This window comes from Actinoplanes sp. NPDC049598 (genome assembly GCF_040675435.1).
GTDB lineage: Bacteria > Actinomycetota > Actinomycetes > Mycobacteriales > Micromonosporaceae > Actinoplanes.
This window is the reverse complement of the sequence record NZ_JBFAOX010000014.1, coordinates 169,209-226,059: the sequence shown is the minus strand read 5'-3', so window position 1 is coordinate 226,059 and position 56,851 is coordinate 169,209. Positions and strand designations below refer to the sequence as shown.

48 protein-coding genes (1 of these 48 running past the window's edge) are annotated in these 56,851 nt (G+C 71.1%); 15 read left to right on the top strand and 33 right to left on the bottom strand.

Features of this window, described 5'->3' with window-relative positions:
* Positions 1 to 119: 119 nt before the first annotated feature.
* On the bottom strand, positions 120 to 416 hold the full coding sequence (locus AB0J66_RS30075) for a hypothetical protein (RefSeq protein WP_364667598.1): 297 nt from the start codon (positions 414 to 416) through the stop codon (positions 120 to 122).
* Positions 417 to 473: 57 nt separating this feature from the next.
* On the opposite strand from AB0J66_RS30075, the gene AB0J66_RS30070 reads away from it, so the two are divergent.
* On the top strand, positions 474 to 653 hold the full coding sequence (locus AB0J66_RS30070) for a hypothetical protein (protein WP_364667595.1): 180 nt from the start codon (positions 474 to 476) through the stop codon (positions 651 to 653).
* A gap of 151 nt (positions 654 to 804) precedes the next feature.
* Here AB0J66_RS30070 and AB0J66_RS30065 read toward each other — a convergent pair whose 3' ends face one another.
* On the bottom strand, positions 805 to 3,129 hold the full coding sequence (locus AB0J66_RS30065) for a beta-L-arabinofuranosidase domain-containing protein (RefSeq protein WP_364667592.1): 2,325 nt from the start codon (positions 3,127 to 3,129) through the stop codon (positions 805 to 807).
* Between the two features lie 294 nt (positions 3,130 to 3,423).
* Between AB0J66_RS30065 and AB0J66_RS30060 the strand changes: the two genes are divergently transcribed.
* The gene (locus AB0J66_RS30060) at positions 3,424 to 6,954 is read left to right on the top strand and encodes a S8 family serine peptidase (RefSeq protein ID WP_364667589.1); all 3,531 of its coding nucleotides are present in this window, start codon (positions 3,424 to 3,426) and stop codon (positions 6,952 to 6,954) included.
* A gap of 45 nt (positions 6,955 to 6,999) precedes the next feature.
* On the opposite strand, the gene AB0J66_RS30055 is transcribed toward AB0J66_RS30060, so the two are convergent.
* The 9 genes from AB0J66_RS30055 to AB0J66_RS30015 form a co-directional block, all read right to left on the bottom strand.
* Complete coding sequence (locus AB0J66_RS30055) at positions 7,000 to 8,502, bottom strand: acyl-CoA dehydrogenase family protein (protein ID WP_364667726.1); 1,503 nt, start codon at positions 8,500 to 8,502, stop codon at positions 7,000 to 7,002.
* A 517-nt stretch (positions 8,503 to 9,019) separates the two neighbouring features.
* Complete coding sequence (locus tag AB0J66_RS30050) at positions 9,020 to 9,589, bottom strand: GAF domain-containing protein (protein ID WP_364667586.1); 570 nt, start codon at positions 9,587 to 9,589, stop codon at positions 9,020 to 9,022.
* Complete coding sequence (locus AB0J66_RS30045; RefSeq protein WP_364667583.1) at positions 9,586 to 10,161, bottom strand: ATP/GTP-binding protein; 576 nt, start codon at positions 10,159 to 10,161, stop codon at positions 9,586 to 9,588. Before AB0J66_RS30045 ends, AB0J66_RS30050 begins: the two co-directional genes overlap by 4 nt.
* Positions 10,139 to 10,513, bottom strand: a complete 375-nt coding sequence (locus AB0J66_RS30040) for a DUF742 domain-containing protein (protein ID WP_364667580.1) — start codon at positions 10,511 to 10,513, stop codon at positions 10,139 to 10,141. Before AB0J66_RS30040 ends, AB0J66_RS30045 begins: the two co-directional genes overlap by 23 nt.
* Positions 10,510 to 10,944, bottom strand: a complete 435-nt coding sequence (locus tag AB0J66_RS30035) for a roadblock/LC7 domain-containing protein (protein WP_364667578.1) — start codon at positions 10,942 to 10,944, stop codon at positions 10,510 to 10,512. Before AB0J66_RS30035 ends, AB0J66_RS30040 begins: the two co-directional genes overlap by 4 nt.
* 34 nt (positions 10,945 to 10,978) lie before the next feature.
* On the bottom strand, positions 10,979 to 12,475 hold the full coding sequence (locus AB0J66_RS30030) for an ATP-binding protein (protein ID WP_364667576.1): 1,497 nt from the start codon (positions 12,473 to 12,475) through the stop codon (positions 10,979 to 10,981).
* 355 nt (positions 12,476 to 12,830) lie between these two features.
* The gene (locus AB0J66_RS30025; RefSeq protein WP_364667573.1) at positions 12,831 to 13,223 is read right to left on the bottom strand and encodes a PPOX class F420-dependent oxidoreductase; all 393 of its coding nucleotides are present in this window, start codon (positions 13,221 to 13,223) and stop codon (positions 12,831 to 12,833) included.
* Positions 13,224 to 13,277: 54 nt separating this feature from the next.
* Positions 13,278 to 13,898, bottom strand: coding sequence for a TetR/AcrR family transcriptional regulator (locus tag AB0J66_RS30020; protein WP_364667571.1), 621 nt, complete (start codon positions 13,896 to 13,898; stop codon positions 13,278 to 13,280).
* A gap of 63 nt (positions 13,899 to 13,961) precedes the next feature.
* On the bottom strand, positions 13,962 to 15,119 hold the full coding sequence (locus tag AB0J66_RS30015) for an LCP family protein (RefSeq protein ID WP_364667568.1): 1,158 nt from the start codon (positions 15,117 to 15,119) through the stop codon (positions 13,962 to 13,964).
* Positions 15,120 to 15,301: 182 nt separating this feature from the next.
* Here AB0J66_RS30015 and AB0J66_RS30010 point away from each other — a divergent pair, with 182 nt between their 5' ends.
* Positions 15,302 to 17,275, top strand: a complete 1,974-nt coding sequence (locus AB0J66_RS30010) for a polysaccharide deacetylase family protein (protein WP_364667565.1) — start codon at positions 15,302 to 15,304, stop codon at positions 17,273 to 17,275.
* Positions 17,276 to 17,347: 72 nt separating this feature from the next.
* On the opposite strand, the gene AB0J66_RS30005 is transcribed toward AB0J66_RS30010, so the two are convergent.
* The 10 genes from AB0J66_RS30005 to AB0J66_RS29960 form a co-directional block, all read right to left on the bottom strand.
* Complete coding sequence (locus tag AB0J66_RS30005; RefSeq protein WP_364667562.1) at positions 17,348 to 19,546, bottom strand: EAL domain-containing protein; 2,199 nt, start codon at positions 19,544 to 19,546, stop codon at positions 17,348 to 17,350.
* A 172-nt stretch (positions 19,547 to 19,718) separates the two neighbouring features.
* Positions 19,719 to 20,924, bottom strand: a complete 1,206-nt coding sequence (locus AB0J66_RS30000) for an alpha/beta fold hydrolase (protein ID WP_364667560.1) — start codon at positions 20,922 to 20,924, stop codon at positions 19,719 to 19,721.
* Between the two features lie 76 nt (positions 20,925 to 21,000).
* Positions 21,001 to 22,944 carry a translation factor GTPase family protein gene (locus tag AB0J66_RS29995; RefSeq protein WP_364667557.1) on the bottom strand — a complete coding sequence of 648 codons (1,944 nt, stop codon included), beginning with the start codon at positions 22,942 to 22,944 and terminating at the stop codon, positions 21,001 to 21,003.
* Between the two features lie 177 nt (positions 22,945 to 23,121).
* Entirely contained in the window at positions 23,122 to 24,069 is a 948-nt protein-coding gene (locus AB0J66_RS29990; protein ID WP_364667554.1) for an aldo/keto reductase, read from the bottom strand.
* A complete protein-coding gene (locus tag AB0J66_RS29985; RefSeq protein ID WP_364667551.1) occupies positions 24,066 to 25,100 on the bottom strand; it encodes an NAD-dependent epimerase/dehydratase family protein in 1,035 nt (344 codons plus the stop codon). The genes AB0J66_RS29990 and AB0J66_RS29985 overlap by 4 nt, the downstream gene beginning before the upstream one ends.
* The gene (locus AB0J66_RS29980; protein ID WP_364667549.1) at positions 25,097 to 25,453 is read right to left on the bottom strand and encodes a tautomerase family protein; all 357 of its coding nucleotides are present in this window, start codon (positions 25,451 to 25,453) and stop codon (positions 25,097 to 25,099) included. The genes AB0J66_RS29985 and AB0J66_RS29980 overlap by 4 nt, the downstream gene beginning before the upstream one ends.
* 10 nt (positions 25,454 to 25,463) lie before the next feature.
* A complete protein-coding gene (locus AB0J66_RS29975; RefSeq protein WP_364667546.1) occupies positions 25,464 to 26,246 on the bottom strand; it encodes a carbohydrate ABC transporter permease in 783 nt (260 codons plus the stop codon).
* Positions 26,247 to 26,257: 11 nt separating this feature from the next.
* The gene (locus AB0J66_RS29970) at positions 26,258 to 27,187 is read right to left on the bottom strand and encodes a sugar ABC transporter permease (protein ID WP_364667543.1); all 930 of its coding nucleotides are present in this window, start codon (positions 27,185 to 27,187) and stop codon (positions 26,258 to 26,260) included.
* The gene (locus tag AB0J66_RS29965) at positions 27,184 to 28,560 is read right to left on the bottom strand and encodes an ABC transporter substrate-binding protein (protein ID WP_364667540.1); all 1,377 of its coding nucleotides are present in this window, start codon (positions 28,558 to 28,560) and stop codon (positions 27,184 to 27,186) included. The genes AB0J66_RS29970 and AB0J66_RS29965 overlap by 4 nt, the downstream gene beginning before the upstream one ends.
* A 166-nt stretch (positions 28,561 to 28,726) precedes the next feature.
* A complete protein-coding gene (locus AB0J66_RS29960) occupies positions 28,727 to 29,839 on the bottom strand; it encodes a LacI family DNA-binding transcriptional regulator (protein WP_364667537.1) in 1,113 nt (370 codons plus the stop codon).
* A gap of 109 nt (positions 29,840 to 29,948) precedes the next feature.
* Between AB0J66_RS29960 and AB0J66_RS29955 the strand changes: the two genes are divergently transcribed.
* Both AB0J66_RS29955 and AB0J66_RS29950 read left to right on the top strand, forming a co-directional pair.
* Positions 29,949 to 31,154, top strand: a complete 1,206-nt coding sequence (locus AB0J66_RS29955; RefSeq protein WP_364667534.1) for an endo-1,4-beta-xylanase — start codon at positions 29,949 to 29,951, stop codon at positions 31,152 to 31,154.
* Positions 31,155 to 31,429: 275 nt separating this feature from the next.
* Positions 31,430 to 32,743, top strand: a complete 1,314-nt coding sequence (locus tag AB0J66_RS29950; protein WP_364667531.1) for a protein kinase — start codon at positions 31,430 to 31,432, stop codon at positions 32,741 to 32,743.
* A gap of 119 nt (positions 32,744 to 32,862) precedes the next feature.
* Here the strand turns inward: AB0J66_RS29950 and AB0J66_RS29945 are convergent, their stop codons facing one another.
* Positions 32,863 to 34,398: a hypothetical protein gene (locus tag AB0J66_RS29945; RefSeq protein WP_364667528.1), complete on the bottom strand. Its 1,536-nt coding sequence runs from the start codon at positions 34,396 to 34,398 to the stop codon at positions 32,863 to 32,865.
* Positions 34,399 to 34,585: 187 nt separating this feature from the next.
* Here AB0J66_RS29945 and AB0J66_RS29940 point away from each other — a divergent pair, with 187 nt between their 5' ends.
* The 3 genes from AB0J66_RS29940 (at position 34,586) to AB0J66_RS29930 (ending at position 40,851) form a co-directional block, all read left to right on the top strand.
* The gene (locus AB0J66_RS29940; protein ID WP_364667526.1) at positions 34,586 to 36,838 is read left to right on the top strand and encodes an SDR family oxidoreductase; all 2,253 of its coding nucleotides are present in this window, start codon (positions 34,586 to 34,588) and stop codon (positions 36,836 to 36,838) included.
* 50 nt (positions 36,839 to 36,888) lie between these two features.
* On the top strand, positions 36,889 to 37,944 hold the full coding sequence (locus tag AB0J66_RS29935) for a VanZ family protein (protein ID WP_364667523.1): 1,056 nt from the start codon (positions 36,889 to 36,891) through the stop codon (positions 37,942 to 37,944).
* Between the two features lie 111 nt (positions 37,945 to 38,055).
* Positions 38,056 to 40,851, top strand: a complete 2,796-nt coding sequence (locus AB0J66_RS29930; protein WP_364667520.1) for an AAA family ATPase — start codon at positions 38,056 to 38,058, stop codon at positions 40,849 to 40,851.
* Here AB0J66_RS29930 and AB0J66_RS29925 read toward each other — a convergent pair.
* Positions 40,810 to 41,757 carry a LysR family transcriptional regulator gene (locus AB0J66_RS29925; RefSeq protein WP_364667518.1) on the bottom strand — a complete coding sequence of 316 codons (948 nt, stop codon included), beginning with the start codon at positions 41,755 to 41,757 and terminating at the stop codon, positions 40,810 to 40,812. The genes AB0J66_RS29930 and AB0J66_RS29925 overlap by 42 nt on opposite strands.
* A 107-nt stretch (positions 41,758 to 41,864) precedes the next feature.
* Between AB0J66_RS29925 and AB0J66_RS29920 the strand changes: the two genes are divergently transcribed.
* A complete protein-coding gene (locus AB0J66_RS29920) occupies positions 41,865 to 42,797 on the top strand; it encodes an NAD-dependent epimerase/dehydratase family protein (protein ID WP_364667515.1) in 933 nt (310 codons plus the stop codon).
* Between the two features lie 125 nt (positions 42,798 to 42,922).
* Here AB0J66_RS29920 and AB0J66_RS29915 read toward each other — a convergent pair whose 3' ends face one another.
* The 5 genes from AB0J66_RS29915 to AB0J66_RS29895 form a co-directional block, all read right to left on the bottom strand.
* Positions 42,923 to 43,759 carry a hypothetical protein gene (locus tag AB0J66_RS29915; protein WP_364667512.1) on the bottom strand — a complete coding sequence of 279 codons (837 nt, stop codon included), beginning with the start codon at positions 43,757 to 43,759 and terminating at the stop codon, positions 42,923 to 42,925.
* Positions 43,760 to 43,875: 116 nt separating this feature from the next.
* The gene (locus AB0J66_RS29910; protein WP_364667509.1) at positions 43,876 to 44,370 is read right to left on the bottom strand and encodes a nuclear transport factor 2 family protein; all 495 of its coding nucleotides are present in this window, start codon (positions 44,368 to 44,370) and stop codon (positions 43,876 to 43,878) included.
* A 65-nt stretch (positions 44,371 to 44,435) separates the two neighbouring features.
* Positions 44,436 to 45,224, bottom strand: a complete 789-nt coding sequence (locus AB0J66_RS29905) for a hypothetical protein (RefSeq protein WP_364667506.1) — start codon at positions 45,222 to 45,224, stop codon at positions 44,436 to 44,438.
* Positions 45,221 to 45,781, bottom strand: coding sequence for a sigma-70 family RNA polymerase sigma factor (locus tag AB0J66_RS29900; protein ID WP_364667504.1), 561 nt, complete (start codon positions 45,779 to 45,781; stop codon positions 45,221 to 45,223). The genes AB0J66_RS29905 and AB0J66_RS29900 overlap by 4 nt, the downstream gene beginning before the upstream one ends.
* Positions 45,782 to 45,797: 16 nt before the next feature.
* Positions 45,798 to 46,925, bottom strand: coding sequence for an acyltransferase (locus AB0J66_RS29895; protein ID WP_364667502.1), 1,128 nt, complete (start codon positions 46,923 to 46,925; stop codon positions 45,798 to 45,800).
* 249 nt (positions 46,926 to 47,174) lie between these two features.
* Between AB0J66_RS29895 and AB0J66_RS29890 the strand changes: the two genes are divergently transcribed.
* Entirely contained in the window at positions 47,175 to 47,723 is a 549-nt protein-coding gene (locus AB0J66_RS29890) for a sigma-70 family RNA polymerase sigma factor (RefSeq protein ID WP_364667499.1), read from the top strand.
* Positions 47,724 to 47,791: 68 nt separating this feature from the next.
* On the opposite strand, the gene AB0J66_RS29885 is transcribed toward AB0J66_RS29890, so the two are convergent.
* From AB0J66_RS29885 to AB0J66_RS29870, 4 genes are all read right to left on the bottom strand, one after another.
* On the bottom strand, positions 47,792 to 49,345 hold the full coding sequence (locus AB0J66_RS29885) for a discoidin domain-containing protein (protein ID WP_364667496.1): 1,554 nt from the start codon (positions 49,343 to 49,345) through the stop codon (positions 47,792 to 47,794).
* Positions 49,346 to 49,495: 150 nt separating this feature from the next.
* Complete coding sequence (locus tag AB0J66_RS29880; protein WP_364667493.1) at positions 49,496 to 50,890, bottom strand: NAD(P)-binding protein; 1,395 nt, start codon at positions 50,888 to 50,890, stop codon at positions 49,496 to 49,498.
* A gap of 73 nt (positions 50,891 to 50,963) precedes the next feature.
* Complete coding sequence (locus tag AB0J66_RS29875) at positions 50,964 to 51,581, bottom strand: NAD(P)H-binding protein (protein ID WP_364667491.1); 618 nt, start codon at positions 51,579 to 51,581, stop codon at positions 50,964 to 50,966.
* Between the two features lie 74 nt (positions 51,582 to 51,655).
* Positions 51,656 to 52,201 carry a TetR family transcriptional regulator gene (locus AB0J66_RS29870; protein WP_364667488.1) on the bottom strand — a complete coding sequence of 182 codons (546 nt, stop codon included), beginning with the start codon at positions 52,199 to 52,201 and terminating at the stop codon, positions 51,656 to 51,658.
* Positions 52,202 to 52,387: 186 nt separating this feature from the next.
* On the opposite strand from AB0J66_RS29870, the gene AB0J66_RS29865 reads away from it, so the two are divergent.
* From AB0J66_RS29865 to AB0J66_RS29845, 5 genes are all read left to right on the top strand, one after another.
* Positions 52,388 to 53,239 carry an SDR family NAD(P)-dependent oxidoreductase gene (locus AB0J66_RS29865; RefSeq protein ID WP_364667485.1) on the top strand — a complete coding sequence of 284 codons (852 nt, stop codon included), beginning with the start codon at positions 52,388 to 52,390 and terminating at the stop codon, positions 53,237 to 53,239.
* Between the two features lie 87 nt (positions 53,240 to 53,326).
* Complete coding sequence (locus AB0J66_RS29860; protein ID WP_364667482.1) at positions 53,327 to 54,205, top strand: alpha/beta hydrolase; 879 nt, start codon at positions 53,327 to 53,329, stop codon at positions 54,203 to 54,205.
* A gap of 109 nt (positions 54,206 to 54,314) precedes the next feature.
* The gene (locus tag AB0J66_RS29855; protein ID WP_364667481.1) at positions 54,315 to 54,830 is read left to right on the top strand and encodes a sigma-70 family RNA polymerase sigma factor; all 516 of its coding nucleotides are present in this window, start codon (positions 54,315 to 54,317) and stop codon (positions 54,828 to 54,830) included.
* Positions 54,815 to 55,591 carry a hypothetical protein gene (locus AB0J66_RS29850; protein ID WP_364667478.1) on the top strand — a complete coding sequence of 259 codons (777 nt, stop codon included), beginning with the start codon at positions 54,815 to 54,817 and terminating at the stop codon, positions 55,589 to 55,591. The genes AB0J66_RS29855 and AB0J66_RS29850 overlap by 16 nt, the downstream gene beginning before the upstream one ends.
* Positions 55,592 to 55,694: 103 nt before the next feature.
* Positions 55,695 to 56,540 (top strand): SDR family oxidoreductase, encoded by an 846-nt coding sequence (locus tag AB0J66_RS29845; RefSeq protein WP_364667475.1) that lies wholly within the window; start codon positions 55,695 to 55,697, stop codon positions 56,538 to 56,540.
* A 91-nt stretch (positions 56,541 to 56,631) separates the two neighbouring features.
* On the opposite strand, the gene AB0J66_RS29840 is transcribed toward AB0J66_RS29845, so the two are convergent.
* Positions 56,632 to 56,851: the end of a GNAT family protein gene (locus tag AB0J66_RS29840; RefSeq protein WP_364667473.1), read on the bottom strand. 413 nt of this gene lie beyond the right edge of the window; only the last 220 of its 633 coding nucleotides appear in the window; its start codon lies off the right edge, out of view — the gene reads right to left on this strand; it ends in the stop codon at positions 56,632 to 56,634.

Below are 56,851 nucleotides of genomic sequence, written 5' to 3'. Positions count from 1 at the left end.
CAAGGTGAGCTGACGAATGAGGAAGAAGCTGTGCCGGCCCCGGCGCGGCCGGGTCCTACCCGAACGGGGACGCCGCCGCAGCCGGCGGACTGGCCACCCGCTACGACAAGAGGCGGACGTTAGGGCCGTGCGGCCGGGTCCAGGGCGGCGAGCCGACGGCGGACCTTGTCGGTGATCGTGGCCAGGGTCTTGAGCTCGGTGGCGGTGAGCTGGTCGATGACCGCGTCGCGGGCGTCGGCGACATGCTGACGGGCCGCGGCGGCGATCAGCTGGGCCAGCACCTGGTAATCGGCATGGGAGAGCCCGCAGCCGGTGCGGAGCCGGCGATCGATGAAGGCGGTCAGGCTGTCCTCCATCGCCATGAGACCGCGCCAGGCCTTGTCCTCCTGCTCGGTCAACCAACGAGGCTCAGTCACGGCCACGAGTCTAGCAATGGTTGATGCATCAACCAGATGACGGCTACTGTCGGCCTCGTGGCGGTTCCGCATCGGGTGGTCGCGCTGGTCGTGCCGAACGTCGTGGCGTTCGGCCTGTCGATCGCCGCTCAGATCTTCGGTCATCCGGCCGAGGCCGAACGGTATTCGTTCCAGGTGCGCGCGGAGGAGCCCGGGGAGCGCGCCTGGCGTCCGTTCGCGTGGGCGCCTTCGCCCTGACCGGGGCCGGCCTGCTGGACTCGATCTGTGCCTGTGCATGGTGCAGCAGGACTACGGCACGGCCGCCGCGCCCACGGTGGACTGGCCTACGACCTCGAGACCGGCGTGGCCAGTGTCGTCGTGCCGCCGCGGAGGCGTGCCTCTTGACGGGTCAACCGGCCTGGACCAGGCGCCAGTTGTTGTCGGGGCTGCCGTTGTCGGAGTCCTGGACGGCCTGGGTGCCCCAGGCGGCGGCGCCGTTGAGCAGGGCGAGGACCTTGCCGCTGTTGACGTTGCGGATGCGGTACGAGCCGTCGCTGTTGGCCACCAGGGTCCAGCGGTGGTCGGCGGTGCCGGTGTCGCCCCATTGCAGGACCCGGGCGTTGTCGTTGGTGGACATGCTCTCGACCCCGAGGACCTTGCCGCTGTTGACGTTGCGGAATCGGACCGCGGAGCCGTCGGTGATCCGGACCCAGCGGTGGTCGGCGGTGCCGGTGTCGCCCCAGCCGACGGCCAGGCCACCGTCGGCGGTGGACATGTCCTGCACGCCGAGCACCAGGCCGGTGCCGACGTTGACCAGCTTGTAGGCGACCTCGCTGGTGGCGTTGGTGTTCCAGTAGACGACGTAGTTGAAGCCCTGGGCGTCGTGGAACGGGCCGAGGTTCACCGTGGCGCCGTTGGCGGTCGCGGAGAACGCCAGACTGCTGGTGCTCGTGCGGGTGATCGACGCGGCGGTCAGCGACGGCGCCGCCGACAGGGCGGTGTTGCCGTAGTTGCCGCACAGCACCGTGGGTCCGTACGTCACGGCCTGGAGGTTGGCGTTGTCGTTGGCCGCCCTCAGGATCACGCGCATCGGCAGGCGCAGCGTCACGGTGTCGCCGGCCGCCCAGGTGCGGGTCAGGGTCGCGTAGCTGCCCGGGGTCGCGGTCACGGTCTGCACGGCGCCGTTGACGCTGATCACCGAGTCGGCGGTCCAGGACGGGATGCGCAGCCGGATGCTCCACGAGCCGCTCATCGAGCCGGACAGGGTCAGCGTGGTGGTGTCGCCGGCCGGGTAGGCCGTGGTCTGGGTGACGGTGATCCCGCGCTGGGTCCAGGAGAGCGTCGAGGGGACGTACAGATTCACCGTCAGCGTGGTGCCGTTGGAGAAGTAGATCGAGTCCATCAGCTTGGTGTTGATCTCGATCCCGGTGCCCTGGCAGCACCAGAAGCTGTTGTAGTCGGTGGACCAGGTGCCGCCGCCCCAGGCCGGCCCGACACCCCGGCGCCCACCGGGCCGCAGCGGGGTGAAGTACGTGACGTGGCCATGGCTGTCGGCCGGGTTCTGCGCGCCGATCACGTGGTTGAGCAGCGCCCGCTCGTAGAAGTCGAAGTAGTCGGCCCGGTTCGGGTCGAGCAACCACAGCTCGCGGGTCAGCTTGAGCATGTTGTACGTGTTGCAGTGCTCGCAGGTGTCGTTGGTGAGGTACCCGGCGATGGCGTTCGGCGGCCGGAAGTGCTCGGCCTGGCTGTTGCCGCCGATGACGTACGTGTGCGCGCTCGTGGTGATGCTCCAGGCGTTGGCCGCGATGTCGCGGTAGCGGCTCGTCCCGGTCGCCTTGTACTCGCGGGCCGCGCCGATCCACTTGGGCACCTGCGTGTTGGCGTGCAGGCCGTTGAGCTGGTCGGAGTTCGACGCGAGCGGGTTGAACACCGCCGCGTGGTCGAAGCGTTGCGCCGCGGTCAGCCACCGCGCGGTGCCGGTCATCTGGTAGAGGTCGGCCAGCACCTCGTTCATCCCGCCGAACTCGGTGCCCAGCATGGCCTGCATCTGGGCGGAGCTGAGCCGGGCGGTGCGGGTGTCGACCCACCCGGCCAGGGCGAGCAGCACGTCGCGGGCCTGGGTGCTGCCGATGTGCCGCCACACGTCGAGCAGCCCGGCGAGGGTCTTGTGGACGGCGTAGTACGGCACGTTGCCGTTGGACAGCGTCCGCGCCTCGAGGGCGGTGAAGTCGGACTCGGGGAACCCGGAGAGGTAGCCCGCCGAGAATCCCGCGGCGCCGTTGTTGGCCTGGCACTTGGCCAGCTCGGCGACCATGGTCAGCGCCTTGTCGCGGCAGGTGGTGTCGCCGAGCACCGCGTACGCCTGGGCCCAGGCGGTCAGGAAGTGGCCCTGCATGTGACTGCGGAACGGGAAGTTCGGGGCGTCCCAGCCGCCGTTGGCCGTGGCGCCGTTGGTGGAGAGCCGGTGGTTGGCCCGGAACACGTACAGCAGGCGGTTGACGTCGACGAAGCGCAGGTAGTTGAGCGTGCGGGTCTGGTTGTCCATGAACCGGCCCGCCGTCAGCCGGACCTGGCCCAGGTCGAACGGGTACGCCGACACGCCGAGGTCCGGCCGGGCGGGCGGGACCGCCGCGGCGGCTGCTCCGGGCCGCAGGAGACCGGCCCCGCCGGCGGCGGAGGCCACACCGACGCCGAAGGCCTGCAGCAGACGACGGCGGCTCAAGGATGAGGACATGGGGACTCCAACGCATCCGGGGGCTGATTCAGCGATCGACATTTATCGAAGTGAACGTTAACAACGCACATTACGGCAGGATGTCGCGAGGGATCAAGAAGGCGGCCGGGGCTCACACTTCCGGCATGTGAACAAAACGGCCCGGAAAACTTGTGATGAGCCGCCCCGGGATTGGTCGCGATGCCGGCGTTGGCGCGAAGGCGACATGGCGCATATCCGCCAAGTTCGATCGTCAAAGCCGGCGGGCCGGGGAGCCATGATCATCGATCATCGTTTGATCGAAGGGGATGAGCTTTGTCTCTCCGTGACCAGCGCCCCGGACGCCTCGGGGCCGTCCTCGCCGTCGCGCTCATCGGCACCGCGGCGTTCGCGCCGCCGGCCGGCGCGAGCGAGGGCGGCGCCGTTCCGCCGGAAACCGTCCGCACCGTCACCCTGATCACCGGCGATCGGGTCACGATGGGGTCGTCGACCGTGCGGGTCGAGGGCCCGGAAGGTGCTGCCGTCAGCTACACGCGGCGGACCGAGAACGGCTCCACCTACATCTACCCCGACGACGCCATGCCGTACGTCGTCAAGGGTCTGCTCGACAAGCGGCTGTTCAACGTCACCGGCCTCATCGCCGACGGCTACGACGACGCGCGTACCCGCAACCTCCCCCTGATCGTCAAGTACAAGGACCGGGCGAGCCTGGCCCGGCGGGCCCCGCTGCCGGGCGCGACCGTCACCCGTACGCTCGAAAGCCTCGACGGCGCCGCGGTCGACCGCGACCGCACCGCCGCCGGCCGGTTCTGGACCACCCTGACCGGCGCCCCCGTCGAGCACGTCTGGCTCGACGGCAAGATGCACGGCGACCTCGCCCAGTCGACCGCGCAGATCGGCGCACCCCGGCTGTGGTCGGAGGGCGACGAGGGCAAGGGCGTCGACGTGGCCGTCCTCGACAGCGGCCTCGACATCGAGCACCCCGACTTCGCGGGGCAGGTCGAGGCGTCGGCGTCGTTCGTCCCGGACGAGGACGTGACCGACTACTTCGGGCACGGCACGCACGTCGCCTCCACCATCGCGGGCACCGGGGCCGCCTCGGACGGCGCCGAGAAGGGCGTCGCCGCCGGCGCCCGCCTGCACATCGGCAAGGTCCTCGACCGCGACAACAGCGGTCAGGAGTCGTGGATCATCGCCGGCATGGAGTGGGCGGCCCGCGAGCAGCACAGCCGCGTCATCAACATGAGCCTCGGCTACCAGGGCGGCGACGCCCACGACCCGGTGAGCACGGCCGTGAACGAGCTGAGCGCGGAGACCGGGGCGCTGTTCGTGATCGCCGCCGGCAACAGCGGCCCGGCCGCCATCGGCTCGCCCGGCAACGCCGACTCGGCCCTGACCGTCGGCGCCGTCGACGCGGAGGACCACCTGGCGAGCTTCTCGAGCCAGGGCCCCCGTAACGTCGACGCCGGCCTCAAGCCCGAGATCACCGGGCCGGGTGTCGACATCCTGGCCGCCCGCTCGCACTGGGCGCCCGGTGAGGGTTCGTACCAAGTGATGAGCGGCACCTCGATGGCCACGCCGCACGTCACCGGCGCCGCCGCGCTGGTCGCCGCCGCGCACCCGGACTGGAACGGGCAGCAGATCAAGCAGGCGCTGGTGGGCTCGGCCCACGCCACCCCGGAGTACACCCCGTATCAGGCCGGAGCCGGCCGGGTGGACGCCTACGCCGCCGCGCACGCCTCGGTCCTCGCGACCGTCACCGCGTACTCGGGCTTCTACACCTGGGGAACCGAACCGGCGAGCAAGACCGAGACCATCTCCTACAGCAACGACGGGGACGCGCCGGTCAGCCTCAAGCTCGCGGTGGACATCGCCGCGCCGGCCGGGGCGTTCACGCTCGACCGGGACACGGTCACCGTGCCCGCCCATGGAACGGCGACCGCCGCCCTGACCGTGAAGCCGCCGCTGGTGCCGGTCGACAGCAAGCTCAGCGGCCTGCTCACCGCCTCCGGCCCCTCCGGGGCGGTTCTGGCCCGTACGCTCATCGGCGCGGGCCGGGAGGGTGAGCGCCACGACCTGACCGTGGTCGTCAAGGACCGGGACGGCCGGCCGGCCGCGGGCCGCTTCGTTCAGTTCCTGGACCGGGCCGGCGTCTCCGGATTCCTCGAGCTCGACGACCAGGGCCGGACCACCGTGCGGCTGCCGGTCGGCTCGTACTCGGGGGTGTCGCAGGCCGACGTCCGCGGCACGCACGGCCCGCGCTCCAAGGGGTGGGCGCTGCTCGCCTTCAACGACGTGCAGCTCGACCGCGACCGCACGGTGGTGCTCGACGCCCGTCAGGCCCGGCCGGTCACCGTGCGGGTGCCGCAGGAGACCGCTCGCGGCGAGGTGCGGGTCGACGTCCACCGCGGGTGGGGCGACAACTCCCTGCAGACCAGCTCGCTGATCGACGAGACGTACGACAGCGTCTGGGCCCTGCCCACGGGCCGCAAGGCCACCGACGGCGAGTTCGAGTTCGGCGTGCGGACCCGGCTCGAGCAGCCGGCGCTGACCGTGACCGGCCAGGACGTCCGGGTCGAACGGTCCACGCCGCCGCTGCCGCAGGGCCGCTACACCCTGCCGGTGAGCACGTCGCCCCGGCGGGGCGCGGCTCAGATCGTCCGGAACACCGGTGACATCGCCGGGCAGGCCGCCGTCGCCGCCAAGGCCGGCGTCAAGGTGCTGCTGGTCGTCAACGACGGGGTGGGCCGGCTCGCGCCGTGGCCTGTCGAGAACCCGTTCGGTCCCGACGTGCCGGCCCCGGTCACCGTGGCCACCCTCGGCGCCGACGAAGGCGGGGCCTTGCTCGCCGCCGCGCAACGCCGCCCGACGACGATCGGCGTCACCTCCAACCCGCGGACCGGCTACCTCTACGACGTCGTGCACCATTGGACCGGCGCCGTGCCGGCCGACCCGTCGTTCCGGTCCGGCCCGGCCGACCTGGCCCGCGTGCAGGTCGCCTTCCGCCACGACCGGCCGGCCAAGGCGCTGGAGTTCCGCAGCGACCTGTGGCGCGGCAACTGGACCGGGATCAACCCGACGCCGGCGCCGGCGCAGGGCACCCGCACCGACTGGGTGACGGCGGGCACGGCCTGGCGCGACGAGGCGTCCCTGCCGGGGGAGATGGTCCAGCGCCCCATCGAGCCGGCCACCTACCGGGCCGGGCACACCGGCCGGACGAGCTGGTTCGGCCCGATCCTGCGCCCGCGCATGGGGGCGCCCGACTTCCTGCCCCAGCGGGAGCAGGACGCGATGCACGTGCCGGTGCCCGGCTGGGGCGCGAGCGGCGCGGGGTACATCGGATCGAGCGTGTACAACCTCGACGTCGCCAACCACGCGACCCTCTACCTGGGCGACAAGGTGATCGGCGAGGACGACTTCGAGTACATGAACGCCTACGAACTGCCCGCCACCGCGCAGCGGTACCGGCTGGTGGCCGACAACGATCGCGGCGACTGGGCGGGCACGTACTCGACGCACACCCGTACCGAATGGGTCTTCACGTCCGCCGCGGGCTCGGCGACCCTCCCTCTCCTCCAGCTCGACTACGACGTTCCGCTGGACGAGGCGGGCCGGGCCGCCCGCACCGCCAAGGTGGCCGTGACCCCGCATCAGTTGCCGGGGGTGACGGCGACGGCCGGCCGGGTCGAGGTCGAGGTCTCGTACGACGACGGCCGCACCTGGCATGTGGGCGCCGCCCTGAAGGCGCCGCGGTCGGCGGCCTACGTGTCGCTGCGGGTCTCGGCCCGCGACAGCGCCGGCAACACCGTGCGGCAGGAGATCACCCGCGCCTTCGGGCTGCGCTGATCGATCGGCGGCCCGGCGTCCCTCAGGCGCCGGGCCGCCGCCGGCTCAGCGGAGCAGCGGGTCTGAGCACCACTCCTCGGCGGGCCAGCGGCGCTGGTCGACGTCGCCGATGAGGTGGGCGTAGCCGGCGACGTGGTCGTCGAACTCGGCCCGGGTGGGCAGCTCCCGGTGGGGGCCGTGGGCCCGGCGGAGTCGTTGCTCCAGCTGGTGCTCGGCCCAGGAGGCGGTGTAGGCGTGCATGGCCGAGCGATGAGCGACTTCGCTCGTGACCATGGTCAGCAGGGTCCAGCACACCAGGTCGCCGACGACGGCGGCGTGGATGTGCTGGGCGGCGGCGTCGTCGGGACGATCGGCGCCGATCTCGGCGACCTGGTCGATCAGCCGGAGCACCGGCGCGGTCGGGCGCGCCTGGCGGACGAGCTTGGCGAACCGGTCCGGGTGCCGGACCAGCGTGGTGCCCAGGTACACCGTGATCGCCTCGGTCGAGCCCTCGAAGATCCGGAACAGCCGGTAATCGCGGAAGTGCTGGCCCACGGTGTTGGTGTCGAGGAAGCCCCGGGCGCCCAGCACCTGCAGGGCCGTGTCGATGGCGTTCCAGCCCAGCTCGCAGCCCAGGATCTTCGCGCAGAAATACCAGGCCTCGGGCACCTCCTGGCCGGTGTCCCGCCAGGTCGCTATGCGGGAAGTCAGTGTTTCCACCGCTTGGATAGCGGCGCCGGCCTCGGCCAGAATCTCCCGGATGCGACCGTTCTCGGCCAGCGAACCGGTGGCGATCTCGCGGCCGTTCGCAAATCTGCGGGCCAGTTCCAGAGAGCGCATGGCGGCGCCGGTCGCCATCGAGGCCAGAACCGCCCGGCCGCCCATGAAGGCCGCTTTGGCGGTCGCCAGGCCGTTTCCCTCGGCACCGAGAAGAGCCGAGGGGCCCACCCGCAGATTGTTGAAATGAAGGTCGTACTGGGGCACCGCGCGCAGGCCCAGGGTGAGCATTTCCGGACCGATTCCGAAACCGGGAGTGCGGCTGTCCACCATGAATCCGGTGATGCCCAGCGGGCGGCCGCGCTCATCGCGGAGTGCGGCGAAGATATTGACGTAGCGCGCGTCGCCGCCCAGCGAAATCCATTTCTTGGCGCCGTTGATCGTGTACGAGCCGTCCGGGTTCCGGGTGGCGCCGGTGGTCATGCCCCGGACGTGGGAGCCGATACCCGGTTCGCTGATCGCGCTGGTGGTCAGGGCTTGTCCCGAGGCCAGGCGGGGCAGCACGTGCCGCTTGACCTCGTCGGTCGCGGAGAGCGCGATCGGCGCCGCGCCGAGGGTGTTGTGGACCGCGCAGAAGATGGCGAGATTGGCGTCGATGGCGCCGAGTTGGGTGAAGACCTTGTTCATGTCGGTGTGCGACAGGTCCTGTCCACCCAGGGCCCGGGGAATCTGCAGGCCGAGAAGGCCCGCCTCGGCGAAATCCGCGATCATCGCCGGTGGCAGGGAGCGGCGCTCGTCCATCACCCGGGAATTGAGGAAATTCTGGGCGTACGCGCGCAGGAAGAGCAGCATCGTATTCACTGATGACGGCTCCGGCCGGTCCTTTGCCGCTGTCGGGAAAACGGCATCCGGAGTGCAGGCTCTGGTATCCATCATCCGCTCCTCGGGGATTCGATATTCGCCGGCGGGCACGACGAAGCGCCTCGCCGGATCGAATATCGCGGGCCGGTGCTGACGCTGCCCGGCCGAATGAGGGGGAATGGTTGCGGCGGGCGGCCATCCGATGCATGAACCGGCCGTTTAGGGTCTCGTGCGTTCGGTCTTCTCTATTCCCGACCGAACTCTACAGCGAGGGCTTCCGTTCCTCAACGGGGTCGCTCGCTCACCCTGAGTGATGATCTTGGTTGATGTCCTTGGCCGGTGCGGCGACGCCGGGGCTGGCCTGCTGCGGTGGCGTCGCCGGCCGACCGCGGGTGAACGCCCCTTTTCGCGATGTATGCGGACCGGCGGGCGTGCGCTGGCGAAGGCGGCGCTGTCGGCTGTGGCCGAGGTTCTGCCCCGAAAAAGTGATAAAGGCGGCGATGCCGGCTCAGACCTCACCCTCACGGGCATGGATCTGAGCGACCAGCTCCGCCGCGAGCGCCTTGATCGTCTCCAGGCCGGGCCGGCCCCAGGGCCGTGGTTCGACGTCGACCACGCACACCGTGCCGAGCGCCACGCCGGTCCGGTCGATCAGCGGAGCCCCCAGGTAGGACCGGATGCCGATCTCGTCCACGACCGGGTTGCCGGCGAACCGGGGATAGTCGCAGACATCGTCGAGCACCAGCGCCTTACGCCGGACCACGACATGCGGGCAGTACCCGTGCTCGCGCGAGAAGGTGCGACCGGCCAGGCCGGCGCGCAACGGCGCCGGGATGGTGCTGCCGGTGTACAAGCCGCCCAGGTACTGACGGTCCTCCTGGATGAAGTTCACCATCGCCAGCGGCGCCCTCGTGATGTCGCCGGCCCGGCGCGCGAACTCGTCGAGGTGCGGGTCCGCGTCGCGACCCAGCCCGAGCTCGGTCAGCCGGCGCATGCGTACGGGCACCTCCGGATCCGCCGGGGTGAGGGGATGGTGTCCGGACAGGTCGTAGATCATGCCGGGGCTCCGTTCGGTCATCGACGGGCTTGCTGGGCGAGCAGGTGCTGCATGAGGTTGATGAGCACGCCGGTGGCGGACCGCTGATCACGCGCGTCGCACAGGGCGATCGGGGTGTCCGGCTTCAGGTCGAGAGCGCTGCGGACGTCGTCCGACTCGTACCGGCAGGACCGGTCGAACTCGTTGACCGCGACCAGGAAGCCGATCCCGCGCGACTCGAAGAAGTCGACGGCCGGGAAGCAGTCCTCCAGCCGGCGGGTGTCGGCCAGCACGACCGCGCCCATCGCGCCGCTGGACAACTCGTCCCACATGAACCAGAAGCGCTCCTGCCCGGGAGTGCCGAACAGGTAGAGCACGTGATCCCGGCTGATTGTGATCCGGCCGAAATCCATCGCCACCGTGGTCGTGGACTTGCCCTCGACGCCGGTCAGCCGGTCCGTGCCCACGCTCGCGGTGGTGAGCAGCTCCTCGGTGTGCAGCGGCTCGATCTCGCTGACCGCGCCGACGAACGTCGTCTTCCCCACGCCGAACCCGCCCGCTATGAGGAGCTTGAGCGCGGACGGGAACCCGTCAGATCCGTCGTTCAAGAGCATTGAGGATGGTCTCCAATACCGCCAGGTTGGTGGAGTCGGCCATCGGGTCGGGGGCACGGGTGTCCACCACGCCCCAGTCCACCAGGTCGGAAAGCACGATCTTGGTGACGACCGCGGGCAGCCGAAGCCGCGCCGCGACCTCGGCCACCGTGGTGACGCTGCCGCAGAGCCCCAGCGCCTGAGCGTGCTCCGGTCCGAGCTGACCGTGCGGCGGGCGGCCGGTGGCGATCACCATCGACAGCAGCTCCATCCGGGTGGTCGGCTCGGTCCGGCCGTTGCTGACGGTGTACGGCCGGATGAGCCGTCCCGCGGCGTCGTCGAACCAGTGCTCGTCGGTGTCCAGGACGCTCACCGTCCGCGTACATCCAGGAACTCGGGCTGATGCCGGGCCGGCGTCGACAGGTAGGGCCGGACGCTCTTGACCAGCTGGGCCATCTCGTAGCCGAGCACCCCCGGATCGGCCGCCTTCCCGGCCATCACCGCCAGCACCGCCCCGGAACCGGCCGCCGAGACGAACAACAACGACTCCTCCAGCTCGGCCACCACCTGCCGGACGCCGTCGCTGCCGTCGAACCGGGTGCCGGCGCTGCGGGCCAGCGAGAACAACCCCGACGCGACCGCGGCCAGGTGATCCGCGCCGTCGTCGTCGAGCCCGTGAGCGGCCTTGCGCAGCCCATCGGAGGACAGGAGCAGCGCGCTCTTCGTGTCCGGCACCCGGTCGATCAGGCCGGACAACAACCAGACCAGGTCCTGGGACGTACGGGTGGAATCGGTGCGCGACATCGAAGCCGTGCCTTTCTGGGTCGGGAGCCGCTGGTCAGCCAAGACGATCGGGGCCGGGCACGTCCGCCTCGGCTTGCGAGACGCCGCTCATGAACGACGCCATCAGGCCCGGGTGGTGCTCACCGGCCGGATCCGTCACCGGGTCCGGCGGTCCGAGCTGCAGTTGCGGGGCCATGTGGGTCTGCCGGCGGCGGCGGGGGAGCGGGGGCCGCGACGGCGTGGCTCCTGCCGGCTGATCGGGAACGGTCGCGACGGCGATCGGCCCGAGCTCGACGTTCTCCCGCCCCGCGCGCGGTAGCAGCACGGTCTCCGCGGCCGTCGGCGCGACGACCGGCCGGGTGATCTCGGTGGGTTCCTCGGCGCGACCCGGCGCCCGGACCGGCCTTTCCCGCTCGAGGAATCGGCTCCGCTGTTCCCGCTCGGGGAACGGGCTCTGGTGCTCCCGTACGGGGAACGGGCTCTGGTGTTCCCGCGCGGGGAACCGGCTTTGCTGCGGGACGCGGCGCTCGAGCGGGGGCCGCGGCGCGACCTCGAGCCGCTCCTCCGGCGCGGGCAGGCTCTGCGGGAGCGGCGCGGCCGGTGCGGACTCGATCGCCGAGCCGAGCAGCAGCGGCGGCAGGATGATCACGGCCTGCGTACCGCCGTAGATGTTGGTCTGCAGCTGCACGACGATGCTGTGCTGCCGGGCGATCATCGAGACCACGTACAGCCCGATCCGCCCGTCCCGCAGCAGGTCGTCGAGGTTGGTGTCGTCGGGGTTGAGCAGCAGCTGGTTGACCCGCTCGAGGTCGGCGCGCTGCAGGCCGAGCCCGCGGTCCTCGACCTCGATGGCCATCCCGGCCGCGACCGGCTGCGCGCGCAGCAGCACCTGGGTGTGCGGCGGCGCGAACATCGTCGCGTTCTCGATCAGCTCGGCGATCAGGTGGATGACGCTGGCCACGGCGTGCCCGGGCAGGGTGCCCTCGATCGGCGGCACCAGCTTGACCCGGGAGTAATGCTCGACCTCGGCCACCGCGGACCGCAGCACCTCGGTCAGCGCGACCGGCCGGCTCCACTGCCGGCGCGACACCGAGCCGCCCAGCACCGCCAGGTTCTCCGCGTGCCGCCGGATCCGGGTCGCCAGGTGGTCGACCTGGAAGAGGCCCTTGAGAAGGTCGGGATCCTCGACCTCGTTCTCGAGCCCGTCGAGCAGTTTGATCTCCCGGTGCACCAGCGACTGCAGCCGCCGGGACAGGTTGACGAAGACCTCGACGTGCCGGTCGTCGGTCGCCGGCGTCCGAGCGCTCTCCGTGATCCGCGTGCGGGCCTGCCGGAGCTGCTCGGTGAGCTGGTCGATCTCGGCCCGGGCCGAGGCCAGCGCGGACTGGGTGTCGGCGAGCGCGGACAGGGTCTCGGCGGGCGCGGAACGGGACTCGGCGGCGGGGACGCGCGGCCCGCTCGACCGGGAGCCGAAGCGCCGGGCGGCCCAGACCACGAACAGGATCGCGCCCAGCACCGCGGCCGCGGCCGTGAGATAAGGAATGGCGACCATGAGCATCCTTGTTTTTTTGATGATGCGGCAATGTCCGGTCGGTGCGGAAGGCATTCACTGTAAAGGGCGGCGCATGCGTGGCCAAGGCCGAAATCGTGCCCGGCATCTATCCGGTGAATCGGCCGAGCTCGATGCCGATTCCTATCATCTAAATGGGTGAATTGATCACTACGGAAGGTTTGAGCTGGGGTTAAGGTATCGACGGCCGCCATCCGCACCCGGTGACCCGGTCCCGAGTGGGGCGTTTGTACGACGAAGCCGCCCGGGCGAAATTCTACCCGGACGGCTTATCTATTCTATTGTTGTGCCGGCTGGCCCGTAACCGATTGGCAGCTCGTTCGTTTTCAGTGAACGCTCACCGGCCCGGGCTGTGCAGCCGGTCGACCTTGATGGTGAGCAGAACGCGTTTCTGGTCCGAGCCGCCGAAGCCGGGGTAGGGACGCCCGAGATACTTCTGCGACAGCGCGTTGATGTGCTCACCGGCGTCGGGGGTCGCCGAGACCACGCTGCCGCGGGCGGCCCAGGACCGCGACGGCTGGGCCGGGTCGCTGATGCCGACGGCCACCCGCTGGTCCCGCCCGATGTTGCGGGTCTTCTGGTGGGTCTCGACGGTGTTGATCAGGATGTGCTCGCCGTCCGTGTCCACCCAGGTCTGGCTGATCTGCGGCGATCCGTCCGGCATGAGGGTGGTCAGGAAGCAGGTCGCCCTCGAGCGGAGCACGTCGACCAATTCCGGTGGCAAAGACATGATGCGGTACGCCAACTTTCGCTCGTCGTCGTTCTTTCGCTTGCCGTCGTTCTTTCACTTGCCGTCGTTGTAGAGCCGCTCGACCACCTCGTCGCCGGGCGCGTCGCCGGGCAGCCTCGCGTGCCGCAGGCCGGCCAGCCCGACCGCGAGCGCCCGCCGCCACAGATCCGGCGCGATCTCCCGGGAGGCGTCCAGAACGCTGCCCACCATGACGTGCACGGCCACGAAATCGCCCGGCGTCACCCCCGCCGGCAGCCGGCCGGCGGCGACAGCCCGGCCGATCAGGCCGGCGACCAGCGGGGTCATGCGCAGGCGGGCCCGCCGGACCAGTTCCGACGGGCCTCCGTGGCCACGCAGCAGCTCACCGAGGCCCCGGTTCGCCGCTTCCAGCTCGAGCTGCCGCTCGAGGAACCGGCACAGCCCCGCGAACGCGTCCGGGTCGCCCGACGCCTCCTCGGCGAAGCCGACCACCGTGTCGACGTGCTCGCTGAACAGCGCGGTCACGAGGTCCCGGCGGTCCGGGAACCGCCGGTAGATCGTGCCCATCCCCATGCCGGCGGCCCGGGCGATGTCCTCGTACGACACGGACAGCCCGTCGCGGGCCATGAGCTCGCGCGCCGTGTCGAGCAGAACGCGCCGGTTGCGTTCGGCGTCACGCCGCAGCGAGGTTGTCACCCCTTGATCAAACCAAGTGGAACCCGGATTCTCAAGTTGAAGAGAGATTCCACTTCGTTGTATTCAGCCGGCTATCCAGGTGGGGTGGGTCTGCACGAAGGCGTCCAGCGTGTCGGTCTTGGCGGCTTTGAACATGGCGAGGCTGTCCGCGGTGAGACCCTCGGCCGAGCCGACGCCGCGCGGGGCCTGGACGGGATCGAAGCGGCCGGCGTTGGTCTTCAGGGTGACGATGCCGTCCGGGTTGATGTTCTTCATGCCGAAGGCCCAGTCCTCCAGCGAGATGCCCTGCTGGAAGACGGTCATCGCCTGGCCGACGGCGGTGAGCAGGCTCGGCAACTTGGTCGGCGAGTCCAGGCCCTCGCTCACCGTGCTCTTCAGGATGGCCTTGAGCAGCTGCTGCTGGTGCCGCTGGCGGCCGTAGTCGCCGTCCTTCTTGGCGAGCAGGTCACGCTGGCGGGCGAAGTCGAGCGCCTCGGCCGGGGTGAAGCAGTGGTTGCCGACCAGGTACTTGTTGGGCGTGACGCCGGGGACGTGGTGCTGGATGATGCCGGCGCCGTTGGTGACGTACGGCACCGCCTGCTTGCCGTCGGCGGTGTGGCCGACGTGGATCGAGGTGACGTTCTCGTCGACGTACATGCAGACCTTCCCGAGGATCTGCATGATCTGCGTGAAGCCGGCGTAGTTGACCACTGCCTCGGCGTCGGGCGTGATGCCGAACTGCCGCTCGATCGTCTCGGTGAGCAACGTCATGCCGTGCGTGATGGCCTCGTCCCCGTCGAGCTGCATGCTGCCGAACGCGAACGCTGAATTGATCTTGTCGTGGTGTTCGCTGGTCCTGTACTTGCCGTTGTCGTACTTCGGGATGTCGACCAGGGTGTCGCGGGGGATGGAGAGCATGTACGCGTGCTGATGGTCGGCCGCGACGTGCAGGATGATGATCGAGTCGGTGTGGCTCGCCTCGTGCGTCGCCGACCAGCTGGGCCGGGTGTCGAGGCTGGCCAGCAGGATGTTCTTGGCCCCCTTGATCTCGGCGTGCTTGGCCGGGGCGGCGGCCGAGCCGGCCAGTTGATGGTCGGGGATCGCGTCGTTGACCTTGTGCTCCGCGGTCTTGGCGACCGCGGTCACGCCGATGCTGACGGCCATCAAGGTGGCACCTAGCGAGAGCGAGATCCGCGCCCAGAGCGGCGACTTGCGCCGCTTCTTCCGAGGCTCATTCGACACGGGTGATCCCTTCTCCAGCTGACTTGATCACGTTAGCCCGCCCCGCCAAGCGCGCCTGTTTAGGCATCCATCGACCTGGTTGGGGTGTTCGTCGAAGAGTGCTAGCGTCGCCCGCTGCAGATGATCTACGTCGCCGGTGGCCGCCCGGCACGTGGACCGCGTCGCCGAAGCGGAGGTGCCTGATGCCCGTCGAACCCACCCCAGCCGAGCCGGCCACCACCCCGGCCGACGAGCCCACCGCCCCGCTCAAGCCGCTCCCGCCCGACGAGCCCACCGCGCCGATCGAGCCGGTCCAGGCGGCCGAGCCGTCTGACGAGCCCACCGCCCTGATTGAGCCGGCCCAGGCGGCGCAACCGGCCGACGAGCCGACTGCTCCGATCGAGTCGGTCCCGGCAGCTGGGTCGAGTGGCGAGCCGACCGCCCCGATCGGGCCGGCCCAGGCGGCGCAACCGGCCGACGAGCCGACCGCTCCGATCGGGCCGGCGCCGGCGGCCGAGCCGTCTGACGAGCCCACCGCCTCGATCGGGCCGGCCCAGGCGGCGCAACCGGCCGACGAGCCGACTGCTCCGATCGAGTCGGTCCCGGCAGCTGGGTCGGGTGGCGAGCCCATCGCCCCGATCGAGTCGGCCTCGCCAGCCGAGCCGGCTGACGAGCCCACTGCTCGGGTCGAACCCGTCGGCGCTTCCACCGCAACCGCACCAATGGATGAACCGGACGAATCAACGACGGTGGTGCCGTCGGTCGCGGCTTCGGAAGAGGCGACGGTGGCTCTACCGGCCGGGGCCGAAGCGACGGCGATCGACGCGGACGGGGCGACGGCTACCGAGCCGGACGAAGCCACGGTAGCCATGCCGGCCGCGCGGCCGGAGGAAGGCACGGAGGCCCGGCCGGCTGTCGCAATGTCGGAGGGAGCCACGGAGGCGCTGCCGACTGTCGCGGTGCCGGAGGGCGCGGTGGCCTTGCCGGCTGGGCGGCCGCAGGGAGCCACGGAGGCCCTACCGACTGTTGCGGTACCGGAGGACGCCACGGTGGCACTGCCGACTGCTGCGGTGCCGGAGGAGGCCACGGTGGCCGTGCCGGCTGCGCGGCCAGAGGGAGCCACGGAGGCCCTGCCGACTGTTGCGGTGCCGGAGGGCGCCACGGTGGCCATTTCGGCCTCGACCGTCTCGGGTGAGGCCACGGTTGCCATGCCGGTCAACGCGGCGCGCGAGGCGATCGGCGCCGGGCCGTCCGGGACAGCGGGGGCCCAGAAGCCCGTGGGGACGGCGGCGGAGAAGCCCGGGGAAGCGACCGTGCTGCTTCCCAGCGCGGCACCCCCGGTCGGCGCGCCGGCGCGAGCCGGGCTGACGCGGCGGCAGATGCTTCTCGGGCTGTCCGGCGTGGCGGGAGTGGCTGTGGTGGGCGGGGTCGTCGCCGTTCATGCGGCGAGCGGGTCCGGTGGCCAGCCGGCTCAGGTTGCGCCTGCCTCGCCGGCCGTGACCAGGCCGCGTACGCCTGAGGCCACGACCGTCGCCGTGCCGCCGGCGCCAGCGCAGCACAAGGCGATTTCCACGCTCACCCAGTATCGGCAGGCGATCGGAGCGCCTGCCTTTCCGGCCGACGCGATCGCGCTGACCATCGATGACGGGCCGCACCCGGTGTGGACGCCGAAGATTCTCAAGCTGCTCGACCAGTACGACGTGCCGGCCGTGTTCTGCATGATCGGCAATCAGGTGCTGGGGCACGAGGCCGTCGCCAAGATGGTCACCGGGGCCGGGCATCAGCTGGCCAACCACACCTGGAGCCATCCCACGAAACTGGCGGGCCGCTCGGCGGCGCTGGTGCGCAAGGAGATCCTCAAGGCGCAGGGCAAGATCCAGGGCACTACGGGGTACGCCCCGACGCTGTTCCGCTCGCCCGGTGGTGACTGGTCGCCGCAGCTGCTGCATGAGGTCGCCCAGGCCGGGCTGCTCCCGCTGGACTGGACCGTCGACCCGCGGGACTGGTCCCGTCCGGGCGTCCCGGCGATCGAGCACCGCCTGATGGCCGCCAAGCCGGGGCAGATCCTGCTGTGTCACGACGGCGGCGGCGACCGCTCGCAGACGTACAAGGCCCTCAGCGTTGTCCTTCCCGCCCTCAAGGCGAAGGGCCTGCGGTTCGTCGCGCTGCAGAAGTGAGTGGCCCTGCGGAAAGGAGCGGCGCTGCGGGAATGGGTGGCGCTGAGGGAATGAGTGGCGCTGGGCGGGGAATCAGGCGGCGGGCTGGGCGATCGCGCCGGCGGTGAGCAGGCGTTCGATGACGGCCGGGTCGGACGGGCGGCCGAAGAGGAAGCCCTGGCCGTAATCGCAGCCGAGGTCCTGCAGGGTGGCCCACTGGTCGTCGGTCTCGATGCCCTCGGCCACCGTGCTCATCTGCAGCGCCTGGCCCAGGCTGACCACCGCGTCGACCAGGGCTTTGTCCTCGGGGTCGGTGGCGATCTGGGTGACGAAGGCCCGGTCGATCTTGAGGATGTCGACGGGGAGGCGCTTGAGGTAGTTCAGCGACGAATAGCCGGTGCCGAAGTCGTCGATGGCCAGGCGGACGCCGAGCCGGCGCAGGGACTGCAGGATCTCGGCGGCGGCGTCGATGTCCTGCAGCAGCACCGACTCGGTGAGTTCGAGGGTGAGGCAGCCGGGGTCGATGCCGGCGTCGGTGATGGCCGCGCGGACGTCGTCGACGAGGCCCGCGTACTGGAACTGGCGGGCCGACAGGTTGACGTTCATCCGCAGCCCGGGCCGGCCCCACGCGGCCAGCTGCTGGCAGGCCTGGCGCAGCACCCACCGGCCCAGCGGGACGATCAGGCCGCTCTCCTCGGCGTTGTCGATGAAGTGCTGCGGGCCGAGCAGGCCGTGCTCGGGGTGCTGCCAGCGGGCCAGCGCCTCGACGCCGGTCAGGCGCTGCGTGGGCATGTCGACGACCGGCTGGTAGAGGACGAAGAACTGGTCCTCGGCCAGGCCCCGCTCCATGTCCTGGCGCAGTTGGGCCTCGTTCACCACGCTGGCGTACATGGCCTCGTCGAACCGGGCGTACGCGTTGCGGCTGAGCCGTTTCGCCGCGTACATGGCCAGGTCGGCGTTGCGCAGCAGCTCGTCGCCGGTGAGGCCGTGGCCGTCGGCGACCCCGATGCTGGCCGTGCAGCGCAGGTCGCGGCCGGCCACCCGGACCGGCTGGCGCAGCTCGTGCAGCAGCCGCTCGGCCAGCACGCCGGCGTCGCGGTCGTCCAGGTTGTCGATGAGCACGGCGAACTCGTCCCCGCCGAGGCGGGCCAGGGTGTCGCCGGGGCGGACGTTCTCCCGCAGCCGGGCCGCGAGCGTGGTGAGCAGCTCGTCGCCGGCGCTGTGCCCGAGGTTGTCGTTGACGTCCTTGAAGTCGTCCAGGTCGATGAGCAGGACCGTCACCTCGGCCTCGCGGCGGGAGGTGGCGTGCTGCAGGCGGTCGCGGAACAGCGCCCGGTTGGACAGCCCGGTCAGCGAGTCGGTGAACGCCTGCCGGCTGAGCTGCTCCTCGAGGGCCTTGCGGGCGCCGACGTCGCGCACGCTGAGCACGACCGCCTCCAGGTCGCGGTCGTGCAGGCAGTTGGTGCCGATGGCGTCCAGCACGGCCCACGACCCGTCGGCCCGGCGCAGCCGGATCTCGAGCTCGGCCGTCGAGCCGGGGGCGGAGGCCCGCAGCGCCGCCATCCAGCTGCGCAGGCGGGGCAGGTCGTCGGGATGGGCCAGCGAGGCGAGCAGCGTGCTCGTCACGTCCGAGGGCGCGTGGCCCAGAACGGTGCGGATCGAGGGCGTGACGTAGCGGACCCCGCCGTCCGGCCCGATGGCGACGACCACCTCGGGCGAGTTCTGCAGCAGCGCCCCGGTGCGCCGTTCGGCCGCCCGCCGCCGCTCGTCGAGCCGCCGGCGGTTGTGCGCGATGATCGTGCTGATCAGCACCACGCAGGCTGTCACCGCCACCAGCCCGATGACCATCACCGTGCTGGTGCCCGGGTGCCCGCCCAGCAGCGCGCCGAAACCGGCCAGGGCCAGCACACCCAGCCCGGCCACGACACGAGCGGAGAACAGCGCGGTGGCCAGGATGACGATCAACATCGCGTACGGCAGATAGAAGACGACGCCGTACGGGTCGAAGTAGGCCAGCGCGGCCAGGACAGGCAGTTCGACGACCCACCACAGGATCAGAGCGGAGCGTACGCGGGGATGCCGCACCCACCGCCGCCACGGCAGGCCCACCAGGGTGCCCTGGGCCAGACCGGCCACCACCAGCGGCACCGCCCACCAGCGCCGGTCCGCCTCCCAGGCGTACGACACCTCGGCCGCACCCAGCAGCGTGGCGAGCATGGCGATGAGCGAACCCACCCGGATCTGGCGAGTCCAGTAGTCAGCCTCGAGGTCGTCGAGGCGCTGATGCGGCATGGGTGTCCCATCGGCAGGCGTGGCTGCGAGTTGAGGCTGTGCTGGCTGGCTCCGCTTCGCTCCGCTGGCGATTTGCCCCGGGAGGCCAGTGAGTTCGGGCCCGGTTTTCCAACGCCGCACACCCCGCGGCGTCGAAAAACCGGGCCCGAACTCATTGACGGGCAAATCGCGGTCAGCGGTGGGAGCGGAGCCAGCCGCGGATGTCGGTGACGACCTGGTGGTCGGGGTCGCCGAACTCGGGGACGAACTTGCGGGTGATGTTCATGGTGTGGGCCATGCCCGGGTAGATGATGATCTTGTGGTCCTTGTTGCCGGCCGCGGCGACGGCGGCGTCGGCGGTCAGCGCCACCCGGGCCGGGGTCTGCAGGTCGTTCTCGCCGTTGAGCAGCAGGGTGGGGCCGGTGAAGCGGGGCAGGGCCTCGGTCACGGTCGGGAAGCGGGCGATGTCGTCGACGTAGTCCCGCAGGTCCTCCAGGCCCGGGACGTCCGGGTAGTTGTCGATGCCGGTGGCCTGGCGCAGCACCCGGCCGGCCTCGGCGTCGATCGCGATCTGCCCGTCGTGGTCGGTGTCGGTGCTCGCCTTCACCTTGCGGCCGTCGAGCAGGACCGGGCGGATCTGGTCGGCGATCTCCTTGGGCTGCCCGATCAGGCCGTCGGCCGCCTCGGTGGCGGTCAGCCGCCCGTCGGCGTCGACGTCGAACTCGTCGTGCATCTGCAGCAGCAGCCGGCCGAACAGCTGCAGGGTCAGCAGTTCCTTGATGTCCTGCCCGACGACGCCCATCGCGATGACGCCGGCCGGCTTGGGGATGCCGTACGCCTTCGGGTCGGCGGCCAGGTTGGCGGCCACGTTCGTGCCCTCGCTGTGGCCCAGCAGGAAGATCTTCGAGGCGTCGACGCGCGGGGAGGCGGCGCCGAATCGGATGGCCGCGGCGGCGTCGCGCTGGATCCGGGCGTACGGGTTCTTGGGGTTGAGCTGTGCGGGGTCGGTGCTCTCGACCGGGCCGACGCCGGTCACGCCCCGCTTGTTGAAGCGCAGGGTCGCGAAGCCCTCCCGGGACGCGGCCTGGGCCAGCGGGACGAACGTCGCGCCCTTGCCCTCGGGCAGCGTCTGGTTCATGTCGTTGTGCCCGCTGCCGTGCAGCATGACGACCAGCGGCAGGCGGCCCTTGGCCCCGCGCGGGTAGGTCAGCTCGGCCTGGGTGACCCAGCCCTGGCCGAAGTCGATCCGGACCGGCTCGCGGACGATGCCGGCCCAGCCCACCTGCTGCGCGGCGGCGGTGGCGGGCGGCTCGGCGTGGGCGACTCCCACGCCGCCGGCCAGCACGGCGGCGGCGGTCAGGGCGACCGCCAGACGGCGGTGGTTCTTCGTCGTTGTCATAGGCAAAACGCTATTGATCGCGGCCGGTGGCATCGATCCTGGTAGCTGGCCGATATCAGGTACAGCAGGCTGTACCTCAGCGCGGGACGGCCCGGAACCACTCCTGGCGGTCGGCCGGGTCGGGGCCGCGTCGCTGCAGCGTGGGCGGGTGGCCGGCGGTGACCGGCGCGTAGTGGTCGAAGTGGGTGGTCAGGACGGCCTCGCCGCCGGTGAGGTCGGGCAGGGCGGCGACCACGTCGGGGACGCGGGACGACGGAACGGTGCCGCTGACCTCCAGGTAGCCGCCGGCCGTGGTGGTGTCGTCGAGGACCGCGCCGAGCCGGCCCAGGAGGGCGGCCACCGCGTCGAACGTCTCGCGGGGCAGGTTCACGTCGAAGCGTTCGATCGGCTGGCAGACCCGGGTGCCGGCCCGGTCCAGCGCGGAGGCCACCACGACCGGGGCCAGGTTGCGGAAGTCGGCGGCCACGCTCGAGATCGACTTGTCGAACTTCTGGTGCGGCCGGCTCTGCCGCGGCCAGTACTGCGAGGACGTCATGGTGACCACGCAGTCGGTGACCGGCCAGCCGTGGCGGCCCTGGCGCAGGGCGGCCCGGACGCCCTCCTCGGTGGCCGCGACGAAGGCCGGCGTCAGGCGGCCGGGCTCGATGCCGGGGCGGACCTCGATGCCGTGCCCGGCCGGGGCGGCCTCGATGCGCAGACCGATGCCGGCCAGGTACGGGTTGCCGCGTTCCTTGATCCGCTCCTCGGCCGCGCCGGTCCCGGCGACCCGCTCGATGCAGGCGGTCAGGGTTCCCGAGAACCGGGCCCGGACGCCGTACCGCTGTTCCAGCAGCGCGGCGATGACCTCCTTCTGGACCTCGCCGTGTAGGCGGATCACCGCCTGCGCCTCGTGCTCGTCGAGCCGCAGGTCGACCAGCGGGTCCTCGTCGGCCAGCTCGGCCAGGCCGGCGAACAGGGCCAGCCGCTGGGCCGGGTCCACCGCCTCGACCAGCGCCTGCCGGGTCGCCGGGGGGAAGCGGTAGAGGTGCCGCCGCGGCGGGTCGCCGACGTGCTGGCCGATGCGGGCCGGCAGCCCGCGCACGGCCGCGATCTGCCCGGCCGACGCCGACGGCCGTACCCGCACCCCGTCGGGCTCGCTGACGGCGATCTGGGTGATCCGCTGGGGCCGGTCCCCGGCCAGCTGCACCCGGTCCCGTACGCGCAATTGCCCGGACCACAACCGCAGCCAGGCCCGCCGGCCGTGGTCGTCGCGGTCGACGGCGAACACCGTGCCCGCCAGCGGGCCGTCGCCCCGGCCGCCGCGGGGCAGCAGGTCTTGCAGGATCGCCCGCAGTTGCGGGACACCGGCCCCGGTGATGGCCGAGCCGCAGGCGACCAGGGAGAGCCGGTTGCCGCGCACCGCGTGCCGGACCGCCCGGCGGACGTGCCGCACGCCGACCGGTTCACCGGTCAGCCACCGCGTGGCCAGGGCGTCGTCGACTTCGGCCACCGTCTCCACGACCGGCTCGGCGTCGAGGGCGAGGGAGCGCACCCGGCCGGGCTCGCCGACCGTGGTCAGCACGAGCGGGCGGGCCGCGAGCCGTTCCCGCAGCTGGGTCACGACGCGGTCGACGTCGGCTCCGGCGCGGTCCACCTTGTTGACGAAGAACATCGTCGGCACGCCGATGCGGCGCAGCGCCCGCCAGATGGCGACGGTCTGCGGCTGCACGCCCTCGACGGCCGATACCACCAGGACGGCGGCGTCGAGCACGGCCAGGGAGCGCTCGACCTCCGCGATGAAATCGGGGTGGCCGGGCGTGTCGAGCAGGTTGACGGTGAGGTCGCCGAGCCGGATCGAGGTGACGGCGGCCCGGATGGTGATGCCGCGCCGGCGCTCGAGCTCCATCGAGTCGGTGCGGGTGGTGCCGGCGTCGACGCTGCCGGGCCGGTCGACCGCGCCCGCCTCGAAGAGCAGGCGCTCGGTCAGGCTGGTCTTGCCGGCGTCAACATGGGCGACGATTCCGAGATTGAGCAATGCCAAAGCAGGTCTCCACGGTAGGACGGTTCAGGGTCCGGGGCGTGGAAGCTGCTCGCATTGTCACTCCTGTTCGTGGTCGGGCCACCACCGTCGCACGGCGGGTGACGGCCGTGCCACTGGTTTTCGCCGGCCCTCTCCTCCGGGCCACGGCTCCAGTGTGGCGCGGAGGAGAGGGAGCTCTCAACTGGGCGGATCCAGCCAGAGGGCGGCCGGCGGCACGTACGACTCGAGCTCGGCCCAGAGGTCGTCCGGGATGTCGATCTCGGCCAGGGCCAGGGTCTCGGCCACCCGCTGGGGCGACGAGACGCCGACGACCGTCGAGTCGACGAACGCGGCGTGCAGGGAGAACTGCAGCGCCGCGGCGGCCAGCGGGATGCCGGCCCGGTCGGCCGCGGCCGTCATGGCCTGGGCGGCCCGCGCGATGGCGTCGTCGCGCTCGCCATACGCGTACCTCGTCTGTGCCTTCGGCCCCTTGGCCAGCATGCCGCCGCCGTAGGGGGCCGCGTTGAGCACGCCGAAGCCCTGCTCGTGGGCGGTCCGGAAGAGGTTCTCGGCCGAGCGGTCGAGCAGCGTGTACCGGTTGTGGGTCAGCACCACCTCGAAGACGCCGGTGTCCAGGTATTGCCGCATGAGGGCGACCGGGCCGCCGGCCACGCCGAGGTGGGAGACAAGTCCTTCGCGTTTGAGATCGGCCAGGGCCTCGACGGCGCCGCCGGGCGCGGTCGCCTCGGCGAAGGAGATGCGCTCCGGGTCGTGCAGGTGCAGCAGGTCGATGTGGTCGAGGCCGAGCCGGTCCAGGCTCTCGGTCAGCGACTGCCGCACCCGGGTCCCGGAGAAGTCGCCGGTACGGGGGTCCGGGTCGACCTTGGTGGCCAGGACCGTGCCCGATGGCAGCCCGCCCCGGCGGCGCAGGGCCTCACCGATCCGGCGTTCGGCGGCGCCGTCGTCGCCGTAGCCGTTGGACGTGTCGATGAAGTTGATCAGTGGGTGGGCCAGGACCGCGTCGACCGTGTCCACGGCCCGATCCGTGGGCACCTCGTACCCGTACAGGAAGGGCATGTTGGCCAGGGGGCTGGTGCCGACGCAGATCTCGCTGACCCGCAGGCCGGTGCGGCCGAGGTCAGTCATGATGCGGCCTGGAAGACGTCACGGGCCCGATGGTAGGCGCCGACGATGCGGGCCAGCACGGCCTCGTCGCCGGCGTCGCCGCGGGTCGACTCCGGGTGGTCCCGCCGCCAGGCCACCATCCGGGTGGCGGCCCGGTGGAAGGTCAGCCTGGGGGCGAAGCCGGGCACGAACGTACGGATCTTGGTGGTGTCGAAGACGGCGCTGTGCCCGATGTCGCCGACCATCTCGCCCGACCAGAACCAGTCCGGCGCGATCAGCGGGTACATCTCGGAGGCGACGTGCACGAGCCGCGGGGTGACGCCGAGCGCCTCGGCCACGATGGTGTAGATCTGGTCCCAGGTGTAGACGTCGGAGCCGGTGATGTTGAAGGTCTCACCGAGGGCCCGCGGGTTGCCCAGCAGCCCGACGAGCCCCTGCGCGAAGTCCTCGGCGTGGGTGAGCGTCCACAGCGAGGTGCCGTCGCCGTGGACCGGGATCTCCTCGCCGCGCAGCAGGCGGTCGATCACCGCCCAGCCACCGGGCAGCGGCGGGTTGGCGTCGTCGTAGGTGTGCGACGGGCGCACGATCGTCATCGGGAAGCCCGTCTGGACGTACGCGTCCTGGAGCGCCCGTTCGGCCCGCCACTTGGCGGTCGCGTAGTCGAGGTGGGGGTTGGGGCCGACCGGGGTGGACTCGGTGATCGGTACCTGGCGGACCGGCTTGGCGTAGATCGATCCGGAGCTGATGTGCACGTACTGCCGGGTCCGGGGGCCGAAGAGAGCCACCATGCGGCGGACGTCGTCCTCGTCGTACGACAGGAAGTTGACCACCGCGTCGAAGCGGCGGTCGCCGAGCGCCGGCTCCAGGTCGGCGATGTCGGCGACCAGCGACTCCACCCCGTCCGGGAGCACTCGTTGCCGGCTGTTGCGGCCGCGGTTGACCACGGTGACGCGCATGCCGGTGGCCAGCGCGAGGCGTACGCAGGAGGCGCTGATGGTGCCGGTGCCGCCGAGGAAGAGCACGCTGAGCGCGGCCGAGTCGTGGTTCGTCATTTGCCCGCGTACCAATCCTCGAAGCCGTTCTCGGTCAGGCTGATCAGCACGTCCTCGGCCCGGATGCCGAGCGGTACGAGCCGTTCGACCACCGCCTCGAAGAACGCCCGCTTCGTGGTGACGGGATACATGTGGACGGCGGTCACGCGAATCACCAGCAGACGGCGACGGTCCACATTGTTGTAACCGGGGTCGAACTTGAGCTCGCCGGCGTCGTGCGGCTGGAAGATCTGGAAGCGGTCGTCGGCCGGGATGCCGAGCGCGGCGATCTGCGCGTCGTGGATGGCCTCGCCGATGGCCTCGTGGGACTTCTCGAACACCTCGCGGTCGAGGTGCACCTGGATCAATGGCACGAAGGTGTCCTTACTTGATGGCGCCGGCCGAGAGGCCGCGCTCGAACAGACGCTGCAGGCTGAGGTACGCGATGACCTCGGGGATGGCGGTGATGACGGCCGCGGCCAGGATCTTGGTCTGGTCGTTGCTGAACTCGCCCACGAAGAACTGCGGGACGAGGGTGATCGTCTGGAGGTCGGGCGACTGCAGGAAGACCAGCGGCATGAGGTAGTCGTTCCAGGCCGCGACCAAGGTGAAGATGATGACCGCGGCCGCGATGGGCCGGGTCAGCGGGATGACGAGATAGCGGAAGCCGCGCCACGAGTTGGCCCCGTCGACCCGGGCCGCTTCGAACAGCTCGTTGGGCAGCCCGTTGATGAAGTTGCGGGTCAGCAGCACGGCGAACGGCACCTGCAGCGCCGCCAGGGGCAGGATCACCGCCCAGTACGTGTCGTAGAGGCCGAGCTTGGTGTCGGTGACGAACAACGGCGCCAGCAGCACCACCTCGGGCAGGGTGAGGCAGGCCAGCAGCAGCCAGAAGTAGACCTCGCGGCCGCGGATGTGCAGCTTGGAGAAGCCGAACGCGGCCATCATCGTGACCACGTAGACCAGCACGATGACGGCGGCCGCGATGATCAGGCTGTTGCCGAAGAACCGGGCGAAGCCGGGGACCCGTAGCACCGCCCCGAAGTTCTTGGCCGCTCCCTCGCCGGCGAAGGCGCCCTTGACCATGACGATCAGCGGGAACAGGAACGGCAGGATCAGGATCGTCGCCACGATCTGGAGCAGGACCCGGCCGGTTCTCGTGCGCACTTCGAAAAGCATCAGGACCCCGCTTTCCGTTCCCGCCCCGCGTACTGCAGGACGAGCGCCATGATCAGCGCGACCACGAGCAGGATGATCGAGAGCGCGGCGCCGTACCCGACGTGGTTGAGCGGGATCGTCTGGCGGTAGATGTAGGTGCCGAGGAACTCGGTCGCGTTGTTCGGGCCGCCGATGGTCACCAGGTACGGCACGTCGAAGGTCTTGAGGGCGCCGATCGCGCCCAGGATGCCCAGCGCGACCGTGGTGCCGCGCATCTCGGGCCAGATGATGCTGACCAGGGTGCGCAGATTGCCGGCGCCGTCCATCCGGGCCGCCTCCAGCACCGATGGATCGATCTGGGTCATCGCCGCGTAGTAGAGGACGAACGTGACGCCGGTCCACTCCCAGATGGTGATGAACATGATCACCGGCAGCGCGGTGCTGGTCTGGCCGATCCAGGGCTGGGCCAGCGAGCCCAGGCCGACGTGCTGGAGCAGCCAGTTCAGCTCGCCGTCGGGGGCGAACAGGTGCCGGAAGACCGGCGCCATGATCGACGGGGCCAGCACGACCGGGATGAACACGATCACCTTGTAGATCCCGGCCAGGCGCAGCTTGGCGTGCATCAGCACGGCCAGCACCAGCCCGAGCGCCGTCTGGACGACGAAGGTGACCACGAAGAACACCACTGTGTGCCGGACCGCCGCCCAGAACACCGGGTCCTGAAAGACCCGGGTGTAGTTCTGCGCGCCGAGGTGCTGCGGGTCCGGGCTGATGCCGTCCCAGTTCAAGGTCGAGATGTACGCGGTGTAGCCGATCCCGTAGTAGATGAGGCCGACGCTGAGCACGAGCGCGGGCAGGATCCACGGCAGTCCGGGTGGCCGCCTGAGCCCGGACTTGCGGGCCGGCACGGACGGCGCGACCGTGGGCCGGGCCTCGGTCAGGCTGGTCATTTGAAGGTCACTCCGGCCGCCTCGGCCGCCTGCTGCAGCGTGCCGGCCGCCTGCTGCGGGGTCGCCTTGCCGGTGGCCACCGAGGTCGCCGCGGCCAGGATGCCGTTCTGCACGTCGGCGTTGAGCAGCGCCTCACGGGGTTCGGTGATCGCGCCGGCCTGCTCGATGAGCTTCTCCACCGGGTTTTTCTGAACAGCCGGGTCGACCAGCTGGATGCTGCCGAAATCGGGCTCGACGCCCTTGAGGGCGGGCAGGTCGTTCAGCTGGTCGGCGATCGCCTGCTGGCCTTGTTTGGAGGTGGTCATCCACTTCACGAAGGTCTCGGCGGCCGGCTTCATCTTGGACTTGGTCGAGATGGCCAGGCCGAAGTCGGCGTCGCCGTACATCCCGCTGGTGTTGCCGGCCCCGGCCACGTCGGGGAAGGCGACCGGGACGATCGGGAACGGCTTGGCCCCGCTGACCCCGGCCGCGCCGAGGGCCGCGGTCATCGCCTTGGTCGTCGCGTACTGCGTGTACCAGGTGCCCATCATGACCATGGCGTACTTGCCGGTCAGGAAGTCATTGTTGGCGTCCGGGTACTGCTGGTAGCCGACCGCGCCCTCCTGCATGATCCCGGAGTCGAACAGGTCCTTCCAGATGGCGAGGGTCTTGACGATGCCCGGGTCGGTCCACTTGGCGTCACCGGTCGACACCTTGGTCCACAGGCCGGGCTGGACGGAGTTGGCGATCGACTGCAGCGTGTCCTGGTCGAAGCCCTCCTGCGCGGCGCCCTGCACGAAGCAGCCGACCTTGTTCTGCTTGAGCGTGGCGCAGACGTTCTTCCACTCGGCGAGGGTCTTCGGCGGCGTCAGGTCGTACTTCTTGAAGATGTCGGCGTTGGCCCACAGCATGCCGGCGTAGACGGAGCCCACCGGCATCGCGGTGAGCTTGTTGTCGGCGGTCAGGCCGCTGATGCCGATCGGGGCGAGTTTGGTCTTCCAGTCGGCGCCGAGCGCGTCCTGGGCCAGGGCCGTCTGGTCCTCGGCGAACGACTTGAACTGCGAGACGTACGCCCCGGGCTGCATGTCGAACACGTCCGGGCCCTTGCCCGAGGCGAGGGCCGGCCGCAGCGCCGCGACCCAGTCCGAGATGTTGACCAGCTTGTAGTTGACCTTGATGTCCGGGAACTGCTTGTTGAAGGCGCTGATGTAGGTCTCGGCGGTCGCGTTGTCGGTCGGGGTCCAGCCCCACCAGTTGACGGTGCCGGAGGTGGCGCTGCCGTTCCCGGCCTGGTCGTCGCCGGAGCCGCCACACGCCACCAGGGCGGAGACGGCGAGCGCGGCGACGGCGGCGACGGAGAGCGGCCGGAGACGGGACGGGGGCAGGAGTCGCATGAACCCTCCACTGAACTAGGAGCGGCGCGAAAGTTTCTGGCCGACGAGGGGCGCGCTGAAGGCAGGCGTCATCGGCGTGGGATGCAGGGCTTCACCTGCGGAGAAGGGGCGTTCGGCGGTGCTCGGCCGAGACTAGGACGCGCGAAACTTGTGCGTCAAGCTTTCTTTATTTCCTGGAAACTTTCGCGTCAGCAGCGGGTGCGGCGGCAGCGGCCGCGGCAACAGCGAGCGCAGTGGCAGCGGTGGGTGCGGCGGCGGATGCTGCAGGCGCCGCAGTGCTTGCCCGGACGACCAGGGACGTGTCGATGTCGATGCGGCTGAAGGCGAGCTCCGGCTCGTCGGCGAGCTGCAGCACCAGCTGGACGGCCTGATCGGCCATGGCCGCCAGCGGCACCCGCACAGTGGTCATGGCCGGGCCGGCCCAGCGGGCGATGTGCAGATCGTCGTAGCCGACCACGGAAAGATCACCCGGGATGGTCAGGCCGGCCGAGCGGGCCGCCTCGTAGACGCCCAGCGCGTACACGTCGGAGGAGGCGAAGATGGCGGTCGGGCGATCGGGCAGCCCGAGCAGGTGCAGGCCCTGGGCCAGGCCGTCGGCGTGGTGGAACTCGCCCGGGCGGACCAGCTCGTTCTCGACCGGCAGGCCGGCCGCGTCGAGGGCGGCCCGGTAGCCGGAGAGGCGGGCGGTCGAGGCCATCATGTCGGGCGGGCCGGTGATGATGCCGATGCGCCGGTGGCCCAGCTCGATGAGATGGCGGGTGGCCTGGAAGCCGCCGTTCCAGTCGGCCGAGCCGACCGACGGGACACCGGGGACCGGATCGCCGGCCGGGTCGATCGCGACCAGCGGGATGGAGCGCGAGCGCAGCCGCTGCAGGTCGGTTTCGTCCAGCGACGCGGCGACCAGCACGACGCCGACCGGCTGGCGGCGGACCACGTCCTCGACCCACTCCTCGTACGGCTGCTGGCGCTCGGTGGCGCTGGTCAGCACCATGCCGACCCGCCGCTGCCGGGCCGCCTGCTCGATGCCGGCCAGCACCTCGCCCGCGAACGGGCTGTCGATCTCGTAGCAGAGGACCTCGAGCAGCGGCGCCGCCGGCCGTTTGGCGGCGCGGTGACGGTAATCCTGGTCCTGCAGCAGGGCCTCGATGCGGGCCCGGGTCTCGCCCGAGACGCCGGCCCGCCCGTTGAGGACCTTGGAGACGGTGGAGACCGTGACGCCCGCGAGCGACGCGACCTCGGCCAGCGTCGCTCGGGACCGGTCGGCGGGCTCGCTGGGCATGCGCATCACCCTATCTATCGGTCTTGACCGTGCCGTACGGCCGCTCCTATGCTCCCGACCGAACGACAGTTTCGCAATGAACCGCGAAAAGTTTCTCCGGAGGTGACCGATGTACGAGCACAGGATCGGCGAGACGACCGTCATCGTCCGCGACGCCGCCGGCCGGCCACGGCCCGACCAGGTCGTCACCGTCCGGCAGCTGCGCCACGCCTTCTCGTTCGGCAACATCGGCTTCGACTTCGTCGAGCTGGTCGGCGGACCCGGTGACTCCTCAGCCGGCGTCGAGAGCTTCGGCGGGGCGGCCGGGCTCGACCTCGAGACGCTGGCCGAAGAGTTCACCACCCTGTTCAACACCGCGACGCTGCCCTTCTACTGGGGCGGCTACGAGCCACGGCGGGGTCACCCCGACCGTACGCGCCTGACCGCGACCGCCCGCTGGCTCACCGAGCGGGGCGTGACCGTCAAGGGCCACCCACTGGTGTGGCACACGGTGCAACCCGATTGGCTCCTCGGGTTGCCCGCCGCCGAGACCGAACGGCTGCTGCGGGAGCGGATCCGCGAGCTCGCGGGCGGCTTCGCCGGCCTGATCGACACGTGGGACGCGATCAACGAAGCGGTGATCATGCCGGTCTTCGCCAACGGCGACAACGCCATCACCCCGCTGGCCTGGGCGAAGGGCCGGATCGCGATGGTCCGGCTGGCTTTCTCCGAGGCGCGGGCGGCCAACCCCGGCGCCACCCTGCTGATCAACGACTTCGACCTGAGCTCGGCCTACGAATGCCTCATCGAGGGGGTCCTCGAGGCGGGTGTACGGATCGACGCGATCGGGCTGCAGACCCACATGCACCAGGGATATCGCGGCGAGGAGTACATGGGGCGGATGCTCGACCGCTTCGCCCGGTACGGCCTGCCGCTGCACCTGACCGAGAGCACGCTGGTCTCCGGTCACCTGATGCCGCAAGAGATCGAGGACCTGAACGACTACCAAGTCCCGTCCTGGCCCAGCACCGAGGAAGGTGAGGCCCGGCAGGCCGATGAAATCGTCCGGCACTACCGGTCGCTGGTCGCCCATCCGGCGGTCGCCGCCATCAACTACTGGGGCATCACCGACAACGGCGCCTGGCTGGGCGCGCCGGTCGGGCTCCTCCGGGCCGACGGCAGCCGCAAACCCTCGTACGGCGCCCTGGAGTCTTTGATCAAGGGGGAGTGGTGGCTGGCGCCGACCGAGATGCGCACCGACGGGACCGGCGCGATCCGCGTCCGGGGCTTCCGCGGCGAGTACGACGTGGACGGCACCCCCTTCACCATCGCCTGAGCCCGGCTGACGTCATCGACGCAAGGTGTCCCAGAGCTCACTGCTCGGAACCGAAAGTTTCGGGAGGCTGCCGCCTGGCCGTCTTGCGGATGGCGGCTGCTTGAACACCGGCGCCGGGCCGGGCGTGGTCGCCACGATGGCCGTCGCGGCGGCCAGCTACCCCTCGCTTGAACGCGGATCGCGGCCGGCACGGCGGCCCGGGCCCGGCACATTTCTTTTTGGTTCGGAAGTTGCGAAGTGGGTTTGCCGCTGCCCCGCCAGGAAACAGGCATGGCGTGAATCGAGGGCAGCTGATCGCGGGGCGCTACCGGCTTCAGGAAGTGCTGGGCCGGGGCGGGATGGCCGTGGTCTGGCGCGCCGACGACGACGTTCTGGGCCGGCAAGTGGCCGTGAAAGTGCTGTCGGCCAACCTGGCCGGTGACCCGGAGCAGCAGCGGCTCATCCGCACCGAGGCGCGGGCGGTGGCGCGTCTGCGGCACGCCAACGTCGTCGCCGTCCACGACTACGGGGAGCTGATCGACGAGGGGCGCACGCTGTCGTACGTCGTGATGGAGTTCGTCGACGGCCGGACCCTGGCCGACATGCTCACCGCGGGCCGGCTCCCCTGGAAGGTGGCGACCCTGGTCGGCGCCCAGGTCGGGGCGGCCCTCGCGGCGGCCCACCGGGACGGCATCGTGCACCGCGACGTGAAACCGGCCAACGTCATGGTGACCAGCGCCGGCGTGAAGCTGGTCGACTTCGGCATCTCGGCCACGGTCGGCGCGACCGACGGCGACGGCGGCATGCTGGTGGGCACACCCGCCTACCTCGCGCCGGAGCGCGTTCGGGGCGGCCCGGTGCGGCCCGCGACCGATGTGTACGCCCTCGGCCTCATGATGTACCTCGCGCTGGCCGGCCGGATGCCGTGGGACGCGTCGACCGTCACCCAGATGGTCAAGGCGCACGTCTACGCGAAACCGGCGCCGCTGCCGGCGATCCCCGGCCTGCCGTCGGCCGTGGCCCGGCTCGTGGCGCGCTGCCTGGCCAAGAAACCGGCCGACCGGCCCAGCGCGATCGAGGTCTCGGAAGTGCTCGGCGAGGCCGCCGGCCTGCCGTCGGCCTCGCTGCTGCGCAGCATGTCCGCGCCCACGGTGACGCTGGCCGCGGTCCGGCCCCGGCGCACCGGCCGAGCGGTCCTGATCGCGGCCGGGGTGGTCGCCGGTCTGGCCATCGGCGGCGGCGCCTGGTGGGCCGGCGACAGCCCGGTCGAGCCGGCCCGGGCGGACGCGGCCACCGTGCCGTCCGCCCCGGCGGTCACCACTCCGCCGGAGCGGAGCCCGTCGACGGCCGCGACCAGGTCGGCCGCCGCGTCCAGCTTGACGGTGCGGCCGGTCGCGGCCTCCGCCCAGCGGACCGGCTCGTCGGCCTCATCCGCCCGGAAGCCGCCCCGGTCGGCGGCCGCACCACCGCCCCGGGCCGCCAAAGGGAAGCCGGCGCCGAAGGCGAAACCAGCACCCAAAGCGAAGCCGGCGCCGAAGAAAGGCTGGCCGGGCAAGGTCAAGCACCCGCGTCGCGGAGGCCACGGACCGGGCGGGCCCCACCGGCACTGACACCTGACCCACACCGAGCTTCGCGCCGGCCGGCCCTCTTCACGCCGGCTGGCGTTTGTGCGTCGCCGGCGGTCTGCCGGCCGGCGGCGGACGGGTCTGCGGGCGATGTCGGGCGCCGCTTACTGCCGGTCGATGCGGGTGACGCGGTAGACGCTGCCCCACGGGTCGGCCAGCATCAGCAGCGTAGCCGGCTCGCCGGCGGGGGTGTCGCACGTGAAGTCCGGGTAGCGGTCCTCCGCGCAGAGCAGACCGCCACGGCCGTACACCCGGGCGTGCATGATGCCGCTGGCCGTGGTCGCCTGCATGAAGACGTCGATCGACGATGTGGGCGTGAAGGTGAAGCAGGCGAAGACATGGTCCTCGTCGAACGTCACCGTGAGGTCCTGCTTCCACGGCCGGCAACCGCGGATCTGGTCCTCCCGCTGGACGCCGATCGCGTACTTGCCCGTCGGCATGTCGGGCGGGGCGGTCAGCAGCAGGCGGTAGGGCGACTGGCCGGCCAGGTCGCACACGGTGTCGGTGCAGACCAGGGTGCCGTTGGCGTCGAAGACCTGGGTCTGCGGGTGACCCGGGATGCCGGTCGACGGCGGCAGCAGGATCTGCGTGCGGGTGCCGGCGGGAACCGAGAACTGGTAGCAGTCGACCTGGCCGACCGCCCGGAAGACGCCGCGCTCGGCCGCGTGGGCGCCCTGCGCCGTCGTGGGCCGGCAGCCGGCCCCCTGGAGCGGGATGAACGTGGTGGCGTACGAACCCCGGGCGATGATGCCGTTCTGCCCGTCGGCGATCACGGTGTAGCGGCCCGGCGCGGCGAAGTCGCACGTCTCGGCCAGGGGGTCGCAGACCGGCTCACCGGCCGCGTCCAGAACGGTGAGGTTGCGGGCGTTGTTCGTGTCGCTGCGCGCGTGCAGCAGGGAGGTGCCGGCGGCCGGCACGATCAGCGTGCGGCAGCGGTTGCCGTCGAGCCGGTCGGAGACCGAGCCGAAGCGGCCCGGCCCGACGACCGGGCAGCCCCGGGCCGGGGTCACCGACCGTACCTGCACCTCGGCGGTGGCCGAGCCCGGCTGGGCGGCGGCCATCGCCCGGTACGGCGCCCGGCCGGACAGCGTGCACGGCGCGGGCAGGTCGCAGATCTGCGCGCCGGCCGCGTCGCGGACGATGACCCGGCCGCTCTGGGTGAAGGCGAGGATCCGCTCACCCGGACGCCCGGTGAACAGCGAGCAGTGCACCTCGACGGCGGTGGTGGCGACCTCGGTCGACGGCGCGTTCCAGGCCGTGCCGGCCCGCGCGCACGACGCGGGGTCCTGCGCGATGGCGGCGACCTGGTAGGTCAGCGGCGTCGAGCGCGGGTTGCGGACCTCAATGGTGTAGTCGCCGGTGGCCGGCACCTCGCACTGCCACAGGTAGCCGACCGGCGCCGTGCAGACGACCGCGCCGGAGGTGTCCCGCAGCTCCGACGCGGCGGCGATGGTGGGCCGGACGACCTGGATGAAATGCCCACCGGCGGTGAGTCGCACAGCGTGGCAACCGGTCTCACCCTGCTGCAGCGTCGCCGTGCCGGTCTGCTCGGCCGGCAGCGCGCCGAAGTGCCCCTCGACCAGCGGCGCGCATGAGGCCTCCACGGAGGCGTACGAGACCCCGGAAAGCCCGAAGGCCATGATCAGACCGCACGCCAGTGCGGCACCCCAACGCTTCAAGACGTCCCCCGGTGACTGTCGTCGATGGCGTCCTCATTGGATATCACACCGGCCACAAGGCCGAACGGGCGCGCTGTGAACTTCGCGTCCGCAGGCCCGTTGTCAGCAACAAGGGGGATTTCGACTCCTGGTCCACCGAGGAGTTGTGATGGATTACGCCGATCATCGTGTGCCGCGGGGCACGGGAGCGCATCTGGTGACCGGAGCCACCGGTTTCGTCGGCCGGGCCCTGGTGCTGGAACTGCTGGCCCGGACCGCCGCGCCGGTCGTCTGCCTGGTGCGGGCGGCGGACGATCAAGACGCACAGCGTCGCCTTCAGGAGGCGCTGCGGGAAGCGGCCGGGGCCTACGGGGCCGAGGCGCCCGTCCGGGAGGCGATCGCGACCCGGTGCCACGCCGTCCACGGCGACCTGGCGCAGGATCTGGGGCACGTGGCCGCGGGCTGGGCCGGCTCGGTCGATCAGGTGTGGCATTGCGCCGCCTCGCTGCGGTTCCTCGAACGAGATCGGGCCCTGATCGAACGCGTCAACGTCGACGGCACGGTCCGCCTGCTCGGTCTTGCGGCTCAGCTGCGGGCGACGGCCTTCCACTACATGAGCACGGCGTACGTGGTGGGCGAGGCGACCGGCGAGATCCGGGCGGCGCCCGTGGAGACGGCGACGGCGAACAACGTCTATGAAGAGTCCAAGCTTGAGGCCGAGCGGGCCGTGCTGGGCTTCGCGTCAGCGGGGATTCGGGTGACCGTGCTGCGGCCCAGCATCGTGGTGGGGCACAGCCGGACCTACGCCGTCAGCGGGACCCGCAGTGGGTTCTACGGCTTGGCCGCCGCCCTGGAGCGGTACCACGACCGGGAGGATCTGCCTCCCGGGCCGGTGCGGGTGCTGGCGCCCTCCGACGGCACGTTCGACCTGGTTCCGGTCGACCAGGTGGCTCGGGAGGCGGTTCTCTGCGGCCTGCGGGGCGAGCCGGGCGGGATCTACCACCTCACCTCGGGGCGGCCGTTGCCCGTCCCGGTCGTGCTCGCCGCGATAACCCGTACGACCGAGGTCGCGCCGGTGGCGCTCGTCGGCGACGCCGGTGATCTCCGTTCCCCGGTCGAGCAGCGACTGGGCAGGACGCTCGGCTTCTACCGGGTCTACATGCACGGCGACAAACGCTTCGACCGCAGGCGTACCGATGCGATCGCCGGGCCGGCCGCGGCGGTCGACGAGGTGTTTCTCGAACGCCTGCTGGGCCCGCCCCAGGGAGCGGAGGCGAAGCGGACGGTGGTGATCGTCGGCGGCGGGTACGCGTCCTTCGCCGCCTATCGAGCGCTGCGCCGCCGGATGCGCCGGGCCATCGGGCGCGGCGACGTCCGGGTCGTGATCGTCGCCCCGGGAGCCAGACACTCCTTTCACGGCTGGACCGGTGAAGTGATCGCCGGCACGCTGGATCGCAGTCTGCTCGAGTCGTCGACCGCGGAGATCAGTCCGGGCGCCGAGGTGGTCGAGGGCCGCGTCACCCTGGTGGCGCTGGCCGACCGTCAGATCGGCGTGGAGCCCGACGCCGGCGGCCGGGAGCGGTGGCTGGCGTTCGACCACCTGGTGCTGGCCGCCGGCGCGGTGGGGCGGGATCTGCCCGGCGCCGGGCTGACGCCGGGACAACTGGCGGAGCGGTCTTCGCTGGTGACCGCCGGCGCCGGTCCGGTGGTGGTCGTCGGTGGCGGGTTCGCGGGCGTGGAGACGGCCGCGGCGATCGCCGAGCGATGGGGCCGGGAACGCCGTGCGGGCGGGGGCGTGACGCTGATGCAGTCCGGTGACGTGCTCATCCCGGAACTGATGCCGCGCTACGCCCGGCTTGATCGCTATGTGCGGAGGAGGCTGAGCGAGGCCGGCGTGACCGTGCGCACCTCCACCAAGGTCGTCGCGGTCACTCCCGACGGCGTTCACCTGGCCGACGGATCGGCCGTGCCGGCGGCGCTCGTCGTCACCGCGGTGGGCCGCCGGCCGGTTGCCCTGCCCGGGACGGAGGGTCTCGACCGCCGGCCGGACGGACGGCTCGTCGTCGACCGCCGGCTGCGAGTGCCGGGTGCCGAGCGGGTGTGGGCGGTAGGCGACGACGCGGCCGTCCCCCGGCCGTTCGCCGGTGGCGTCTGCCCGCCCAACGCGTTGTGGGCTCTGAAGCAGGGCGCCGTCGCCGGCCGGAACATCGCCCGGGGCCTGAAGGGGCGTGGTCCGGTCAGATTCACCTATCCCGGTCTGGGCCGGGCCGGAAGTCTCGGCCGCGGGCAGGGATTCATGCACCTGTACGGCGTCCCGGTGACCGGCCGGCTCGCCTGGCTGCTGCGAGCTGTCCTCTTCGCCTGGTTCATGCCGTCCCGCCGACAGGGCTGGCGTGCGCTCCGAGCCCTGCTGACCGGCTGATCTTTCCGCCCCGGAGGTGCGGACCGCGTCGGCTCTGATGAGGAGGCAGAATGCTGAGTTTCACCAATCCCGTGGTCGCGGTGGTGCTTTTCGCTGCGGTGGTGCCGCTGGTGGCGCTTCCGTGGACCCACCACCAGTACGCCCGCTTCGGTCAGCTCCGCGGCTGGTCGGCGTTGGTGGCCGCAGCCGAAGTGCTCTACCTGTGCGGGCTCATCGCGTTCACGCTGTTTCCGCTGCCGGAGCACAACGCCAAGCCGTGTACAGGCGATTTCCTGACGCTGAACCCGCTGGTCGACCTGGCGGCCACGCCGGCGGCGGTCGCGCAGATCGGTCTCAACGTCCTGCTGTTCGTGCCGCTGGGTCTTCTGCTGCGCTACCGGTGGCGCCGGGGCGCCCTCGCCACCGCCGCGGTCGGGCTGGGCGTCTCGTTGCTGGTGGAGACGACGCAGGGCACCGCGATCTTCGGTCTGTACGCGTGCCCGTACCGGGTTGCGGACGTCGGAGACCTGATCGTCAACACGGCCGGAACCGTTCTCGGCGGGATGCTGGCGCTCGCGACCTCGCGGCTGCTGCCGGCCCCGGAGCCGCAGTGGGTTCCGGATCTGGCGCAGCCCGGTCTGGCCCGGCGTGCTCTGGCCCACGGGGCCGATCTGCTGATTGCTTTTCTGGGCGGGTCGGTGACGGCGATCGTGCTCTTCTTCGCGGGCGTGGAGGTGTCGGCGGTTCCGCTGGTCGTCCTGGCCACGGCCGTCACCACCCTGCTGGCGCCGCTGGTGCGACGCGACCGCGCGACGCTCGGGCAGGTGACGTTCCTCCTCGCCCCGGAGCCGGCGCGCGCCGTCCGATCGGTTCTGCTGCGGTACGCCGTCTGGTGGCTGCCCGTGGGTGTGCTGGCCGCGACCGACCGGCTGGCCGTGCTGCTGCTTCTGGCTGTCGTGGCCGTCCTGGCGGCGCGGTCCCGGGCCGACCGGCGCAGCGTGCTCGAGCTGGTGACCGGCACGACGACGGTCACCAGACCGACCTGGGACCAGATGATCGGCGGGTCGACCCCTCAGCCGGCTCGCCCGGCCGACCCGGCGGCTTCGACCGCTTCGCCGGCGACCTGAGCACCGCCTGCGCCGGAACCCGGCCGACGGATCCCACCACGCTCGCAGCCGTCGCCCAGCAGCAGGGTATCGAGATGCTCGGCCCCGGTCGGCCGAACCTATAATGATCGTATGGATCCGCTGCTGGGCCGCGCGCCGGAACTGGGCGCGCTGACCGGGGCGATCCGCGATCTGCGCCGGGGCCGGGGCGGCCTGTTCTGGCTCGAGGGTGAGCCCGGGATCGGCAAGACCGCCCTGCTCGAAGCGGCCATCGACGTGGCCCGGGCCGAGGGCGTGGACGTCTACCGGGCCGTGGCCGAGGAGGCGCTCCAGACCTTCCCGCTGCGTCTGTTCGCCGCCCTGTTCGGCAACAAGGCACCCGAGGCGGTCAGCACTGCCGGTGGCCCCGATCCGATCCTGGTGGCGGTCGAGGAGATCGTCGACGACGTGCTCCGCCGGAGCGTTCGCGGCCCGGTCCTGATCGCTTTCGAAGACCTGCAATGGGCCGACCCGGATTCGCTGACGACGTGGTTGCGGCTGATCCGCGAGGCGTCGCATCACCGCATCCTGCTGGTCGCGACGGCCGCCACCGCACCCGACATCGACCGCCGGACGTGGCACCCCCGGACGGCCGTCCTCGCGGCGGGCGGAACGGTGATGGAGCTCGATCCGCTGGACCCCGGCGAGGCGTTCGAGCTTTTCTCCCGTGAGTTGGGCACGAGACCGGGGCCGGGGCTGCGTGCGCTGGTCGCCGAGGCCGGAGGCAATCCGCTCTACGTGTCCGAGCTCGCGCGCTCCCTGGTTCACGAGGGGCTGCTCGTCGACCGGGGTGGCGAGGCCGAGATGCGTACGGGCGCGGCTGAGCCACCGGCCTCGCTCGGTGCGGCCCTGCACCGGCATTTGCGGCTGCTCAGCGAAGAGGCCCACAGCCTGCTGCGGATGGCCGCCCTGCTCGGCGGGGAGTTCGACGCGCAGGAACTCGCCATCGTGCTCGACCGGCCGGCCGCCGGCATGGTCGACAGCCTGCGGGAGGCGCATGCCGCCGCCGTGATCGTCGAGACCGGCGACGGGCGGCTCGCCTTCCGCCACGGCCTGATCCGCCGGGCGCTGGCCGACGAGCTGTCGGCCTCGCTGCGCACGGCGTTGCACCAGCAGTTCGCCGAGGCCCTGGCCCAGCACGGCGTGCCGTTCTCCTCGGTTGCCGCGCACCTGCTCGCGGCGCCCGGTCCGCAGCCGCTCTGGGTCGCGGCCTGGCTGGCCGAGCTGCGCGAGTGGGTCCTGCGGGTCTCGCCCGAGCCCGCCGCCGTGCTGCTGTCCGCGGCCCTCGACGGCGCGACCACGCCGCCCGGGCTCCGCGAGGTGCTGGCCGCCCGGCTGCTGCCGATCGTGCAGGCCCTGGGCCGGGACGGGCAGACCGAGGAGGTGGCCGCCGAGGTGCTGCGCATATCGGCCGATCCGGCCCGCCGGGCCGACGCCTGGCTGGCCCGGCTGGCCGTGGCGAACCGGACCGGACGCTTCCCGCAGGCGCTCGCGCTGAGCGAGAAGGCCCTGGCCGATCCGCGGCTGACAGCCGGAAGGCGGGCCTGGATCCGTTCCCGTCGGGCCCTGTACCTGCTCAAGAGCGGTGCGGTCATGGACGGCGAGGCCGAGGGACGCCGGGCGCTGGCCGAGGCGGAAGCCGCCGACGACGCCGTGGCCGTCGGGTACGCCCACCAGGCCTTGGCCACCGTCGGGCACGACCCGGGCGTGGCTCTGGCCCATCTGGACGCGGCGCTGTTCGCGCTCGACACGGCCGGGGTGACCGCCGAACGACCGGCGCTGCACATGATGCTGCTCAACAACCGTCTGGCGGCCCTGAACAACCTCGGCCGCCCGGAGGAGTTCCGGGAGGCCGCCCGGACCGTTCCGGAGCTGGTGCGGCGCACCGGGCGCAACCGGGCCGCGATGCTGGTGCTCGGCGTGGCCATGGGCAGTTACGACTTCGGGGACTGGGACGACGCGCTGGCGTACCTGCGTCTGATGCCCGACGAACTGCCCGCCGCGCTGCGCATGGGCCGACACGGCCAAGCCGCCCTGATCCTGGCCCATCAGCAGCGATGGAGCGAGGCCGCGCTCGACCTGGCGGCGGGGTCGGCGATCACCGTCGCCGGCGCGGACACCCGCATCTATTCGGGCTACCTGGTCGCGGCGCAAGCCATGCGGGCGGAGGCGGACGGCGACCAGCGGACGGCCGCCGACCTGCTCGCGACGTGGGTGGAACCGGCCATCGGCATCGAGGGCCGGGAACGCTACATGTGGCTGCCCAGCCTGACCCGGTTGTCGCTGGCCGTCGGCGACCGGCGCCTCGCGGCCACGGCCGTCGCCGCGGCGGCCGAGGACGCCGCGGCGGCCGACGCTCTCCCGATGCAACACGCGGCGGCGCGGCTGACCCGCGCCCAGTTCGAGGACGACACCACTGAGCTGCGCGAGGTGGTTGCCCTCTATGCGGGGCACGGCTGGCGGTACATGGCGGCGTTCACCGCCGAGGAGCTGGCTGTCCGTCTGGCCGCCGCCGGCAACGCCGGCGACGCGCGCGAGGCCTTCAACGAGGCCGTACGGGGCTACTTCGCGCTCGGCGCGGCCGGAGATCTGCGCCGCGCCGACGCCCGGTTGCGTGCTTACGGCATCCGGCGGGGCAGCCGCACGCTCGACCAGCGACCGGCCGCGGGCCGGGAGACGCTCACCGCCGCCGAGCGCCGGGTGGCCGAACTGGTGGCCCAGGGCCGCTCGAACCCGGAGGTCGCGAGGGAGCTCTTCCTCTCACCCCGGACGGTGCAGACCCACGTCACCCGGATCCTCCGGAAGCTCGGCTACACCTCACGGATGCAGCTGGTCCGAGCGCACGGATCAGGACAGAGCCTGGGTGATGTGACCCGGACCTCCGGATAGGCCACCCTCGAGTTGGTTCTTCACATCCCGGGGCACCCGTACACCGCGGGTGCGCAGATCGGCGATGAAGCGGCTCACCAGCGGGTCGGGCTCGCCCGGGGTAACCGCGACCAGCTGCCTGGCCCATCGGGGCGAGAAGGAGCGGACCACGCCCGGGAAACCCGCGGTGACGGCACTGACGGGACTGATCGCGATGCCGAGACCGGCCGCCGCGAGCTGGGGCGCCGCGGAGGTGACCGCCGTTCTCACCACCGGCCGCAGGCGAACGCCGGCGGCGCTGAGCGCCCGGTCGAGCCAGCTGCTCAGTCCGTTCTCCGGCGCGAAGTGCACCAGGTCCTCACCGTCGAGCCCGGGAAGCGTCACTGATGTCCTCGCCGCCAGCCGGTGGCCTCGCGGCGCCGTCAGCACGATCTCCTCCTCGGCGAGAACGGTGGAGACGAAACGGCCCTCCACCGGGCCCGGCAGCACGAGGACATCGACCTCGTTCGCCTCGACGAGTTCGAACAGACCGTCCGGCGTGACGGCCTCCCTGATGGTGACGGCCACGTGCGGGCGGTGCCGGTGCCAGGCGCGGATCACCGGGGCGAGCAGCGGCACGGTCAGGCTCTGCGCGCAGACCAGGCGCAGCGATCCGCCGCCCACCTCACCCGTGGCCCGGGCCGCGCGTACCGCTGAGGCGGCCGCGTCGATCGCTCGCCGCGCGTCCGCGACGGCCGTGCGCCCGGCCGGAGTGAGCGAGACGCCCCGTGATTCCCGGCGCAGCAGGGGCGTACGGGTCTCGCGCTCCAGCGTGGCGATCTGCTGCGACACGGCGGGCTGCGACGAGTGCAGCAGCCGGGCCGCCTCGGTGATCGATCCCGTGTCCGCGACCGCGACCAGGCATTCCAGTGCTCGCAGCGTAGCCATCCGAAAATCTTATCGCGGACCCCCGAAAGCTAAATGTTCCTGAGGGAAGGGTCGGCGGGGACCGGTTGCTGCACTAGTTGGAGATCACTTCGACCGAGGAGAACGACATGGCACAGACGTTCATCACAGGCGGTTCCGGCTTCATCGGCCGGCGACTGGTCAAGCGCCTGCTGGCCGACGGGCACACCGTCAAGGTCCTGGTCCGCAGTGCGGCGTCCGCTGACGTCGTGGCCGCGCTGGGCGCCCAGCCGGTTCGCGGAGAGCTGACCGATCCCGACACCTGGTGGGCCGCCGTCCAGGGCAGCGAGGTGCTGTTCCACCTGGCGGCGGAGACCGACATCACGGCCGATCGGGAGCGCCAGGAGCTGATCACGGTGGGCGGCACCCGGGCCGCCCTGGAAGCGGCCCGGCGCGCCGGAGTCGCCCGCTTCGTGCACTGCGGCAGCGAATCCGCTCTCCTGGCCGGCGAGTCGCTCATCGACGTCGACGAGACCGCGCCGCTGCGGCCGGACTCCGAAGCCGCCTACTGCGCGACGAAAGCCGACTCCGAGGCGTTGGTCCTGGCGGCGAACGCGCCGGGCTTCGCCACCGTGTCGATCCGGCCGCGGTTCGTGTGGGGACCCGAGAGCTCCCTGGTCGACGGTCTCGTGCATGCGGCCCGCAACGGCGAGTTCGCTTGGATCGACGGTGGCCGGCACATCACCGACGTCACTTTCGTCGACAACGCGGTCGAGGGTCTCATTCTGGGATGGCTGAACGGCCGGCCCGGCCACGCGTACTTCATCACCGATCAGCAGCGGGTCAGCCTCCGCGACTTCCTCGAGACGATCTTCGAGTTCCACGGAGTGGACGCCACGATCCCCGAGATCGACGGTGAGACCGCCGCGCGCGTGGTCCCCGTTCCCGCCCGGTGGTTCCTGGCGCAGACCTGCACGCTGAGCACCGACAAGGCCGTTGCCGAACTCGGTTACAAGCCGATCGTCACGCACCCGGACGGCCTGGACGCCGTCCGGGACGCGGTCACCCGCAGCGCGGCCTGAGAGACCACGACGAGAGTAACGACGATCGGCCGAGGCGTGATCGGCGGCGGGCTCGGCAAGCTGTGGCGAGCTGCCGGCACGATGTCGCCACGATCGCCTGGGCCGTCGTCAGAGCGAGGCCGGCGTCAGCTCACCAGGTGCCGGACGTACGAGATCTTGCCGTCCGACACGCTCAGCACGACGGCGTTGCCCCGGCCGTCGAGCGCGAAGTCGTGGGCCGAGGCCGAGGGGCAGGGCGCCGAGATCCAGCCGGTCGCCGGATCGATCACGTGCAGTTCGTTGGCTCCGGTGGCGAAGACGATGCGGCCGTCCGGGCCGGCCTGGACGCTGATCGGTTCGTAGAGGTCGGCCGGCGTGGTGAAGTCCTGCCGGGCGCCGGTCCGGATGTCGATGCGGTACACGTCGCCCGTCAGTTCGACCAGGGCGATCCCGCCGCGGCGATCGGCGGCGATGTCGGTCACCGCGTTCATGCCATGAGCCACGGCCCGTGGGGCGGAACCCGGGGAGAGCTCCCACAGGGTGTCGTCACTGCCGCTTCCGCTCGCGTAGACCTTCCCGTTGCCGAAGGCGACGCCGAGCACGCTGCCCAGGCCCTGGGCCAGGACGCGGTGGCGCCCGGTGGCGGCGTCGACGGCCAGCACCTTTCCGCCGAAGTCCGCGACGTAGACGGTCCCGCGACCGTCCGTGGCCACGCCGCGCAGGTTGCCGAGACCGGTCGCGATGGTCCTCGAGACACCCGTGGCGAGGTCGACCCGGCTCAGTTCGCCGGTCGCCGAGCTGAGATAGAACCCGCCCTTCTCGTCGAGCGCGACGGAGAAGGCGTCGATACCGGTCGTGGTGACGAGCCGGCTGACGGGCGCCGGGCACCCGGCGGGCACTGCCCGAGCGGGTGCGCCCGGGCTGATCAAGGGAAGGAGGCCGGCCAGAACAACGGCCGGGCCGGCCCACCAGTGGCTGTGCATTCGACGCGACGATGGCATGCGGTGACACCCTTCTGCTCGGTCAGGTACTCACCGACATCGACGGGAATGGATAGGCAAAGTTCAATCGGCGATCAATGCCGCCGGCCGGTGGCGGCTCAGTCGCCGAGCAGCATGGTCGCGTCGCCGTCGAACCAGGCGTTGGCGATGTCGAGGTGCTGGATGCGCCACTGGCTGCCGTCGCGGACCATGGTCGCGGTGTACCGGTTCATCATCAGCGCGTGCCGGGTCACCGCCGGGTCCGAGCCCACACCGGGCTTGTAGTGCTGGGCCTGGGCGTACGCGTACACCCTGGCGGTGTCCCCGTCGACGAAGGCGCGCACATTGCTGATGGCGTGACTGGTGTCCAGCGGCCCGACCGCGGCGATCAGATTGGTGACCACGGAGTCGCGGGGCGTGAGTGGGGGAAAGTCGTAGCCGATGCGGCGCATCGCCGGGCCCAGATCGACCGTGGCGTCCTCCGTCAGCGAGGAGGTCAGCAGGTCGGCGTCGTTGAGATCGAGCCCGGCGGTGTACCGGTGGAGGGTGTCGGTGATGGCGGCCTGGTCGGTCAGAGCGGCCAGGGCGGAGCGATCGGTCATCGTGTCGGTCATGGTCCCAGTGCACCAGCCGGGTGCAGACGCAACGCCTACGAAACGTTGACGGCGCCTCAGGCGGATCAGTCGAGTTTCGGGTTCTCGTACAGGTCGGAAGCGGACAGGTCGCCGATGGCGCCTCCGCCCTCGAGGTGCAGGGTGAGCGTGGTGATGTTGCTGTTGGCTTCCTCCCTTCCTTCGGGATACCAGGCGGCGAAGTAGCCGTCGCGAACCGTGGCGTGCAATCGTCGTGCCGAGTCGCGGCTTTGCGGGCGGACGGTGATGTCGACCGCGGTGACCTGGGTCCCGACGCGGCCCGCCATCAACCGGACGTAGCCCTCGTCGGTGGCGAGCTGCGGCCACGCGTACATGTCGACGCCCCGGGCGCCCAGCTGCCGAGAGGTCGCCAGTACCGTCAGGATGCTGGCCTGCCGCACCTTGCCGTCGTGATCCCGGAAGCACGTGCGGCTCCCGCTCGGCGCCACGGTGATCACGTACGCGTAGTCGCCGCGCCGTTCGCCCAGCGCGGCCCGTTCCGGGCCCGCTTCCGGCCCGGACGAGCAGTGGTCCATGATCTGCCGGGCGTCGGCGGCCGGCAGCGGTTCGGGGTCCGGGGTCCACGACGCGTACGCGGGCTCGTCGTGAAAGGAGCCGACGGTCAAGGCGCCGGCGGCGACGACCGCTGCCAACGCCGCCATGGCCAGGCGGGCCCGGCCGAGAGCCGGGCGTGGCGTGGCCGGCTTGCGGTCCGCTCGCCGCTCGGTGCTGACGATTCGTTCGAGCAGCCGGCTCGCCGGTTCCTGGCCGACACGCCGGGCCACCGGTGTGGCGGCGTCGCGGATCGCTTGGTCGAGGTCGTCGGAGTGTGTCATTCGGGGCCTCCCGGCAAGGCGGTTCGGACAGGCGACGGACGGGCGGTCGAGCCCGGGTCGGGCGAGTGGCGCAGGTGGTTCCGGAGACGACGGCGGGCACGGACCAGCCGAAGGCTGAACGCTGTCCGGGAGATGTTCAGGACGCGGGCGGCCTGGGGGCCGGTGAGCTCCTCCAGCGCGGTCAGCGTGAGGACCTCCTGATCGGCGGGGGACAGGCGCTGCCAGGCCCGGGCCAGGTCGATCCGGTCGGCCACGGCGTCGGCGTCGGTGACGTCGCGGTCGTCGTCGGGCTCCCGCAGGACGCGCAGGGCGACCTGGCGCTGCCGCTGCAGGCTGCGCCGCTGGTTACGCAGGATGTTGTGGGCGACGGTGAACAGCCAGGCCCGGGCCTCGTCGGGTGGTTCCGGCACGTCGCGCAGGCGACGCCACGCCACCAGGAACGTCTCGGCGACCACGTCGTCGGCCTCGGCCAGATCCGTACGGCGCTCGACGAACACCAGCAGGTCGTCGTACGCAGCCGCGAAGAGCTCGCGAAAGGCGGCTTCGGACTCGGTCATGGTGCGACTCCCGGGTTCACGGCCGGGCGGGGGCCCGCCGCCGGCCCAGCACGAGATCGCGGACATGCGGGGCCAGGGAACGCTCGACCAGGCGGTGAACCGACCAGGACACCGCGAGCAGCATCAGGACGACCCCTGTGATCACTATCGGCGCCGGTAGCCCGGTCTTGAGGTGAACGGTACGGATGAGGCTGTAGCCGATGCGCTGGTGCAGGAGGTAGAAGGGGTACGTGAGCGCTCCGGCGGTGCCCAGCCAGCGCCAGCCGACCCGGTCGGTGGCGCCGAGCGCGACGGCCAGCAGCGCCGCGTAAGCAAGGGTGATCAGGACCGGGGCCGGCCAGGTGGGCACCTCGAAGCCCGGTCTGAGCTGCAGGGCGCGAACGTGCACGTGATGCAGGCTGATCAGCCAGCACGCGACCAGAAGGGCCCACAGCCATCGGTCGCTACGGTCTCGGCGCAGCAGGAACATCGTCATGCCCGCGATGAAGTAGGGCGCGAAGTCCGGCATCACCACCTGCTCGAGCGACGCCCCGGGGAAGGCCGGCATGACCAGAGCGGCACCCAGCCACACCGTGCCGAACGCCTTCATCCGCCGATCGGTGACGCCCGCGGCGAGCAGGCAGGCGACGATCAGATAGAAGCGGAACTCGACCCAGAGCGTCCAGTACACGGAGTCGACCAGCGGCCGGTGCAGCGGCTCGGCCAGCATGGTCAGATTGATCAGCACGTCGGGGCCGGCCACCGTCGGCGCGAACGGCAGGCCGCCGCTGATCGGCACCACGACGCTCACCACGGCAGTGATCAGCACGCCGGCCCAGAAGGCGGGATAGAGGCGTGCGGCGCGGGAGGCGGCGAACTGCCGGACGGTCCGCCCCCAGCCGCTCATCAGGATGACGAATCCGCTGATCAGGAAGAAGACCTCGACGCCCAGGAAGCCGTAGATGAGCACCGGCGCCGCGTGCGGCAGGAAGTACGTGGGCGGGTGCACGCCGTCGAGTCGCCACGAATCCCCGAAGTGGTAGCCCGCCACAGCCAGCGCGCACAACAGCCGCAACCCGTCCAGCGCGTACAACCGGGGGTTTCGCTCGCGCAGGCGCCCGGGCCCGCCGGCGAGCGGCGCCCGGTCGAGGGTGGCTGTCGTCATTCACTGCTCCCGTCGGTCGCGGACGCGGTCGCATCCGGCAGTACATGTGCGGAGCCACCCCGATCGCTACAGGTGATCCAGCACACAGACGACCGCCGTACGGATACCGGCTCGATCTCTCACTGCCGTGGCCGGGGCCACGTCGCCCGGGAAAACCGTCCACCCCTTCGGTGATCCTCGGGCGAGCCCGTCCGTCGTGGGGAGTGGTGCGCCGACGACCGGGGCGGCGCCGCTGACCGGAGGACGAGGATGACCACGCCGGCGCTGGAGCGCTGCCCGAGCCCCGACGAAGCGCTGATCGGGCGCATCTGGCGGGAGCACGGCGCCGTGATGCTCGGTTACGCCGTCAAGCTCACCCACGATCGCAGCGGTGCGGAGGACGTGGTTCAGGAAGCGCTGGTCCGCGCGTGGCGTCGGGCCGGGGACCTCGACGAGGAACGCGGTTCGCTCCGGGCCTGGCTGCTGGTGGTCGTACGCAACATCGTCACCGACCGGATACGGGCCCGGGCCGTACGGGCGACCGAAGTCGGCCCGTCATCGGTCGAGACAGCCATCGGCGACCACGCGGATCGGGTCGTCGACACCATTGTGGTCGCCGAGGGGCTGAGCCGGCTCCGGCCCGAGCAACGCGACGTGATCGAGCTGTTGTATCTGCGAGGCCACTCGACCGCGGACACCGCTGTCCTTCTGGACATACCGCTCGGGACCGTCAAGTCCCGGGCCTTCTACGCGCTCCGCGCGCTGCGCACTGTTCTCTCGGATCTGAACGAAGCGGTGCGTGGCACGTCCGCATCGTGAGTATGCCCGGCGGGGGAGGGGCACATGCGTGTCCCTTCCCCGCCGGTTCGTTCAGCGCGCCGACATGGTCAGCGCCCGAGCACGTCGGCGGCGACGGATCGCAGGCGGGCTGCGGTGGTCGCCGGCAGGTACAGGTTGTCGAGGCTTGCCGGGGACGTCTTGAACAGCGAGCCGTAGAGCACCGCGGCGTCCAAGTAGATCGCCTTGTCGTTCGGGTGCCGGCCGTCCGCGACGATCAGGCTCGAGGTGCCGTCGTCCGCGATCACCTTCTCGAAGGCGTCGCTGATCGGCACGATCTCGTTCGGAAAGGTCAGCCCGGCCGAGAGCCGGGCATAGCCGGCCTCGATGGCCGCGACGTTCGCTGCCCGCGAGGGGAAGCCGGCGTTGTCGGCCAGGGCCCAGTTCTCGAACAGCAGGATCCGGCCACCGGGCTTGAGGTTGTTGACGATGACCGGGGCGTAGGTGTTCAGCAGCGTTTTCTCGGCGGCCGCGTAGTTCTTCGCGACCAGGGTGCTCTGCTCCTGCAGCAGGATGACGTCGTACTTCTTCGACGAGGCGAGCGCGCCCTTGACCTCGCCCGCGTCCCAGGTCTCCTGCAGGGTGTTGCCGAAGTGGTTGACCTCGGTGATGGTGACGGCCCGTCCGGTCTTCGCCGTCAGGCTCTTGACGACGTCCGCGGTGTCCTGGTTGGTCGCGCCGGTGCGGGTGCCGATGAGGCTGTTGCCGATGAACAGGGCGTCGAGGGCGCCGGCGGGGGCGGCGGCGTCGCGTACCGCGAAGTGCAGGGTCAATGGCGCCCCGAGGGCGGCGCCCTGGCGGTCGGCGCCCGAGTACGCCTGAACGGTCAGGGTGTACGAGTCCGCGACGAGCAGCTGTGGACAGTCGACGAAGTCGTTGCACAGGAAGTACGGCGCCTTGCTCTCGACCCCGGTGTAGGTGCTGCCTTTGGCGCCGGTGAGAGTGAACGACACACTGCCGATGCCGGAACCCGAAGAGGTGTCGGCTCGCAGGCTGAGGGTGCGGTGGGGCATTTGACCGAGATCGACGGTCGCACCGTCGCTCACCGGCGCGAATCCGGACACCGGCTCACGCGTGGTGTCGTCGATGAGGGAAACACCAGTGATCGGCTGTGGATTGGTACCGTCGGGCGCGAAGACCCGGAACTCGTACAGGGAGTAGCCGTACTGGGTGGTCCGCTCGGTGCCATACATGCGGACGAAACGAGCCGTGCCGCTCACCGGCACACTCTGCTTGCCGCCCGTCGAGGTCGTCGTGGAATAGACCGTCCGCCAGGCGCTGCCGTCGTCCGACAGCTGAAGGGCGTAGGCCTTGGCGGCGGCACGCTCCCAGTCGAGTTCGACCCGGCCCACGGACTGCGCCGAGCCCAGATCGACCTGGAGCCACTGCGGGTCGACGCCCTGCGCCGATTCCCATCTGGTGCCGCTGTCGCCGTCGAACGCCCGGGCGGCGCTGTTGCCGGCGGTGACGCTCGACGCGGTGGCGGGCTTGCCGGCCGACAGGGAGTCGGCGGCGAAGGCGTTGTGATGCAGGCTGCCGGCCACGAGGGCGGCGCCGGCGGCCAGCGCGAGAGCGCCGGCCGAGGCCATCGTACGGACGCGCATGGACAATCCCATCTAGGTGGTTTTTGTCGCGAACAGCTACTGGGAGACGCCACCTGCGGGAGCCGGATAACACTTCTCCGGAAACTCGCCGGGTCTGAGCTCCAGTCGGGGGCGGCACGCCGAACCGGGGGTGGAGACAACTATCGGCGGTCAGCTGTCCGGGACCGACTCCGCCAAGGTCGCCAGATTCTGCCGGGCGGCCTCGTTGAGGGTCTCGGATGTCTTCAGGGCCGCGGCCACCTCGGGCTCACCGGCGAACTTCCCGGCGCCGGCGGTGATACTGAGTCGGGTGGTCCCGACCCACCGGGCGATGTCGGCCGCCTCGCTCCACCGGGAGGCCGCCACCATCGAGTTGAGCCGGTTACGGATCCAGCCGGCCGCGATGCGGGGGTGCCGGGTGGGCGGGGCGAAATAGTTCTGCTCGGCCGGGTCGTCACGGGTGGCCTCCAGATAGCCGGCCAGCGCGGCGTTGAAAGAGGGACTCGGCGCGCGGACGGTTTGAATGGTGATCCGGCCGTCCTGGAAGACGGGACGTTCCGGCGGCGTCGTGATCGCGGCGGCCGTGCAGTCGACGTAGAGCGGTCGGCCGGACACGGCGGTGTCGCTGTGCTCCAGGTGGATCCGGTCACTGGCGATCCGCCTCACGTGCTCCCCGGCCGTCACGCGCTCGATGCGGCGCAGAGCGTCAAGTTCGCCCTTGCTCGCGCTGGCCGCCCGGTACATCGTCGGGTCGACCGAGAGGTCGATCCGCGTGAGATGCCCGTGACTTTCCAGGCGCCGGAAGAGGTCAGTCACGTCGGAGGCGGCGGCGCACGCCTCGACGCTCTCCGCCCACGAGATCAGGAAAGTGGGGATCAGGTCCAGCGGCTGCACCTTTTCCCGGGGGATGATCCAGGCGTCGTGGGGACGGACCCACTGGATCGCCTCGGGGGCCACTCCGTTGTCCATCAACCACAGACACGCGTCCATGCCGGTCTTGCCGCCACCGATGACCACGTAGCGATCGGCCCAGTGATCGGCATGAACCAGTTCGTTGACCGGGATGCAGCGGACGTCCTCGTCGACGGCGAACGAGCGACGGTGCGTGGCGGGGATGGAGCCTTCGAGATAACGCGCGTCGACGATCTTCTTACGCACCTTGATCTCGGACGACTCACCGGTCAGCAGCGAGGTGAGGGTCGCGGCGCCGTCGCCCGTCCGGCACTCGGTCATCGGACGGAAGGTGACGCGCCCGGACTGCAGGAAGCGCTCCTGCATAACGGACTGGTAGTAGCTGCAGACCTCGAGACCGGTAGCGCGTTCGTACAGACCCGCGTTCGGGCCCCACTCGTCGATGCGGTTCGCGCCGAGGTTGCGTGAACTCACGCCGTAGAAGGCGGACGGCTGGTGCAGCCGCACGAACGGGTAGGCGTCGTTCCAATGCCCTCCGGGGGCATGCCGGCGATCGACCATCAACACGGTGTGGCCCGAATTGCTGATCAGCTCGTCCGTGAACGCCATCCCCGCCGTGCCTGCGCCGACGACCAGATAGTCGACCTCGGTCATACCGTTCTCCCTTGGTGATGAACTCGTCGTTCGCTGAAGGCGATGAGCTCTCGGCTGTGCCCGCTTCCACGGGTCAGGGATAGACGTTGTGGCTGAACGTGGTGACGTCGGCGGTGATGTCCACCATGAAACGGGCGAGGTCCGTGCCGGCCGTCCGGTCGGTCACGCGCCCGTGCGGGTTCAACCGCACCGGGATGGGCCCGCGGGACGGCAGATCCGAGATGACCCGGCCGCGCACGATGGTCCAGTCCAGACCGCTGCGGGCGACGACGTCGTCCTGCCGTCGCCGTTCGGCCAGCGCCGGGGCGTTGAGCAGGCCGTAGGCTCCGACGATCAGCCGGTTCAGCACGCCGGTGACGTGCCGGCCGTAGGAGGCCTCGGACATGACCAGCAGGCGGCGGACACCGGCGGACTCCATCGCCTCGACGATCGTCTGGGTGCCGTCGGAATAGAGCGGGGTCCGCCGGTCCCGCTTCAGCCCGAAGGCGACGAGGACGGCATCCGATCCCGTTACCGCGGCGCGAACCCCAGCCTGATCGAACACGTCGCCGGTCACGATACGGCCGGCCGGGGCGCCCGCGAGCCGGGCCGGGTCCCGGACGAACGCCACGGTGTCGATACCCCGGTCGGCCGTGGTGCGCAGAAAAGACCGGCCGATCGGGCCGGTGGCGCCGAAAACTGTGAACCGCACGGTAGTCGCCTCATATCTGTCGGACCGGCCCGAACATCTTTCTCACCGATTCGACGGCTGCGACATGGGGTGGTTCACTCGCGGTGTGTCGGGGCGACCATTTTCTCGACGGTGTGACGGAGGCTTTCCTTCAACCGGGCGCCGTCGGTCGTGGCCCCGGCGCCCATCATGGCGAGCGCCACGATCATGTCCAGGAGATGAGCGGGCGGAATGGACGAGTCGACCGTTCCGTTGCGCTGCGCCTCGCTCAGCGCCCGGCGTTTCCGCTGATTCGACGCCTGCGCCACCGGATCCGGGGACGGGCCCCGTTCCAACTGGTGCCAGGTGGTGAGCCGGGCCACCACGGGATTGTCGCGGACATGGTCGTACAGGGCGACGGCATAGCCGGGGAGGTCGTCGGCGGAGAACTCGACCGCCTCGACGGCTTCGGTCACCAGCCGGTGGTACACCTCGTCGAACAGCAGATCTTTGCTGCCGAAGTAGTTGTAGACCAGACCCTTGCCGCAACCGGCGGCCGCCACGATGCGGTCGACGCGCGCGCCGGCGATGCCGTGCCGGGAGAACTCGGCGGTTGCCGCCTCGACGATCCGGTCCTTCGTCTGATCGACACTGCGCGCCACCGGCCCATTCTAACTATCGGGTGGGGACGACCCGGCCGCTGTGAGAAGGCATACGTGAACTTCGCCGGGATTCGTCCGTCCAGGCCGCCCAAAAGGGATTTTTCGAATGCGGGCCGACATTGGTCCGGCGGCTTCTCCCCACAAAGCGAGCTACGTTGACTGACCAGTCAGTCATTAGGAGGAGAAATGCCACGCACATGGTTCGTCACCGGCGCTTCGCGCGGACTGGGCCGTCAGATCGTCGAAGCCGCGCTCGAGGCGGGAGACGCGGTGATGGCGACGGCGCGCCGTCCCGAGACGCTGGCCGACCTCGTCGCCCGGTACGGCGATCGCATCGCCGCCGCGGAGCTCGACGTCACCGTCCCCGGCGCCGCTACCGCCCCCCTGCAGTGCGCGGTCGAACGGTTCGGCCGGCTCGACGTCGTCGTCAACAACGCGGGATTCGGCAGCATCGCGCCGGTCGAGGACGTGACCGACGAGGACTTCCGCAGCCAGGTCGACACGAACCTCTACGGGGTGCTCAGCGTGACCCGGGCCGCCATGCCGATCCTGCGGGAGCAGGAATCGGGGCACATCATCCAGATCGCGTCCATCGGAGGCCGGGTGGGAGCTCCTGGCTTCGGCGTGCACCAGGCGATGAAGTGGGCGGTGGAGGGTCTGTCCGAGGCCCTGGCCAATGAGGCCGCCCCGTTCGGCATCAAAGTCACCATCGTCGAGCCCGGTGGGCTGCGCACCGACTACAACGGCACGTCACGCCGGGTGGGCCGGATCCGCCCCGAGTACGAGGCCACGGCCGGCGCCATCGCGCGGGCGCTGGGCGACAACAGTGGTCGTGAGCCCGGGGACCCGGCGCGAGCCGCGCAGGCGATCCTGCGCGTGGCCGGTATCGCCGAGCCCCCGCTGCGGCTCCTGCTGGGCGCCGACGCGGTGCAGTACGCGGAGGCGGCGGCCCGGGCCCGCGACGAGAACGACGCCCGCTGGCGGGAGCTGAGCCTGTCGATCGCCGCCGACGGCGGCTCGGACTCCCTGAAATGGTGAGCGGAATCCCGGAACACGGTTCTGAACGCCGGACGTGGCGGCCCGTCTGACCATGGGGGATCCAGCACCATGAAAGAGGTCCGAGAAATGACTCATTCCGCTCAGCGGCAGCTCCCTTCGGGTGATCACGAGATCGTCCTCGACGGCGTTCGGCAGGTCTTCCACACGGCCGGACGGGGGCCGGTCATGGTGGCGCACTCCGGAGGCCCGGGCGCCTCCTACGAGACCCTCCGCTCGGAGGGGCTCGAGCAACACTTCACCATGGTGTACGTGGAGCCCGTGGGCACCGGGGCATCGGGTCGGCTGCCGGACCCGACGGCGTACAGCATGGACGTCTACGTGCGCTTTCTCGCCGCGGTGATCGAGCACTTGCAAGTTGGCCCCGTATACGTGCTCGGGCACTCGTACGGCGGGTGTGTCGCCCAGCAGATCACCCTCGACCATCCCGGCCTGGTGGCCGGCCTGGTCCTCTACGACAGCACTCCCGTGCTGAACGAGGAGTTCGTCGAGGCGGCCGGCGAGGCGGCCATCGTCTTCGGGGAGCGCCACAAGGACCAACCGGAGGCGGTCGCCGCCGTGGAGGCGTTCTTCAGCAGGCCGGACAGCGACGAGTCGGCCGCCGTGCGCACGCGCGCGGTGAAGCCGCTGTACTTCGGTGATTTCTGGGCCCACCGGGAGCGGCTGGCGCCGTTGCTCGCGCGCCAGCGGTCCTTCGTCGATCCGGGGCGGGCCAAGGACGCACGCTCGTTCGACGCGCGGGCCCGGCTGGGCGAGATCACGGTTCCGACCGTGATCATCGTCGGCGCGCAGGACTTCATCTGCGGGCCCCGGTGGGCGGGCCGGCTCCACGACGGTATCCCGGGCTCCCGCTTGGTAGTGCTGAAAAACAGTGGCCACTACGGCCATCTGGAGGAGCCCGGCGCCTTCGTGGAGGCGGTCGTCTCGGGGTTGCCCGTGGCCGGCTGAGACCCGTGCGCATGGCGGATCGTTCCGCTCTCCGAGGAGATCACCGGGCCGTCCGAAATCTCGTCGTTCTGGGAAGTGGCAGATGAGGCGGCTGCGGACAGGTACTGGTATGGAAGGTGACGAAGAGCGGTTCCGGCAGCTGCATGCCGCGATGTATGCGGACCTGCTGCGGTTCGTGGAACGCCGGGTGCCGCCCGCGGAGGCGGAGGACGTCGTGGCGACGGTGTTCCTGGTGGCCTGGCGGCGATGGGCCGACGTGCCGGAGGACGCCCGGCCGTGGCTGTTCGGCGTGGCGCGCAAGACGATCGCGAACCAGAACCGTGGGCTGCGCCGGCACGGCGCGGTCGACCTGCGAATGGTCGAGGACGTGCCGGCCGCGGCGGACGCCGCGCCGGACCGCATCGATCTGGTCCGGGCCTGGTGGACGCTCAGCGCCGCCGACCGCGAGGTGCTGGCGCTGGTCGCCTTTGACGGGCTGACCGGCGACGAGGCGGCGACCGTGCTCGGCTGCCGCCGATCGGCCTTCACCATGCGGCTCGGGCGGGCCCGGCAGCGGCTGCGCCGCGCTCTGGAACCCGTACACCCCGGCGACACGATTGGGAAGCAGACATGGATCACGACCTGACCCGGCTGGCCACCCTGGACCCGGCCCGCAGCCCCGACCCCGCGCCGGAGCGGCAGGCGCGGGCGCTGGCCCGATTGGAGGAGCAGATGGCCCGGCCCGGCCCGGTCGCGAGACGCCGCCCCCGAGGCCGCCGCCTGGCGATCGGTCTGGCCGCGGCGGCCGTCCTGGGCGTGGGCGGGATCCTGGTCGTGCCCACTGTGCTGCCGAGCGCCGACACCGCGTATGCCTCGTGGACGCCTGTGCCGCAGGACCTGCCCGAGACCCAGGCGCTGGCAGTGGCCGCCTCGTGTGCCCGGAACTGGGGCGGCCCACCCGGCCGGCTGGTGCTGTCCGAGCGCCGTGGTCGGTCGACGTTCCTGATCATGTGGGTGAGCGGCGGCCCGCTGGTCGACTGCTTCTCCGGGGACGGCCCGTCCTCCTCGCCCGCTTCCGACCGGCTGTCCGGCGACGGGAACGTGGAGCCTCCGGTGCCGGGGGCGGGCCGAGTGTCACTGGGCGGCGGCATGTGGGCGACCAGGACCGGGCCGGCCGGGTGGCGTTCGCAAGCAGCGGGCCGGGTCGGCGCCGGCGTGACCGGTGTCGACATCGCGCTCCCGGACGGCCGGACGGTGCAGGCGACCACTCGCAACGGGTGGTGGGCGGCGTGGTGGCCGGGTGACGAGGCCGGCGTCACCGGCGCCTTCCGGATCGTCGTCCACACGGCCGGAGGCACCCGTTCCTACCGCCAGGACGACTTGGGGACGGAAGCCATGCCCGGGTGACGGATGGCGCAGTTCGAGGTTCACCGGTCACGACGCTGAACCCGTGCCCGTAGCCCGCGTCGTCCCCTCTGGACAGCGGATACGACGTTGAAGGAGCAGGGAAGTGGACGTACTGAAGGGAAAGGTGGCCGTCGTCACCGGGGCCGCCACCGGCATCGGACTGGACATCGCCCGCGCGTTCGTGACCGAGGGAGCGCACGTCGTGCTGGCCGGGCGCCGCCGGCCCGAGGGCGAGGCGGCGGCCGGGGAGCTGGGGGCGGGCGCCTCCTTCATGGCCGTCGACGTCTCGATCGAGGGCGAGGTGGCCGAGCTGCTGAACCGCACCGTCGAGCGGCACGGCCGCCTCGACGTCCTCGTCAACAACGCCGGATCACCCTCACAGCTGGGCAGCATCGAGGACGTCGACGCCGAAGCCTTCCGCGCCACCCAGGAGGTCAACGTCATGGGCGCGCTGTACGGAATCAAGCACGCGGCCGGTCACCTGCGCCGGCAGGGAACGGGCGGCAGCATCATCAACGTCGCCAGCATCACCGGCGACCGGGTCGTCTACGCCGGCGTCGCCTACTCCGTCTCGAAGGCTGCTCTGGTCAACCTCACCAAGTGGGCGGCCGCCGAGCTCGGCCGGCACAGCATCCGCGTGAACAGCATCTCCCCGGGTTTCATCGCGACCACGCGTTTCGGCAAGGCCGCGGGAGCGTCCGAGGAGCAGGCCCAAGCCCGGCTGAACGCGCTCGCCGCCTACGCGCGCGACCGCGCGGAGTCGATGCAGGCCATTCCCCGGCCTGGCTTCGGCTCCGATGTCACCGGTGCGGCCGTCTATCTCGCCGGCGAGGCGAGCTCGTACATGACGGGACAGAACCTGGTGGTGGATGGAGGTCTGTCGCTCGGGCAGCCGCTGGAGAGCATGATCTCCATCCGTGACGACATGGCCCGGATCACCCTCGGGTGAGGTGATGCCGGCGGCTCCGCGGGCCGCGCCGCAGGTGTGCGGCGCGGCCCGCGGCCGCAGAGCGATGACCGTACGCGCCGGCGCTGTCGGGTCAGCCGAACATGTCCCGGCAGGCGGCCAGACCGGTGACAGCGACCCGGAGGGTTCTCAGCTGCCGCCAGCGGCTCGCCGACAGCCGGTACCGGTTGTACTCGACCATCTGCCCGTTCACCGCCCGTCGCTCGATCCCGTCCGGCTCGTAGCCCATCTTCTCGGCCACGCGCCGCGACGCTGTGTTGTCCGTGCGGATCTCGCACACGGCGGAGCCGGCC

Bases quoted from the DNA above. Each gene is read 5' to 3' on its own strand.
- AB0J66_RS30065 (WP_364667592.1), bottom strand. From the start codon at position 3,129: ATGTCCTCATCCTTGAGCCGCCGTCGTCTGCTGCAGGCCTTCGGCGTC.
- AB0J66_RS30055 (WP_364667726.1), bottom strand. From the start codon at position 8,502: ATGCTGCTCTTCCTGCGCGCGTACGCCCAGAATTTCCTCAATTCCCGG.
- AB0J66_RS30050 (WP_364667586.1), bottom strand. From the start codon at position 9,589: ATGACCGAACGGAGCCCCGGCATGATCTACGACCTGTCCGGACACCAT.
- AB0J66_RS30045 (WP_364667583.1), bottom strand. From the start codon at position 10,161: ATGCTCTTGAACGACGGATCTGACGGGTTCCCGTCCGCGCTCAAGCTC.
- AB0J66_RS30035 (WP_364667578.1), bottom strand. From the start codon at position 10,944: ATGTCGCGCACCGATTCCACCCGTACGTCCCAGGACCTGGTCTGGTTG.
- AB0J66_RS30030 (WP_364667576.1), bottom strand. From the start codon at position 12,475: ATGGTCGCCATTCCTTATCTCACGGCCGCGGCCGCGGTGCTGGGCGCG.
- AB0J66_RS30025 (WP_364667573.1), bottom strand. From the start codon at position 13,223: ATGTCTTTGCCACCGGAATTGGTCGACGTGCTCCGCTCGAGGGCGACC.
- AB0J66_RS30010 (WP_364667565.1), top strand. From the start codon at position 15,302: ATGCCCGTCGAACCCACCCCAGCCGAGCCGGCCACCACCCCGGCCGAC.
- AB0J66_RS30005 (WP_364667562.1), bottom strand. From the start codon at position 19,546: ATGCCGCATCAGCGCCTCGACGACCTCGAGGCTGACTACTGGACTCGC.
- AB0J66_RS30000 (WP_364667560.1), bottom strand. From the start codon at position 20,924: ATGACAACGACGAAGAACCACCGCCGTCTGGCGGTCGCCCTGACCGCC.
- AB0J66_RS29990 (WP_364667554.1), bottom strand. From the start codon at position 24,069: ATGACTGACCTCGGCCGCACCGGCCTGCGGGTCAGCGAGATCTGCGTC.
- AB0J66_RS29985 (WP_364667551.1), bottom strand. From the start codon at position 25,100: ATGACGAACCACGACTCGGCCGCGCTCAGCGTGCTCTTCCTCGGCGGC.
- AB0J66_RS29970 (WP_364667543.1), bottom strand. From the start codon at position 27,187: ATGACCAGCCTGACCGAGGCCCGGCCCACGGTCGCGCCGTCCGTGCCG.
- AB0J66_RS29965 (WP_364667540.1), bottom strand. From the start codon at position 28,560: ATGCGACTCCTGCCCCCGTCCCGTCTCCGGCCGCTCTCCGTCGCCGCC.
- AB0J66_RS29960 (WP_364667537.1), bottom strand. From the start codon at position 29,839: ATGCCCAGCGAGCCCGCCGACCGGTCCCGAGCGACGCTGGCCGAGGTC.
- AB0J66_RS29955 (WP_364667534.1), top strand. From the start codon at position 29,949: ATGTACGAGCACAGGATCGGCGAGACGACCGTCATCGTCCGCGACGCC.
- AB0J66_RS29945 (WP_364667528.1), bottom strand. From the start codon at position 34,398: ATGGCCTTCGGGCTTTCCGGGGTCTCGTACGCCTCCGTGGAGGCCTCA.
- AB0J66_RS29940 (WP_364667526.1), top strand. From the start codon at position 34,586: ATGGATTACGCCGATCATCGTGTGCCGCGGGGCACGGGAGCGCATCTG.
- AB0J66_RS29935 (WP_364667523.1), top strand. From the start codon at position 36,889: ATGCTGAGTTTCACCAATCCCGTGGTCGCGGTGGTGCTTTTCGCTGCG.
- AB0J66_RS29930 (WP_364667520.1), top strand. From the start codon at position 38,056: ATGGATCCGCTGCTGGGCCGCGCGCCGGAACTGGGCGCGCTGACCGGG.
- AB0J66_RS29925 (WP_364667518.1), bottom strand. From the start codon at position 41,757: ATGGCTACGCTGCGAGCACTGGAATGCCTGGTCGCGGTCGCGGACACG.
- AB0J66_RS29920 (WP_364667515.1), top strand. From the start codon at position 41,865: ATGGCACAGACGTTCATCACAGGCGGTTCCGGCTTCATCGGCCGGCGA.
- AB0J66_RS29915 (WP_364667512.1), bottom strand. From the start codon at position 43,759: ATGCACAGCCACTGGTGGGCCGGCCCGGCCGTTGTTCTGGCCGGCCTC.
- AB0J66_RS29910 (WP_364667509.1), bottom strand. From the start codon at position 44,370: ATGACCGACACGATGACCGATCGCTCCGCCCTGGCCGCTCTGACCGAC.
- AB0J66_RS29905 (WP_364667506.1), bottom strand. From the start codon at position 45,224: ATGACACACTCCGACGACCTCGACCAAGCGATCCGCGACGCCGCCACA.
- AB0J66_RS29900 (WP_364667504.1), bottom strand. From the start codon at position 45,781: ATGACCGAGTCCGAAGCCGCCTTTCGCGAGCTCTTCGCGGCTGCGTAC.
- AB0J66_RS29895 (WP_364667502.1), bottom strand. From the start codon at position 46,925: ATGACGACAGCCACCCTCGACCGGGCGCCGCTCGCCGGCGGGCCCGGG.
- AB0J66_RS29890 (WP_364667499.1), top strand. From the start codon at position 47,175: ATGACCACGCCGGCGCTGGAGCGCTGCCCGAGCCCCGACGAAGCGCTG.
- AB0J66_RS29885 (WP_364667496.1), bottom strand. From the start codon at position 49,345: ATGCGCGTCCGTACGATGGCCTCGGCCGGCGCTCTCGCGCTGGCCGCC.
- AB0J66_RS29880 (WP_364667493.1), bottom strand. From the start codon at position 50,890: ATGACCGAGGTCGACTATCTGGTCGTCGGCGCAGGCACGGCGGGGATG.
- AB0J66_RS29865 (WP_364667485.1), top strand. From the start codon at position 52,388: ATGCCACGCACATGGTTCGTCACCGGCGCTTCGCGCGGACTGGGCCGT.
- AB0J66_RS29860 (WP_364667482.1), top strand. From the start codon at position 53,327: ATGACTCATTCCGCTCAGCGGCAGCTCCCTTCGGGTGATCACGAGATC.
- AB0J66_RS29855 (WP_364667481.1), top strand. From the start codon at position 54,315: ATGGAAGGTGACGAAGAGCGGTTCCGGCAGCTGCATGCCGCGATGTAT.
- AB0J66_RS29850 (WP_364667478.1), top strand. From the start codon at position 54,815: ATGGATCACGACCTGACCCGGCTGGCCACCCTGGACCCGGCCCGCAGC.